This window comes from Leclercia sp. GHBNCSD (genome assembly GCF_055805075.1).
This window is the reverse complement of the sequence record NZ_JBQVYO010000001.1, coordinates 1,717,757-1,775,427: the sequence shown is the minus strand read 5'-3', so window position 1 is coordinate 1,775,427 and position 57,671 is coordinate 1,717,757. Positions and strand designations below refer to the sequence as shown.

Annotated in this window: 43 protein-coding genes, 5 tRNA genes, 3 rRNA genes, 1 other RNA gene and 1 riboswitch (2 of these 53 running past the window's edge); of the genes, 37 read left to right on the top strand and 15 right to left on the bottom strand. The window is 55.2% G+C overall.

What is annotated here, in order from left to right:
* Both ACT3IC_RS08630 and tag read right to left on the bottom strand, forming a co-directional pair.
* On the bottom strand, positions 1-285 hold the 5' portion of the coding sequence (locus ACT3IC_RS08630) for an N-acetyltransferase (RefSeq protein WP_103177786.1). 162 nt of this gene lie to the left of the window's left edge; 285 of the gene's 447 nt are visible here — the first part of the coding sequence; it begins with the start codon at positions 283-285; the stop codon falls past the left edge of the window.
* A complete protein-coding gene (gene tag, locus ACT3IC_RS08625) occupies positions 263-844 on the bottom strand; it encodes a DNA-3-methyladenine glycosylase I (protein ID WP_114385546.1) in 582 nt (193 codons plus the stop codon). Before tag ends, ACT3IC_RS08630 begins: the two co-directional genes overlap by 23 nt.
* Before the next feature lie 179 nt (positions 845-1,023).
* Here tag and ACT3IC_RS08620 point away from each other — a divergent pair, with 179 nt between their 5' ends.
* The 10 genes from ACT3IC_RS08620 (at position 1,024) to dppF (ending at position 11,768) form a co-directional block, all read left to right on the top strand.
* Positions 1,024-1,728, top strand: a complete 705-nt coding sequence (locus ACT3IC_RS08620) for an autotransporter domain-containing protein (RefSeq protein WP_103177788.1) — start codon at positions 1,024-1,026, stop codon at positions 1,726-1,728.
* 205 nt (positions 1,729-1,933) lie between these two features.
* Positions 1,934-3,136 (top strand): L-lactate MFS transporter, encoded by a 1,203-nt coding sequence (locus ACT3IC_RS08615; protein WP_103177789.1) that lies wholly within the window; start codon positions 1,934-1,936, stop codon positions 3,134-3,136.
* Positions 3,137-3,402: 266 nt separating this feature from the next.
* Positions 3,403-5,094, top strand: coding sequence for a kdo(2)-lipid A phosphoethanolamine 7''-transferase (eptB, locus tag ACT3IC_RS08610; RefSeq protein ID WP_473477137.1), 1,692 nt, complete (start codon positions 3,403-3,405; stop codon positions 5,092-5,094).
* A gap of 91 nt (positions 5,095-5,185) precedes the next feature.
* A tRNA-Pro gene (locus ACT3IC_RS08605) sits at positions 5,186-5,262 on the top strand.
* A 33-nt stretch (positions 5,263-5,295) separates the two neighbouring features.
* A non-coding RNA gene (locus ACT3IC_RS08600) (RtT sRNA) lies at positions 5,296-5,427 on the top strand.
* A 642-nt stretch (positions 5,428-6,069) separates the two neighbouring features.
* Entirely contained in the window at positions 6,070-7,677 is a 1,608-nt protein-coding gene (gene dppA / locus ACT3IC_RS08595; protein ID WP_103177792.1) for a dipeptide ABC transporter periplasmic-binding protein DppA, read from the top strand.
* 162 nt (positions 7,678-7,839) lie between these two features.
* Complete coding sequence (gene dppB, locus ACT3IC_RS08590) at positions 7,840-8,859, top strand: dipeptide ABC transporter permease DppB (protein ID WP_103177793.1); 1,020 nt, start codon at positions 7,840-7,842, stop codon at positions 8,857-8,859.
* 9 nt (positions 8,860-8,868) lie between these two features.
* Positions 8,869-9,765, top strand: a complete 897-nt coding sequence (dppC, locus tag ACT3IC_RS08585; RefSeq protein ID WP_103177794.1) for a dipeptide ABC transporter permease DppC — start codon at positions 8,869-8,871, stop codon at positions 9,763-9,765.
* Positions 9,766-9,775: 10 nt separating this feature from the next.
* The gene (gene dppD / locus ACT3IC_RS08580; protein ID WP_103824372.1) at positions 9,776-10,768 is read left to right on the top strand and encodes a dipeptide ABC transporter ATP-binding protein; all 993 of its coding nucleotides are present in this window, start codon (positions 9,776-9,778) and stop codon (positions 10,766-10,768) included.
* Positions 10,755-11,768, top strand: a complete 1,014-nt coding sequence (dppF, locus tag ACT3IC_RS08575) for a dipeptide ABC transporter ATP-binding subunit DppF (protein ID WP_159340389.1) — start codon at positions 10,755-10,757, stop codon at positions 11,766-11,768. The genes dppD and dppF overlap by 14 nt, the downstream gene beginning before the upstream one ends.
* A 50-nt stretch (positions 11,769-11,818) precedes the next feature.
* On the opposite strand, the gene coaA is transcribed toward dppF, so the two are convergent.
* Positions 11,819-12,769 carry a type I pantothenate kinase gene (gene coaA, locus ACT3IC_RS08570; protein ID WP_103177797.1) on the bottom strand — a complete coding sequence of 317 codons (951 nt, stop codon included), beginning with the start codon at positions 12,767-12,769 and terminating at the stop codon, positions 11,819-11,821.
* Positions 12,770-13,105: 336 nt separating this feature from the next.
* On the opposite strand from coaA, the gene ACT3IC_RS08565 reads away from it, so the two are divergent.
* The 13 genes from ACT3IC_RS08565 to rpoC all read left to right on the top strand — a co-directional run bounded on the left by ACT3IC_RS08565 (position 13,106) and on the right by rpoC (position 27,168).
* Positions 13,106-13,181, top strand: a tRNA-Thr gene (locus ACT3IC_RS08565).
* Between the two features lie 8 nt (positions 13,182-13,189).
* Positions 13,190-13,274 (top strand) — tRNA-Tyr (locus tag ACT3IC_RS08560).
* Positions 13,275-13,391: 117 nt separating this feature from the next.
* Positions 13,392-13,466, top strand: a tRNA-Gly gene (locus tag ACT3IC_RS08555).
* 6 nt (positions 13,467-13,472) lie between these two features.
* Positions 13,473-13,548, top strand: a tRNA-Thr gene (locus ACT3IC_RS08550).
* Positions 13,549-13,666: 118 nt separating this feature from the next.
* Entirely contained in the window at positions 13,667-14,851 is a 1,185-nt protein-coding gene (gene tuf, locus ACT3IC_RS08545; RefSeq protein WP_059307073.1) for an elongation factor Tu, read from the top strand.
* Positions 14,852-15,080: 229 nt separating this feature from the next.
* A complete protein-coding gene (gene secE / locus ACT3IC_RS08540) occupies positions 15,081-15,464 on the top strand; it encodes a preprotein translocase subunit SecE (RefSeq protein WP_003862342.1) in 384 nt (127 codons plus the stop codon).
* Position 15,465: 1 nt separating this feature from the next.
* The gene (gene nusG, locus ACT3IC_RS08535) at positions 15,466-16,011 is read left to right on the top strand and encodes a transcription termination/antitermination protein NusG (protein WP_003862341.1); all 546 of its coding nucleotides are present in this window, start codon (positions 15,466-15,468) and stop codon (positions 16,009-16,011) included.
* Between the two features lie 154 nt (positions 16,012-16,165).
* On the top strand, positions 16,166-16,594 hold the full coding sequence (rplK, locus tag ACT3IC_RS08530) for a 50S ribosomal protein L11 (protein WP_004097640.1): 429 nt from the start codon (positions 16,166-16,168) through the stop codon (positions 16,592-16,594).
* Between the two features lie 3 nt (positions 16,595-16,597).
* Positions 16,598-17,302: a 50S ribosomal protein L1 gene (gene rplA / locus ACT3IC_RS08525; protein ID WP_103177798.1), complete on the top strand. Its 705-nt coding sequence runs from the start codon at positions 16,598-16,600 to the stop codon at positions 17,300-17,302.
* A gap of 289 nt (positions 17,303-17,591) precedes the next feature.
* Entirely contained in the window at positions 17,592-18,089 is a 498-nt protein-coding gene (gene rplJ / locus ACT3IC_RS08520) for a 50S ribosomal protein L10 (RefSeq protein ID WP_004097644.1), read from the top strand.
* Positions 18,090-18,155: 66 nt separating this feature from the next.
* Positions 18,156-18,521 (top strand): 50S ribosomal protein L7/L12, encoded by a 366-nt coding sequence (gene rplL, locus ACT3IC_RS08515; protein WP_103177800.1) that lies wholly within the window; start codon positions 18,156-18,158, stop codon positions 18,519-18,521.
* 318 nt (positions 18,522-18,839) lie between these two features.
* Entirely contained in the window at positions 18,840-22,868 is a 4,029-nt protein-coding gene (gene rpoB, locus ACT3IC_RS08510; RefSeq protein WP_103177801.1) for a DNA-directed RNA polymerase subunit beta, read from the top strand.
* A 76-nt stretch (positions 22,869-22,944) separates the two neighbouring features.
* Positions 22,945-27,168, top strand: coding sequence for a DNA-directed RNA polymerase subunit beta' (gene rpoC / locus ACT3IC_RS08505; RefSeq protein WP_103177802.1), 4,224 nt, complete (start codon positions 22,945-22,947; stop codon positions 27,166-27,168).
* A 116-nt stretch (positions 27,169-27,284) separates the two neighbouring features.
* Here rpoC and ACT3IC_RS08500 read toward each other — a convergent pair whose 3' ends face one another.
* From ACT3IC_RS08500 to rsd, 9 genes are all read right to left on the bottom strand, one after another.
* Positions 27,285-27,602, bottom strand: a complete 318-nt coding sequence (locus ACT3IC_RS08500) for a PTS lactose/cellobiose transporter subunit IIA (protein WP_039028884.1) — start codon at positions 27,600-27,602, stop codon at positions 27,285-27,287.
* Positions 27,603-27,605: 3 nt separating this feature from the next.
* The gene (locus ACT3IC_RS08495; protein WP_103177803.1) at positions 27,606-27,911 is read right to left on the bottom strand and encodes a PTS sugar transporter subunit IIB; all 306 of its coding nucleotides are present in this window, start codon (positions 27,909-27,911) and stop codon (positions 27,606-27,608) included.
* 290 nt (positions 27,912-28,201) lie between these two features.
* Complete coding sequence (gene thiH, locus ACT3IC_RS08490) at positions 28,202-29,335, bottom strand: 2-iminoacetate synthase ThiH (RefSeq protein ID WP_103177804.1); 1,134 nt, start codon at positions 29,333-29,335, stop codon at positions 28,202-28,204.
* Positions 29,332-30,102 (bottom strand): thiazole synthase, encoded by a 771-nt coding sequence (thiG, locus tag ACT3IC_RS08485; protein ID WP_159340493.1) that lies wholly within the window; start codon positions 30,100-30,102, stop codon positions 29,332-29,334. The genes thiH and thiG overlap by 4 nt, the downstream gene beginning before the upstream one ends.
* A 1-nt stretch (position 30,103) precedes the next feature.
* Positions 30,104-30,304: a sulfur carrier protein ThiS gene (gene thiS / locus ACT3IC_RS08480; protein ID WP_103177806.1), complete on the bottom strand. Its 201-nt coding sequence runs from the start codon at positions 30,302-30,304 to the stop codon at positions 30,104-30,106.
* Positions 30,288-31,043 carry a HesA/MoeB/ThiF family protein gene (locus ACT3IC_RS08475; RefSeq protein ID WP_103177807.1) on the bottom strand — a complete coding sequence of 252 codons (756 nt, stop codon included), beginning with the start codon at positions 31,041-31,043 and terminating at the stop codon, positions 30,288-30,290. The genes thiS and ACT3IC_RS08475 overlap by 17 nt, the downstream gene beginning before the upstream one ends.
* Positions 31,036-31,671 (bottom strand): thiamine phosphate synthase, encoded by a 636-nt coding sequence (gene thiE, locus ACT3IC_RS08470; protein WP_159340492.1) that lies wholly within the window; start codon positions 31,669-31,671, stop codon positions 31,036-31,038. Before thiE ends, ACT3IC_RS08475 begins: the two co-directional genes overlap by 8 nt.
* A complete protein-coding gene (gene thiC, locus ACT3IC_RS08465; RefSeq protein WP_103177809.1) occupies positions 31,671-33,566 on the bottom strand; it encodes a phosphomethylpyrimidine synthase ThiC in 1,896 nt (631 codons plus the stop codon). Before thiC ends, thiE begins: the two co-directional genes overlap by 1 nt.
* Positions 33,567-33,644: 78 nt before the next feature.
* A riboswitch (TPP riboswitch) is annotated at positions 33,645-33,753 on the bottom strand.
* 53 nt (positions 33,754-33,806) lie between these two features.
* On the bottom strand, positions 33,807-34,304 hold the full coding sequence (gene rsd / locus ACT3IC_RS08460) for a sigma D regulator (protein WP_103825473.1): 498 nt from the start codon (positions 34,302-34,304) through the stop codon (positions 33,807-33,809).
* Between the two features lie 95 nt (positions 34,305-34,399).
* On the opposite strand from rsd, the gene nudC reads away from it, so the two are divergent.
* The 6 genes from nudC to ACT3IC_RS08430 all read left to right on the top strand — a co-directional run bounded on the left by nudC (position 34,400) and on the right by ACT3IC_RS08430 (position 38,754).
* Positions 34,400-35,173 carry an NAD(+) diphosphatase gene (gene nudC / locus ACT3IC_RS08455; protein ID WP_103177811.1) on the top strand — a complete coding sequence of 258 codons (774 nt, stop codon included), beginning with the start codon at positions 34,400-34,402 and terminating at the stop codon, positions 35,171-35,173.
* 40 nt (positions 35,174-35,213) lie between these two features.
* A complete protein-coding gene (gene hemE / locus ACT3IC_RS08450; protein ID WP_159340490.1) occupies positions 35,214-36,278 on the top strand; it encodes a uroporphyrinogen decarboxylase in 1,065 nt (354 codons plus the stop codon).
* Positions 36,279-36,287: 9 nt separating this feature from the next.
* On the top strand, positions 36,288-36,959 hold the full coding sequence (gene nfi / locus ACT3IC_RS08445) for a deoxyribonuclease V (protein WP_103177813.1): 672 nt from the start codon (positions 36,288-36,290) through the stop codon (positions 36,957-36,959).
* A gap of 41 nt (positions 36,960-37,000) precedes the next feature.
* Complete coding sequence (locus tag ACT3IC_RS08440) at positions 37,001-37,591, top strand: YjaG family protein (RefSeq protein ID WP_103177814.1); 591 nt, start codon at positions 37,001-37,003, stop codon at positions 37,589-37,591.
* Between the two features lie 186 nt (positions 37,592-37,777).
* Positions 37,778-38,050 (top strand): nucleoid-associated protein HU-alpha, encoded by a 273-nt coding sequence (gene hupA / locus ACT3IC_RS08435; RefSeq protein ID WP_032615913.1) that lies wholly within the window; start codon positions 37,778-37,780, stop codon positions 38,048-38,050.
* Positions 38,051-38,061: 11 nt separating this feature from the next.
* Entirely contained in the window at positions 38,062-38,754 is a 693-nt protein-coding gene (locus tag ACT3IC_RS08430; RefSeq protein WP_103177815.1) for a DUF1481 domain-containing protein, read from the top strand.
* Positions 38,755-38,797: 43 nt separating this feature from the next.
* On the opposite strand, the gene purD is transcribed toward ACT3IC_RS08430, so the two are convergent.
* Positions 38,798-40,090: a phosphoribosylamine--glycine ligase gene (gene purD / locus ACT3IC_RS08425; protein WP_103177816.1), complete on the bottom strand. Its 1,293-nt coding sequence runs from the start codon at positions 40,088-40,090 to the stop codon at positions 38,798-38,800.
* Between the two features lie 15 nt (positions 40,091-40,105).
* Entirely contained in the window at positions 40,106-41,695 is a 1,590-nt protein-coding gene (gene purH, locus ACT3IC_RS08420) for a bifunctional phosphoribosylaminoimidazolecarboxamide formyltransferase/IMP cyclohydrolase (protein ID WP_159340489.1), read from the bottom strand.
* A gap of 556 nt (positions 41,696-42,251) precedes the next feature.
* Between purH and ACT3IC_RS08415 the strand changes: the two genes are divergently transcribed.
* The 7 genes from ACT3IC_RS08415 (at position 42,252) to aceK (ending at position 53,385) form a co-directional block, all read left to right on the top strand.
* Positions 42,252-43,791: ribosomal RNA gene (locus ACT3IC_RS08415) — 16S ribosomal RNA — on the top strand.
* A gap of 224 nt (positions 43,792-44,015) precedes the next feature.
* A 23S ribosomal RNA gene (locus ACT3IC_RS08410) occupies positions 44,016-46,921 on the top strand.
* A gap of 196 nt (positions 46,922-47,117) precedes the next feature.
* A 5S ribosomal RNA gene (rrf, locus tag ACT3IC_RS08405) occupies positions 47,118-47,233 on the top strand.
* The 16S, 23S and 5S rRNA genes sit together here, the layout of an rRNA operon.
* A 216-nt stretch (positions 47,234-47,449) precedes the next feature.
* Positions 47,450-48,379, top strand: coding sequence for a homoserine O-acetyltransferase MetA (metA, locus tag ACT3IC_RS08400; protein WP_103177818.1), 930 nt, complete (start codon positions 47,450-47,452; stop codon positions 48,377-48,379).
* A gap of 270 nt (positions 48,380-48,649) precedes the next feature.
* A complete protein-coding gene (gene aceB, locus ACT3IC_RS08395; RefSeq protein ID WP_103177819.1) occupies positions 48,650-50,251 on the top strand; it encodes a malate synthase A in 1,602 nt (533 codons plus the stop codon).
* A 32-nt stretch (positions 50,252-50,283) separates the two neighbouring features.
* Positions 50,284-51,588 (top strand): isocitrate lyase, encoded by a 1,305-nt coding sequence (gene aceA, locus ACT3IC_RS08390; RefSeq protein ID WP_103177820.1) that lies wholly within the window; start codon positions 50,284-50,286, stop codon positions 51,586-51,588.
* 69 nt (positions 51,589-51,657) lie between these two features.
* Entirely contained in the window at positions 51,658-53,385 is a 1,728-nt protein-coding gene (gene aceK / locus ACT3IC_RS08385) for a bifunctional isocitrate dehydrogenase kinase/phosphatase (protein ID WP_156653714.1), read from the top strand.
* An 81-nt stretch (positions 53,386-53,466) separates the two neighbouring features.
* On the opposite strand, the gene iclR is transcribed toward aceK, so the two are convergent.
* Complete coding sequence (iclR, locus tag ACT3IC_RS08380) at positions 53,467-54,291, bottom strand: glyoxylate bypass operon transcriptional repressor IclR (protein WP_103177822.1); 825 nt, start codon at positions 54,289-54,291, stop codon at positions 53,467-53,469.
* A 195-nt stretch (positions 54,292-54,486) separates the two neighbouring features.
* Between iclR and metH the strand changes: the two genes are divergently transcribed.
* Positions 54,487-57,671, top strand: partial view of a methionine synthase gene (metH, locus tag ACT3IC_RS08375; protein WP_473477117.1) — the 5' portion only. 499 nt of this gene lie beyond the right edge of the window; the window shows 3,185 of its 3,684 coding nt (coding positions 1-3,185); it begins with the start codon at positions 54,487-54,489; its stop codon lies beyond the right edge, outside the window.

Here is a 57,671-nt window from a genome sequence, read left to right as displayed (position 1 = left end):
CTGCTGAACATGTTTTATCAGCGCATGCCCGATCCCTTTGCCCGCAAAGGCCGGATCGACAAACAGCGCGCCGATAAACCGGGATTCCATCACGCTGATAAACCCGCGAAGCTGGCCTTTCTCTTCCCATACCCATGTCTCGGCCGACGGCAGGTAAACCTCTCGCACCACCGCTTTGCTCTCCAGCCAGTATTGCGCATCGATAAAGGGATGGGCGACGGTGGTGCTCTCCAGCCAGAGTGTCAGCAGGGGCTCGACATCGTCATTGAGCCATTTGCGGATCATGTTGACCTCCGGGGTGACAGTGGCAGGCGGTGACGTGATCGTTGACCAGCCCGCAGGCCTGCATAAAGGAGTAACAGATGGTGGTGCCAACGAATTTAAAGCCGCGCTTTTTCAGCGCCTTCGACAGGGCATCTGAGGCTGGCGTAGAGGTGGGGATCTCTGCAAGCGTCGCCGCCTGGGTCACCTGCGGGGTGTTATCGACAAAAGACCAGACGAAATCGGAAAAGCGCTCGCCGTTCTCTTCCATCGCCAGATAGGCCCGGGCGTTGCCGATAATGGCTTCGATTTTGCCGCGATGGCGAATAATCCCCGCGTCCAGCACTAACCTGTCGACATCGGCAGAGGTCATCCCGGCGACAAGGACCGGATCAAACTGGTGAAAGGCCTGACGATAGTTTTCCCGTTTTTTAAGCACGGTGATCCAGGATAAACCGGCCTGCTGACCTTCGAGACAGATCATCTCGAATAAATGCTTTCCGTCAGTTTCCGGTACGCCCCACTCTTGATCGTGATAGGCGATATAAAGCGGATCCTGGCTAACCCAGCCACAACGTTGCATCGTTTCTCTCCCTATTTGCTCCTGAAATTACAAAAATTTCAATCGACCCGGCTTGACGTGTCACCTAAAGAGACAATAGTTAATACAGGTTGATACGCAACATCCCTCATGTTGCAACCTGGCCTCAATTAAACAAACACAAATATCGCCGAACTCGGCTCTTCTCTGGAGTCGCTTTGATGATGATAAAAAATATCAGTGGCCGCCATGCCGTGACAGGTATGGCGAGCTTGTTGGCCTGTCTGATTTCAGGCAACACAGCAAACGCCTGGCAACAGGAATATATCGTTTCGGATACAAAAAGTAATACCACCGAGCGTTATACATGGGACGACGATCACCAACCGCGGTATGAGGACATTCTCAAAGAGCGGATCCTCTCCTCGCAGAATACGCCCGGTTTAGCGCTGAATTTACCTGATTCCTCTCCTGTGGAGGCTACCAGCTCAATGAGTGTGGGCTGGAGTATTCCCGTGGCCCGCCGTTTCACGACCGGACCGGTTGCCGCCTGGCACTATGACGGCTCCACGCCCAATATGTACAACGAGTTTGGCGATAGCGTGAACACGCAGTCGCTGATCGACCCGCTGTGGCACGCCAGCGTAAGTACGCTCGGCTGGCGCGTGGATACGCGCGTGGGCGATGTGCGACCGTGGGCGCAAATCAGTTATAACCAGCAGTTCGGTGATAATCAGTGGAAAATGCAGTCCGGCCTGGGACGCCTGGTGCCGTCCACCCAATACGGTAACTGGATGGATGTCACCGTCGGGGCCGATATGCTGATCAATCCTCATATGGCGGCCTATGCCTCGATGTCGCAGGCTGAAAATATGACCACCGGCGAGGATTACCTTTATACCCTCGGCGTCAGCGCCAGGTTCTGAATTAGGCACGTAAATCGCCTGTGCAGCGCCGGAAGCGAGCCTTCTCCGGTGCGGTTCAGACGGTTGTCCAGGCCATTCATTCCTGATTTTCGGCATTTCATTCCACGCCCTCTGCATTTCATGCCGTTTTACCCCTGGTAAGGTAAGGTTTTGGATATCGTTGTCAGCAGTGAATTTCCCTTTTTTCTGCTGCAGGACAACTGCCATGAACACTTCAACTTACAACCGCACCCGCTGGCTGACCCTCTTCGGTACTATCGTGACCCAGTTCGCTCTGGGGTCGGTCTATACCTGGAGCCTGTTTAACAGCGCCCTTTCCGACAAACTCAATGCCCCGATAAGCCAGGTGGCTTTCTCCTTTGGTTTGCTGAGCCTGGGCCTGGCGCTCTCTTCGTCCATCGCCGGTAAATTACAGGAACGCTTCGGCGTGAAGCGCGTCACGATGGCTTCCGGTGTGTTGCTGGGGCTGGGCTTCTTCCTGACCGCCTATTCCAACAATCTGATGATGCTGTGGCTGAGCGCCGGGGTGCTGGTCGGGCTGGCGGATGGTGCAGGCTATCTCTTAACCCTGTCGAACTGTGTGAAATGGTTCCCGGAGCGTAAAGGGCTGATCTCCGCCTTTGCCATCGGTTCTTATGGCCTTGGCAGCCTGGGCTTCAAATTTATCGACAGCCAGTTACTCGCCACCGTCGGCCTTGAAAAGACCTTTATGATCTGGGGCGCAATCGTGCTGGTGATGATCCTGTTTGGCGCTACCCTGATGAAAGATGCGCCGCAGCAGGAGGTGCAGACGGTCAATGGCGTTGTCGAGAATGACTTTACGCTGGCCCAGTCGATGCGTAAGCCGCAGTACTGGATGCTGGCTGTGATGTTCCTGACGGCCTGCATGAGCGGTCTGTATGTGATTGGCGTGGCGAAAGATATCGCCCAGGGGATGGTGAAACTGGATGCGGCAACAGCGGCCAACGCGGTAACCATTATCTCTATCGCCAACCTCTCTGGTCGCCTGGTGCTGGGGATCCTCTCCGATAAAATTGCCCGTATCCGCGTCATTACCCTCGGCCAGGTGGTTTCACTGGTGGGAATGGCGGCTCTGCTTTTCGCCCCGCTCAACGAAGTGACCTTCTTTGCGGCTATCGCCTGCGTCGCGTTTAACTTCGGCGGCACCATCACCGTCTTCCCGTCGCTGGTCAGTGAGTTCTTCGGCCTGAATAATCTGGCGAAAAACTATGGCGTTATTTATTTAGGTTTTGGTATCGGCAGTATTTGCGGTTCGCTTATTGCTTCGCTGTTCGGCGGTTTTTATGTGACTTTCTGCGTAATATTCGCCTTACTTATCCTGTCTCTGGCCCTGTCCACCACTATTCGCCAGCCGCAGCGTGAAGTGTTGCAACAAGCGCATGCTTGATTAAAACTACCTCTAAGGGCCGGATATTCCGGCCCTTTTTGTTTTTATAAACTGTAAAGAACAGGCCGGTTGTAGGCCATCGGACTTGTTTTTTTGTAAATATTTGCAGGGATCACATTCTCTGCTGCCACTTTTTCTTTTCCCTGTGGTCTACTTACCGCGCTTAAAGACGTTTCTTATAACGTACTCCCAGGCAATGAAATAACCTGTTCACTTTTTGACCAAGAGTGAAGCGGCTCTACTTTACCTTTTTCCAGGTTGCATTAATGAAATATATCAAAGCGATGACGCAACAAAAGCTCAGCTTTTTACTTGCGTTGTACATCGGTCTGTTTATGAATGGCGCGGTTTTTTTCCGTCGGTTTGACGGTTATGCGCAAGACTTTACCGCCTGGAAAGGAATCGCTGCGGTCGTTGAACTGGTTGCTACTGTACTGGTTACCTTCTTTTTACTGCGTTTGCTGTCGCTGTTTGGCCGCCGTGTCTGGCGGGTACTCGCCACGCTGGTGGTGCTGTGCTCGGCAGGTGCCAGCTATTACATGACCTTTATGAACGTGGTGATCGGCTACGGCATTATTGCTTCGGTGATGACCACAGATATCGACCTCTCGAAAGAGGTGGTCGGTTTACACTTTATTCTCTGGCTGGTTTGCGTCAGCATCCTGCCGCTACTGCTTATCTGGAACAACCGCTGCCGCTATACGTTGTTGCGCCAGCTGCGTACCCCCGGACAGCGCACCAGAAGCGCTGCGGTGGTGGTGCTGGCAGGCTTAATGGTCTGGGGACCTATCCGCCTGCTGGATTTACAGCAGAAGAATGTCGAGCGTACCTCCGGCGTGGATATGCCGAGCTATGGCGGCGTGGTGGCGAACTCCTATCTGCCTTCAAACTGGATCTCCGCGCTGGGGTTATACGCCTGGGCGCAGGTGGATGAATCTTCCGACAATAAATCGCTGTTGAATCCGGCGAAGAAATTCACCTATCAGGCGCCTTCGGATCTGGATGACACCTACGTTGTCTTCATTATCGGTGAAACCACGCGCTGGGATCACATGGGCATTCTGGGCTATGAGCGGGATACCACACCGAAACTGGCGCAGGAGAAAAACCTTGTCGCCTTCCGCGGTTACTCCTGCGATACCGCGACCAAACTCTCGTTGCGCTGCATGTTCGTGCGTGAGGGCGGGGCGAGCGATAACCCACAGCGAACGCTGAAAGAGCAGAACGTCTTCTCAGTGCTGCGTCAGTTGGGCTTTACCTCCGACCTCTATGCGATGCAGAGCGAGATGTGGTTCTACAGCAATACCATGGCCAACAATATTGCCTACCGTGAACAGATTGGCGCTGAGCCGCGTAACCGCGGTAAGAGCGTGGACGACATGCTGCTGATCGACGAGATGCAACGCTCGCTGGAGGGCAACCCGAACGGTAAACATCTGATTATCCTGCATACCAAAGGGTCGCACTTTAACTATACCCAGCGTTATCCACGTAGCTTTGCGAAATGGACGCCGGAGTGTAAAGGCGTGGATAAAGACTGCAGTAAACAGCAGCTGATCAACTCTTACGACAACTCGGTGACCTATGTGGATCACTTTATCGACAGCGTGATTGACCAGCTGCGCGATAAGAAAGCCATTGTTTTCTATGCCGCCGACCACGGTGAGTCGATTAACGAGAAAGAGCACCTGCATGGTACGCCGCGCAAGATGGCCCCGCCGGAGCAGTTCCGCGTACCGATGATGGTGTGGATGTCTGATAAGTATCTGGAGAACCCGGAGAAAGCCAAAATGTTTGCGCATCTTAAAGCGCAGGCGGATATGAAGGTGGCTCGTCGTCATGTGGAACTGTACGACACCATTCTCGGTTGCCTCGGTTACACCTCGCCGGACGGCGGGATTAACGAGAATAACAACTGGTGTAAAGTGCCGGACAGCGCCGCGAAAGCCGCAAAGTAACGGGCCTGGCGACTTTATAGCCGATCGAAAGGCTTTTGCAAAATAAGGGATTGACGGAGGCAGAGCGTAGCAGTAAGATGCGCTCCGCATTCGGCGAGTAGCGCAGCTTGGTAGCGCAACTGGTTTGGGACCAGTGGGTCGGAGGTTCGAATCCTCTCTCGCCGACCACATTCGAAACCCCGCTCTTTGAGCGGGGTTTTTTGCATCTGAAGGTTATGAGGATGAGAACCTCCGGGGCAGGAGGTTCGACTCGAGCGAAGCGAGAGAACGTTGCTTCAGCAACGGCCCGCAGGGCGAGTCACGGAGTGACGAGTTATCCTCTCTCGCCGACCACATTCGAAACCCCGCTCTTTGAGCGGGGTTTTTTGCTTTTATGGGTTACAGTAATACACCCCATCAGAACGTTATTATTCAAAAGTAATTAAAATAGCGGTTACCGCGCTTTCCCCCTGCCTGTTAACGATTATGTGACATATTCCATTGTATTTTTTTATATATGGAATGATCTTTTTTCGCGTTGCTTATACATAACCTCAGCATTTTCCCCTGTGCGTTTTAACGTTCACGGCATTTAGTGCGCAGATAATCGCCATTCCGTAAGAAAATTTACCCCGGTTGAATAAATGTTAATCACTGGTTGTAGCAGAATGCATAGAGAGTTGTGCTGCATCATGGCGGGTAGCATAAATTTCCCTGCTGAAAATAGGTCCCGGTGGTTTTTTTAATCTTTGTTTGCCAATTCTCACACTTAGCGTAAATCCCCGTCACCTGTATTGACGTTTTCACATTCTGTTGACAGATTGTAGGGCACGAGGGGCATTTCAGGGAGGATCTGCGCTGCAACTCAGTCGCTCTTCTGAAAGGAATCTCCATCCCTTATCACGCCTTAGGGCAACACCGACCAGACCGGGTAAAAAAAAATTAAAGGTCAGGCGGAGTAACACAACAAAAACATCACATTGGAGCAGAATAACAATGAGTATTTCCTTGAAGAAGTCAGGGATGCTGAAGCTTGGTCTGAGCCTGGTAGCCATGACTGTCGCAGCAAGCGTACAGGCAAAAACCCTGGTCTACTGTTCTGAAGGCTCGCCGGAAGGCTTTAACCCACAGCTCTTTACCTCTGGTACAACGTACGACGCAAGCTCTGTACCTATCTATAACCGTCTGGTTGAATTCAAAACCGGTACTACGGAAGTTATTCCGGGTCTGGCAGAGAAGTGGGACATCAGCGAAGACGGCAAGACCTACACCTTCCACCTGCGCCCGGGCGTGAAGTGGCAGGACAGCAAAGAATTTAAACCTACGCGCGACTTTAACGCCGACGACGTGGTGTTCTCCTTTGACCGTCAGAAAAATGCCCAGAACCCGTACCACAAAGTATCCGGCGGCAGCTATGAATACTTTGAAGGGATGGGTCTGCCGGATCTGATCAGCGAAATCAAAAAAGTGGACGACAACACCGTTCAGTTCGTGCTGACCCGTCCGGAAGCGCCATTCCTGGCTGACCTGGCCATGGACTTCGCCTCTATTCTCTCTAAAGAGTATGCGGACAACATGCTGAAAGCTGGCACCCCGGAGAAAGTTGACCTGAACCCAATCGGTACCGGTCCGTTCCAGCTGCTGCAGTATCAGAAAGACTCCCGCATTCTTTACAAAGCGTTTGAAGGTTACTGGGGCACCAAGCCGCAGATCGACCGTCTGGTCTTCTCCATCACGCCTGACGCCTCCGTGCGTTACGCCAAGCTGCAGAAGAACGAGTGCCAGGTTATGCCGTACCCGAACCCGGCTGACATCGCGCGCATGAAGCAGGATAAAAACATCAACCTGATGGAGCAGGCGGGTCTGAACGTCGGCTATCTCTCCTTCAACACCGAGAAGAAACCGTTTGATGACGTGAAAGTACGTCAGGCGCTGACCTACGCGGTGAACAAAGAAGCGATCATCAAGGCCGTTTATCAGGGCGCTGGCGTTGCCGCGAAGAACCTGATCCCACCAACCATGTGGGGCTACAACGACGACGTTAAGGATTACACCTATGACGTTGAGAAAGCGAAAGCGCTGCTGAAAGAAGCGGGCCAGGATAAAGGCTTTACCGTTGAGCTGTGGGCGATGCCAGTACAGCGTCCTTACAACCCGAACGCGCGCCGTATGGCAGAAATGGTTCAGGCTGACTGGGCGAAAATCGGCGTTCAGGCCAAGATCGTGACCTACGAGTGGGGCGAGTACCTCAAGCGTGCTAAAGCGGGTGAGCACCAGGCTGTGATGATGGGCTGGACCGGTGACAACGGGGATCCGGATAACTTCTTCGCGACCCTGTTCAGCTGCGCCGCGGCGAAAGATGGTTCTAACTACTCTCGCTGGTGCTACAAGCCGTTTGAAGATCTGATTCAGCCGGCGCGTGCCGCAGAAGATCACAACAAGCGTATCGAACTGTACAAACAGGCTCAGGTTGTCATGCATGAGCAGGCGCCAGCGCTGATCGTGGCTCACTCAACCGTGTACGAACCAGTGCGTAAAGAAGTTAAAGGCTATGTGGTTGATCCACTGGGCAAACACCACTTCGAAAACGTCTCTGTTGAATAATTAAAAGCGTAAGGGGTGCGACAGCACCCCATGCCCGGCGGCGCTGCGCTTGCGCGGGCCTACAAATGTAGGCCGGGTAAGCGCAGCGCCACCCGGCAGTAGTTTTGTGAGCAATACAGACGTCGCGCCTCCAGGCGTACGTCATTAGAGAGAATCCGGGTTATGTTGCAGTTCATCCTCCGACGTCTGGGACTTGTTATCCCTACGTTTATCGGTATCACCCTTCTCACCTTCGCTTTCGTCCATATGATCCCCGGTGACCCGGTAATGATTATGGCGGGCGAGCGTGGCATTTCTCCTGAACGTCATGCACAGCTGTTGGCCGAACTGGGGCTGGATAAGCCGATGTGGCAGCAGTACCTCCACTATATCTGGGGTGTGATGCATGGTGATTTGGGCATTTCGCTGAAAAGCCGTCTTCCGGTGTGGGAAGAGTTCGTACCACGTTTTAAAGCGACGCTGGAGCTCGGTGTCTGCGCCATGATTTTTGCCGTCGCCGTTGGTATTCCGGTGGGCGTGCTGGCTGCGGTAAAACGTGGCTCCATCTTTGATCATACTGCCGTTGGCCTGGCGCTGACCGGCTACTCCATGCCTATCTTCTGGTGGGGCATGATGCTGATTATGCTGGTTTCGGTGCAGCTGAACCTGACGCCTGTCTCAGGACGCGTCAGCGATATGGTCTTCCTCGATGACACCAATCCGCTGACCGGCTTTATGCTGATCGACACGGCTATCTGGGGTGAAGAGGGCAACTTTATTGATGCGCTGGCACACATGATCCTGCCTGCGATGGTGCTCGGGACAATCCCGCTGGCGGTCATCGTGCGTATGACCCGTTCGTCGATGCTGGAAGTGCTGGGCGAGGACTACATCCGTACTGCCCGCGCCAAAGGGCTGACCCGTATGCGGGTGATCATCATTCATGCACTGCGCAACGCCATGCTGCCGGTGGTCACGGTTATCGGTCTGCAGGTGGGGACGCTGCTGGCAGGGGCGATTCTGACCGAAACCATCTTCTCCTGGCCGGGCCTGGGCCGCTGGTTGATTGACGCGCTGCAGCGCCGTGACTATCCGGTGGTTCAGGGCGGTGTGTTGCTGGTGGCGACGATGATTATCCTCGTCAACCTGCTGGTCGATTTGCTGTACGGCGTGGTGAACCCGCGTATTCGTCATAAGAAGTAAGGGGCCATCATGTCACAAGTTACTGTAAATAAAGCTGCACCGGTGCCAATGACGCCGATGCAGGAGTTCTGGCACTACTTCAAACGCAACAAAGGCGCGGTGGTAGGGCTGGTATACGTTTCCATCATGATCCTGATCGCCGTGTTTGCGAACGTGCTCGCGCCGCATAACCCGGCGGAGCAGTTCCGTGATGCGCTGCTTGCACCCCCGGTATGGCAGGACGGCGGCACCCTGACGCATCTGCTGGGTACCGATGACGTGGGCCGTGATGTGCTTTCCCGTCTGATGTACGGCGCACGTCTGTCGCTGCTGGTTGGCTGTCTGGTGGTGGTGCTGTCGCTGATCCTCGGCGTGGTGCTGGGCCTGATCGCTGGTTACTTTGGCGGCCTGATTGATAACACCATCATGCGTATCGTCGACATCATGCTGGCTCTGCCAAGCCTGCTGCTGGCGCTGGTGCTGGTGGCGATCTTCGGCCCGTCAATCGGCAACGCCGCGCTGGCCCTGACCTTTGTTGCCCTTCCTCACTACGTGCGATTAACCCGTGCGGCGGTGCTGGTGGAAGTGAACCGTGACTACGTTACCGCCTCTCGCGTGGCGGGCGCTGGCGCGATGCGTCAGATGTTCATCAACATTCTTCCAAACTGCCTTGCGCCGCTGATTGTTCAGGCGTCGCTCGGCTTCTCTAACGCCATTCTCGATATGGCCGCCCTTGGCTTCCTTGGCATGGGTGCGCAGCCGCCAACACCGGAGTGGGGCACCATGCTCTCCGACGTGTTGCAGTTCGCGCAAAGCGCCTGGTGGGTCGTGACCTTCCCGGGTCTGGCGATCCTGCTGACGGTGCTGGCATTTAACCTGATGGGTGATGGTCTGCGTGATGCACTTGATCCCAAACTGAAGCAGTAAGAGGCACGAGATGGCGTTATTAAATGTAGATAAATTATCGGTGCACTTCGGTGACGTAGGCTCCGAGTTTCGCGCCGTAGATCGGGTCAGCTACAGCGTAAATCAGGGTGAAGTGGTCGGCATTGTGGGCGAGTCCGGTTCCGGTAAATCGGTAAGCTCCCTGGCAATCATGGGACTGATTGATTTTCCAGGCCGCGTGATGGCGGAAAACCTGGAATTTAACGGGCAGGATCTGAAGCGCATTTCCGAAAAAGAGCGCCGCAACCTGGTCGGTGCCGAAGTGGCGATGATCTTCCAGGATCCGATGACCAGCCTTAACCCGTGCTACACCGTGGGCTTCCAGATTATGGAAGCCATTAAGGTGCACCAGGGCGGAAACAAGAAAACCCGCCGCCAGCGGGCAATCGATCTGTTGACCCAGGTGGGTATTCCGGACCCGGCCTCGCGTCTGGATGTCTATCCGCACCAGCTCTCCGGCGGGATGAGCCAGCGCGTGATGATCGCCATGGCGATTGCCTGTCGGCCAAAACTGCTGATTGCCGATGAACCGACAACCGCGCTGGACGTGACCATTCAGGCACAGATCATCGAGCTGTTGCTGGAGTTACAGCAGAAAGAGAACATGGCGCTGATCCTGATCACCCATGACCTGGCGTTAGTGGCCGAAGCGGCGCATAAAATCATCGTGATGTATGCCGGGCAGGTTGTGGAAACCGGCAGCTCGCACGATATCTTCCGCGCGCCGCGTCACCCCTATACCCAGGCGCTGCTGCGCGCACTGCCGGAGTTTGCCCAGGATAAGGCGCGCCTGGCGTCACTGCCGGGCGTGGTACCGGGTAAATATGACCGCCCGACCGGCTGTCTGCTGAACCCGCGCTGCCCGTATGCTACGGACAAATGTCGCGTTGACGAGCCGGCGCTGAACACCGTGGACGGCGGTCGCCAGTCTAAATGTCACTACCCACTTGATGACGCCGGGAGGCCGAACTATGAGTACGCATGAGGCCACCATGCAACAGCCCCTGTTGCAGGCTATCGATCTGAAAAAACACTACCCGGTGAAGAAGGGGCTGTTTGCCCCTGAGCGCCTGGTGAAAGCGCTGGACGGCGTCTCCTTTACCCTCGAGCGCGGCAAAACGCTGGCGGTAGTAGGCGAGTCTGGCTGCGGGAAATCCACACTGGGTCGCCTGCTGACCATGATTGAAACCCCGACCGGGGGCGAGCTGTACTATCAAGGGCAGGATCTGCTGAAGCACGATCCCGACGCGCAGAAGCTGCGTCGCCAGAAAATCCAGATTGTCTTCCAGAACCCCTATGGTTCGCTGAACCCGCGTAAAAAAGTGGGGCAGATTCTGGAGGAGCCGCTGCAGATCAACTCCACGCTGAGTAAAGAGCAGCGTCGCGAAAAGGCGCTGGCGATGATGGCGAAAGTGGGGCTTAAGACCGAGCACTACGATCGCTATCCACATATGTTCTCTGGCGGCCAGCGTCAGCGTATCGCTATTGCCCGTGGTCTGATGCTCGATCCGGATGTGGTGATCGCCGATGAACCGGTCTCCGCGCTGGACGTTTCCGTCCGTGCGCAGGTGCTGAACCTGATGATGGATTTGCAGCAGGATTTAGGCCTGTCGTATGTCTTCATCTCGCACGACCTCTCAGTGGTAGAGCATATCGCGGATGAAGTGATGGTGATGTATCTGGGCCGTTGCGTCGAGAAGGGAACCAAGGATCAGATCTTTAATAACCCGCGCCATCCATATACCCAGGCGTTGCTCTCTGCGACCCCGCGTCTGAACCCGGATGACCGCCGGGAGCGTATTAAGCTGACCGGTGAGCTGCCAAGCCCACTCAATCCGCCGCCGGGGTGTGCATTCAACGCCCGCTGCCGCCGTCGCTTTGGGCCATGTACCCAACTGCAACCGCAGTTGAAAGACTACGGCGGACAACTGGTGGCCTGCTTTGCGGTGGACCAGGACGAAAATGGCGAGAAGCCCCACGTATAAGTGAAAAAAAACCGGCGAATTCGCCGGTTTTTTTATTGGTTTGCGGGACGCTATTTCCGTAAACGGATTTGATCGACAGCGTGTTTTTCGCTCTTGGTGAGGATCAGGCTGGCCCGCTCGCGCGTTGGCAGAATGTTCTCTTTCAGGTTCACATAGTTGATCTCATTCCACAGTGCGGTCGCCACATTCACCGCCTCCTCTTTCGAGAGCTGGGCGTAGTTGTGGAAGTAGGAGTCAGGATCGGTGAATGCCCCTTCGCGGAACTTCAGGAAGCGGTTGATGTACCAGCTTTGCAGTAAATCTTCCGGGGCATCGACATAAATAGAGAAGTCGACAAAGTCGGAGACAAAGACATGATGCGGGTCATGAGGATAGTCCATCCCGCTTTGCAAAACGTTTAACCCTTCCAGAATCAGAATGTCCGGCTGGACCACGGTTTTGTCCCCGTCAGGGATACGGTCATAAATCAGGTGCGAATAGACCGGGGCCGTAACGTTCGGCACGCCGGATTTCAGATCCGACACGAATTTCACCAGACGGTGCATATCATAAGAGAGCGGGAAGCCTTTCTTCTTCATCAGACCGCGCTCCTTTAACACCTCGTTAGGGTGCAGGAAGCCGTCGGTGGTGATCAGCTCAACGCTGCGATGCTCTGGCCAGCGGCTCAGCAGCGCCTGCAGTACGCGCGCAGTGGTACTTTTACCCACGGCCACGCTGCCGGCAATACTGATGATATAAGGGATGCGCTGTCCGTTAGTCCCGAGGAACTGTTCCAGCACGGCCTGTCGACGAAGGTTGGAACTGATATAGAAATTCAGCAAACGTGACAGAGGCAAATAAATTTCAGCCACTTCTTCAAGCGACAGGTCTTCGTTTATCCCTTTTAACCGTGCGATTTCGCCTTCCGTTAAGGTCATCGGGACGGAGTCACGCAGAGCAGCCCACTGGCTGCGGCTAAACTGGAGATAAGGCGTCATTAACGTTTGCTCTTTTTTGCTCATAAGCATGCTTGAATGAGCCATCGCATCCCACAACAGAGGCTGGGTAGGGGGGAGTGGCACATCATTGATTAGTTAATTTTGGACAATGGGCAGGAGGTTAACACCAGATGAGCCGAATAATAAGAAAAAAAGTGGCCCCGTGTTGCGTTAAGCGGGAATCGTCACAGACCGGGTTTGAGCCTATTACGGGACAGCATATGGTGAATATTTGCGCGCGTCTGCCTGAAAATACAGCGTTATTCACTCTTCCAGCACAAAATGTGAGCGAAAGAACAATTTATGCAAATTTTTAGTTGCATGACTGCCCATGTCTCCATAGAATGCGCGCTACTTGATGCCGACTTAGCTCAGTAGGTAGAGCAACTGACTTGTAATCAGTAGGTCACCAGTTCGATTCCGGTAGTCGGCACCATCAAGTCCGGTGGGGTTCCCGAGCGGCCAAAGGGAGCAGACTGTAAATCTGCCGTCACAGACTTCGAAGGTTCGAATCCTTCCCCCACCACCACTTTCTGGCAGCGTTAACGCCGCCGGAGTTGGTTGAAAAAATTAACCAGCTCGAACTTAAAAAGAGAGAAATCTCTTTTTTTGTTACAGAAAGAACTGGGTAGCCGAGTTTCAGGATGCGGGCATCGTATAATGGCTATTACCTCAGCCTTCCAAGCTGATGATGCGGGTTCGATTCCCGCTGCCCGCTCCAATACGTGCTGATATGGCTCAGTTGGTAGAGCGCACCCTTGGTAAGGGTGAGGTCCCCAGTTCGACTCTGGGTATCAGCACCACTTCACTTCTCCCTCCCATTTCTCTCTGTTTCAATTTAAATGTATTCAACAGTTCAGGCATTTCGCCTGGTTGATGTGGTGATATCACCGATTTATCCGTGTCTTAGAGGGACAATCGATGTCTAAAGAAAAGTTTGAACGTACAAAACCGCACGTTAACGTCGGTACTATCGGCCACGTTGACCATGGTAAAACAACGCTGACCGCTGCAATCACTACCGTTCTGGCAAAAACCTACGGTGGTTCTGCTCGTGCATTCGACCAGATCGATAACGCACCAGAAGAAAAAGCTCGTGGTATCACCATCAACACTTCCCACGTTGAATACGACACCCCGACTCGTCACTACGCACACGTAGACTGCCCAGGCCACGCCGACTATGTTAAAAACATGATCACCGGTGCTGCGCAGATGGACGGCGCGATCCTGGTTGTTGCTGCGACTGACGGCCCAATGCCTCAGACCCGTGAGCACATCCTGCTGGGTCGTCAGGTAGGCGTTCCTTTCATCATCGTGTTCCTGAACAAATGCGACATGGTTGATGACGAAGAGCTGCTGGAACTGGTAGAGATGGAAGTTCGTGAACTGCTGTCTCAGTACGATTTCCCAGGCGACGATACCCCAATCGTTCGTGGTTCCGCGCTGAAAGCGCTGGAAGGCGAAGCTGAGTGGGAAGAGAAAATCATCGAACTGGCTGGCTACCTGGATTCTTACATCCCAGAACCAGAGCGCGCTATCGACAAGCCATTCCTGCTGCCAATCGAAGACGTATTCTCCATCTCCGGTCGTGGTACCGTTGTTACCGGTCGTGTAGAGCGCGGTATCATCAAAGTGGGTGAAGAAGTTGAAATCGTTGGTATCAAAGATACTGCGAAATCTACCTGTACTGGCGTTGAAATGTTCCGCAAACTGCTGGACGAAGGCCGTGCTGGTGAGAACGTTGGTGTTCTGCTGCGTGGTATCAAGCGTGAAGAAATCGAACGTGGTCAGGTTCTGGCGAAGCCAGGCTCAATCAAGCCACACACCAAGTTCGAATCTGAAGTGTACATCCTGTCCAAAGACGAAGGCGGCCGTCATACTCCGTTCTTCAAAGGCTACCGTCCACAGTTCTACTTCCGTACTACTGACGTGACCGGTACCATCGAACTGCCAGAAGGCGTTGAGATGGTAATGCCAGGCGACAACATCAAAATGGTTGTTACCCTGATCCACCCAATCGCAATGGACGATGGTCTGCGTTTCGCAATCCGCGAAGGCGGCCGTACCGTTGGCGCGGGCGTGGTTGCTAAAGTTCTCGGCTAATTGCTGATAACATTTGACGCAATGCGCATGAAAAGGGCATCATTTGATGCCCTTTTTGCACGCTTTCACATCAGAACCTGGCTCATCAGTGATTATTTTTGTCATAATCATTGCTGAGACAGGCTCTGCAGAGAGCGTATAATCCGAAAAGCGAATTAGCATTTCGATTTGGTTTGCCTCGCGCTCGCGGGGTGAAAATGTTTGTAGAATACTTCTGACAGGTTGGTTTATGAGTGCGAATACCGAAGCTCAAGGGAGCGGGCGCGGCCTGGAAGCGATGAAATGGGTAGTAGTAGCCGTATTGTTGATCGTAGCAATCGTGGGCAACTACCTTTATCGTGACATGATGCTGCCGCTACGCGCGCTGGCAGTGGTAATTCTGATTGCTGCAGCGGGTGGTGTCGCGCTGTTGACGACCAAAGGTAAAGCGACCGTCGCTTTTGCCCGCGAAGCGAGAACGGAAGTCCGTAAGGTCATTTGGCCGACTCGCCAGGAAACATTGCACACCACGCTGATTGTAGCTGCGGTTACCGCTGTAATGTCACTGATCCTGTGGGGACTGGATGGTATTCTGGTTCGCCTGGTATCCTTTATCACTGGCCTGAGGTTCTGAGATGTCTGAAGCCCCTAAAAAGCGCTGGTACGTCGTTCAGGCGTTTTCCGGTTTTGAAGGCCGCGTAGCAACGTCGCTGCGTGAGCATATCAAATTACACAACATGGAAGAGTTGTTTGGTGAAGTTATGGTTCCGACCGAAGAAGTGGTCGAGATCCGTGGCGGCCAGCGTCGCAAAAGCGAGCGCAAATTCTTCCCGGGTTACGTGCTTGTTCAGATGGTGATGAACGACGCAAGCTGGCACTTAGTGCGCAGCGTACCGCGCGTAATGGGCTTTATCGGCGGCACGTCTGACCGTCCGGCGCCAATCAGCGATAAAGAAGTTGATGCGATTATGAACCGCCTGCAGCAGGTGGGTGATAAGCCGCGTCCGAAAACGCTGTTTGAACCGGGTGAAATGGTACGTGTTAATGACGGTCCGTTTGCTGACTTTAACGGTGTGGTTGAAGAAGTGGACTACGAGAAGTCCCGCCTGAAAGTTTCTGTTTCTATCTTCGGTCGTGCGACCCCGGTAGAGCTGGACTTCGCCCAGGTAGAAAAAGCCTAAGCAGCGATCAAAAAAGCGACGATTTAAACGTTGCACAGGGCGCGAGATTGGAATACAATTTCGCGCCTTTTGTTTTTATGGATGCAATCCGTAAAACGAATTTTATCACGGGGAGCCTCCTTGAGGCGCTATAACCCAATCAGAGGATTTTAGAATGGCTAAGAAAGTACAAGCCTACGTCAAGCTGCAGGTTGCAGCTGGTATGGCGAACCCAAGTCCACCAGTTGGTCCAGCTCTGGGTCAGCAGGGTGTGAACATCATGGAATTCTGTAAAGCGTTCAACGCAAAAACCGAATCCCTGGAAAAAGGTCTGCCAATCCCAGTCGTAATCACTGTTTACGCTGACCGTTCTTTCACTTTCGTTACCAAGACCCCGCCGGCAGCAGTTCTGCTGAAAAAAGCGGCTGGTATCAAGTCTGGTTCCGGCAAGCCGAACAAAGACAAAGTAGGTAAAATTTCCCGCGCTCAGCTGCAGGAAATCGCGCAGACCAAAGCTGCCGACATGACTGGTTCCGACATTGAAGCGATGACTCGCTCCATCGAAGGTACTGCACGTTCCATGGGCCTGGTAGTGGAGGACTAAGAAATGGCTAAACTGACCAAGCGCATGTCCGTGATCCGTGACAAAGTTGATGCGACCAAACAGTACGAAATCAACGAAGCTATCGCTCTGCTGAAAGAACTGGCTACCGCTAAGTTCGTTGAAAGCGTTGACGTTGCTGTAAACCTCGGTATCGACGCTCGTAAATCTGATCAGAACGTACGTGGTGCAACTGTACTGCCACACGGTACTGGCCGTTCCGTTCGCGTAGCCGTATTTGCCCAGGGCGCAAACGCTGAAGCTGCTAAAGCTGCAGGCGCTGAGCTGGTAGGTATGGAAGATCTGGCTGACCAGATCAAGAAAGGCGAAATGAACTTTGACGTTGTTATCGCATCTCCAGATGCAATGCGCGTTGTTGGCCAGCTGGGCCAGGTTCTGGGTCCACGCGGCCTGATGCCAAACCCGAAAGTGGGTACTGTAACTCCTAACGTTGCTGAAGCGGTTAAGAACGCTAAAGCAGGTCAGGTTCGTTATCGTAACGACAAAAACGGCATCATCCACACCACCATCGGTAAAGTGGACTTCGACGCTGACAAACTGAAAGAAAACCTGGAAGCTCTGCTGGTTGCGCTGAAAAAAGCAAAACCAACTCAGGCGAAAGGCGTGTATATCAAGAAAGTTAGCATCTCCACCACCATGGGTGCAGGTGTTGCAGTTGACCAGGCTGGCCTGAGCGCTGCTGCAAACTAATACCTTTACGTGGGCGGCGAATTTGTCTACAATCTTCGCCCACGTTTGCTAACTCAGGTTAGCGGGTAACCGAATTGTTCGTTGGAGCCTGGCCTATCCAGGCCTCCGTCGAAGACCGCAGGTGTCTCGCAAGAGGCTTAATCCCCTGCGTAGACGGTGACAGAACGCTAAGATTATTTTTTGATACTCTGGCTTGTTTCTGCTCACCGTATTTAGACGCTCTTCCCGTTGGGAAGAGTGAAGTGAGTTCCAGGGCATGAGCCCTGGCAAACATCCAGGAGCAAAGCTAATGGCTTTAAATCTTCAAGACAAACAAGCGATTGTTGCTGAAGTCAGCGAAGTAGCCAAAGGCGCGCTGTCTGCAGTAGTTGCGGATTCCCGTGGCGTTACTGTAGATAAAATGACTGAACTGCGTAAAGCAGGTCGTGAAGCTGGCGTTTACATGCGTGTTGTTCGTAACACCCTGCTGCGCCGCGTAGTTGAAGGTACTCCTTTCGAGTGCCTGAAAGACACGTTTGTTGGTCCAACCTTGATTGCATACTCTATGGAACACCCGGGCGCTGCTGCTCGTCTGTTCAAAGAGTTCGCGAAAGCGAATGCAAAATTCGAGGTTAAAGCTGCAGCCTTTGAAGGTGAGTTGATCCCGGCATCGCAAATCGATCGCCTGGCAACCCTGCCGACCTACGAAGAAGCAATTGCACGCCTGATGGCAACCATGAAAGAAGCTTCGGCTGGCAAACTGGTTCGCACTCTGGCTGCTGTTCGCGATGCGAAAGAAGCTGCTTAATTGCAGTCCTCTTTATCAAGTATTCGCTTACGTATAAACTTATTCTGATTTTCAGGAACAATTTAAATGTCTATCACTAAAGATCAAATCATTGAAGCAGTATCCGCTATGTCCGTAATGGACGTTGTAGAACTGATCTCTGCAATGGAAGAAAAATTCGGTGTTTCCGCTGCTGCTGCTGTAGCTGTAGCTGCTGGCCCGGTTGAAGCTGCTGAAGAAAAAACTGAATTCGACGTAGTTCTGAAAGCTGCTGGCGCGAACAAAGTTGCTGTAATCAAAGCAGTACGTGCTGCAACTGGCCTGGGTCTGAAAGAAGCTAAAGACCTGGTAGAATCTGCTCCAGCTGCGCTGAAAGAAGGCGTGAGCAAAGACGACGCAGAAGCACTGAAAAAATCTCTGGAAGAAGCTGGCGCTGAAGTTGAAGTTAAATAAGCCAACCCTTCCGGTTGCAGCCTGAGAAATTAGGCTGATGGCTGGTGACTTTTTGGTCACCAGCCTTTTTGCGCTGTAAGGCGCCAGTAGCGTTTCACACTGTTTGACTGCTGGTTGTCCTGACAATGCTTGTTTCTATCGACGACTTAATATACTGCGACAGGGTGCTCGCTCTGGGTAAATCGCAATGAAATGGTTTAAGCGTGATAGCAACAGGCATTGCGGAAAGTGTTCGATTTTCCGATCAACAAAATGGTGTTGCACAAACTGTCCGCCAATGGACAGATGGGTCGACTTGTCAGCGAGCTGAGGAACCCTATGGTTTACTCCTATACCGAGAAAAAACGTATTCGTAAGGATTTTGGTAAACGTCCACAAGTTCTGGACATTCCATATCTCCTTTCTATCCAGCTTGACTCGTTCCAGAAGTTTATCGAGCAAGATCCTGAAGGGCAGTACGGCCTGGAAGCAGCCTTCCGTTCCGTATTCCCGATTAAGAGCTACAGCGGTAACTCCGAGCTGCAATACGTCAGCTACCGCCTTGGCGAACCGGTATTTGACGTTCAGGAATGTCAAATCCGTGGCGTGACCTACTCGGCACCGCTGCGCGTTAAACTGCGTCTGGTGATCTACGAGCGCGAAGCGCCGGAAGGCACCGTTAAAGACATCAAAGAACAAGAAGTCTACATGGGCGAAATTCCGCTCATGACCGACAACGGTACTTTCGTTATCAACGGTACTGAGCGTGTTATCGTTTCCCAGCTGCACCGTAGCCCGGGCGTCTTCTTCGACAGCGATAAAGGTAAAACGCACTCTTCCGGTAAAGTACTGTATAACGCGCGTATCATTCCTTACCGTGGTTCCTGGCTGGACTTCGAGTTCGATCCGAAAGACAACCTGTTTGTCCGTATCGACCGTCGTCGTAAACTGCCTGCGACCATCATTCTGCGTGCGCTGAACTACACCACTGAGCAGATTCTTGATCTGTTCTTTGAGAAAGTTGTCTTTGAAATTCGCGACAACAAGCTGCAAATGGAACTGGTGCCAGAGCGTCTGCGTGGTGATACCGCGTCGTTCGACATCGAAGCCAACGGCAAAGTGTATGTGGAAAAAGGCCGCCGTATTACTGCGCGCCACATCCGTCAGCTGGAAAAAGATGAAATCAAACACATCGAAGTTCCGGTTGAGTACATTGCTGGCAAAGTTGCAGCAAAAGACTACGTTGATGCATCTACTGGCGAGCTGATCTGCCCAGCGAACATGGAGCTGAGCCTGGATCTGCTGGCTAAGCTGAGCCAGTCTGGCCACAAGCGTATCGAAACGCTGTTCACCAACGATCTGGACCACGGTCCGTACATGTCCGAAACCGTACGTGTCGACCCAACCACCGATCGTCTGAGCGCGCTGGTAGAAATCTACCGCATGATGCGCCCTGGTGAGCCACCAACTCGCGAAGCGGCTGAAAGCCTGTTCGAGAACCTGTTCTTCTCCGAAGACCGCTACGATCTCTCCGCGGTTGGTCGTATGAAGTTCAACCGTTCTCTGCTGCGTGACACGATCGAAGGTTCCGGTATCCTGAGCAAAGAAGACATCATCGAAGTGATGAAGAAGCTCATCGATATCCGTAACGGTAAAGGCGAAGTGGACGATATCGACCACCTCGGCAACCGTCGTATCCGTTCCGTAGGCGAAATGGCGGAAAACCAGTTCCGCGTTGGCCTGGTACGTGTAGAGCGTGCGGTGAAAGAGCGTCTGTCTCTGGGCGATCTGGATACCCTGATGCCTCAGGATATGATCAACGCCAAGCCGATCTCCGCAGCAGTGAAAGAGTTCTTTGGTTCCAGCCAGCTGTCTCAGTTTATGGACCAGAACAACCCGCTGTCTGAGATCACGCACAAGCGTCGTATCTCTGCACTCGGCCCAGGCGGTCTGACCCGTGAGCGCGCAGGCTTCGAAGTTCGAGACGTACACCCGACCCACTACGGTCGCGTATGTCCAATCGAAACGCCTGAAGGTCCAAACATCGGTCTGATCAACTCCCTGTCCGTGTACGCACAGACGAACGAATACGGCTTCCTCGAGACCCCGTACCGTAAAGTGACTGACGGTGTTGTAACCGACGAAATTCACTACCTGTCTGCTATCGAAGAAGGTAACTACGTTATCGCCCAGGCGAACACCAACCTGGACGAAGAAGGTCGCTTTGTTGATGACCTCGTTACCTGCCGTAGCAAAGGTGAATCCAGCTTGTTCAGCAACGACCAGGTTGACTACATGGACGTTTCCACCCAGCAGGTGGTTTCCGTCGGTGCGTCCCTGATCCCGTTCCTGGAACACGATGACGCCAACCGTGCATTGATGGGTGCGAACATGCAACGTCAGGCGGTTCCGACTCTGCGCGCTGATAAGCCGCTGGTTGGTACCGGTATGGAACGTGCTGTTGCCGTTGACTCCGGTGTAACTGCAGTTGCTAAACGTGGCGGTACCGTTCAGTACGTGGATGCATCCCGTATCGTTATCAAAGTTAACGAAGACGAGATGTACCCAGGCGAAGCGGGTATCGACATCTACAACCTGACCAAATACACCCGTTCTAACCAGAACACCTGTATCAACCAGATGCCTTGCGTATCTCTGGGTGAGCCAGTTGAGCGCGGCGACGTGCTGGCAGACGGTCCGTCCACCGACCTCGGTGAACTGGCGCTCGGTCAGAACATGCGCGTAGCGTTCATGCCGTGGAACGGTTACAACTTCGAAGACTCCATCCTCGTCTCCGAGCGTGTGGTTCAGGAAGATCGTTTCACCACTATTCACATCCAGGAACTGGCCTGTGTCTCCCGTGACACCAAGCTGGGGCCAGAAGAGATCACCGCTGACATCCCTAACGTGGGTGAAGCTGCGCTCTCCAAACTGGATGAATCCGGTATCGTTTACATCGGTGCGGAAGTGACCGGCGGCGACATTCTGGTTGGTAAGGTAACGCCGAAAGGTGAAACCCAGCTGACGCCAGAAGAGAAACTGCTGCGCGCGATCTTCGGTGAGAAAGCGTCTGACGTTAAAGACTCTTCTCTGCGCGTACCGAACGGTGTTTCCGGTACGGTTATCGACGTACAGGTCTTTACTCGCGATGGCGTAGAAAAAGACAAACGTGCGCTGGAAATCGAAGAGATGCAGCTGAAGCAGGCTAAGAAAGACCTGTCTGAAGAGCTGCAGATCCTTGAAGCTGGCCTGTTTGGTCGTATCTACGCGGTGCTGGTTTCCGGTGGTGTTGAAGCTGAGAAGCTCGACAAGCTGCCGCGTGACCGCTGGCTGGAACTGGGCCTGGCCGACGAAGAGAAACAAAATCAGCTGGAACAGCTGGCTGAGCAGTATGACGAACTGAAACACGAGTTCGAGAAGAAACTCGAAGCGAAACGCCGCAAAATCACTCAGGGCGACGATCTGGCACCGGGCGTGCTGAAGATTGTTAAGGTTTATCTGGCCGTTAAACGTCAGATCCAGCCTGGTGATAAGATGGCGGGTCGTCACGGTAACAAGGGTGTTATCTCTAAGATCAACCCGATCGAAGATATGCCTTACGATGAAAACGGCACGCCGGTAGACATCGTACTGAACCCACTGGGCGTACCGTCTCGTATGAACATCGGTCAGATCCTTGAAACCCACCTGGGTATGGCTGCGAAAGGTATCGGCGACAAGATTAACGCCATGCTGAAACAGCAGCAGGAAGTCGCGAAACTGCGCGAATTCATCCAGCGTGCGTACGATCTGGGTACCGACGTTTGCCAGAAAGTCGACCTGAACACCTTCAGCGATGAAGAAGTGATGCGTCTGGCTGAAAACCTGCGTAAGGGTATGCCAATCGCAACGCCTGTCTTCGATGGTGCGAAAGAGTCTGAAATCAAGGAACTGTTACAGCTGGGTGGCCTGCCAAGTTCTGGCCAGATCACTCTGTTCGACGGTCGTACCGGTGAGCAGTTCGAGCGCCAGGTAACCGTTGGCTACATGTACATGCTGAAACTGAACCACCTGGTTGATGACAAGATGCACGCGCGTTCTACCGGTTCTTACAGCCTGGTTACTCAGCAGCCGCTGGGTGGTAAGGCGCAGTTCGGTGGTCAGCGCTTCGGGGAGATGGAAGTGTGGGCGCTTGAAGCATATGGCGCAGCATACACCCTGCAGGAAATGCTCACCGTTAAGTCTGATGACGTGAACGGTCGTACCAAGATGTATAAAAACATCGTGGACGGCAACCATCAGATGGAGCCGGGCATGCCAGAGTCCTTCAACGTACTGTTGAAAGAAATTCGTTCGCTGGGTATCAACATCGAACTGGAAGACGAGTAACTCTCGCTCAAACAGGTCACTGGTGTCGGGGTAACTCCCGACACCAGATTGTGCTAACTCCGACGGGAGCAAATCCGTGAAAGACTTATTAAAGTTTCTGAAAGCGCAAACTAAAACCGAAGAGTTTGATGCGATCAAAATTGCTCTGGCCTCGCCAGACATGATCCGTTCATGGTCTTTCGGTGAAGTTAAAAAGCCGGAAACCATCAACTACCGTACGTTCAAACCTGAGCGTGACGGCCTTTTCTGTGCGCGTATTTTCGGGCCAGTAAAAGATTACGAGTGCCTGTGCGGTAAGTACAAGCGCCTGAAACACCGTGGTGTGATCTGTGAGAAGTGCGGCGTTGAAGTGACCCAGACTAAAGTGCGTCGTGAGCGCATGGGCCACATCGAGCTGGCGTCTCCGACTGCCCACATCTGGTTCCTGAAATCTCTGCCGTCCCGTATCGGCCTGCTGCTCGATATGCCACTGCGCGATATCGAACGTGTTCTTTACTTCGAATCCTATGTGGTTATCGAAGGCGGCATGACCAATCTGGAACGTAACCAGATCCTGACCGAAGAGCAGTATCTGGACGCGCTGGAAGAGTTCGGTGACGAATTCGACGCGAAGATGGGTGCGGAAGCGATCCAGGCCCTGCTGAAGAGCATGGATCTGGAGCAAGAGTGCGAGCAGCTGCGTGAAGAGCTGAACGAAACCAACTCCGAAACCAAGCGTAAAAAGCTGACCAAGCGTATCAAACTGCTGGAAGCGTTCGTTCAGTCTGGTAACAAACCAGAGTGGATGATCCTGACCGTTCTGCCGGTTCTGCCGCCAGATCTGCGTCCGCTGGTTCCGCTGGATGGTGGTCGTTTCGCGACGTCTGACCTGAACGATCTCTATCGTCGCGTCATTAACCGTAACAACCGTCTGAAACGTCTGCTGGATCTGGCTGCGCCAGATATCATCGTACGCAACGAAAAACGTATGCTGCAGGAAGCGGTAGATGCCCTGCTGGATAACGGTCGTCGCGGTCGTGCGATCACCGGTTCTAACAAACGTCCTCTGAAATCTTTGGCCGACATGATCAAAGGTAAGCAGGGTCGTTTCCGTCAGAACCTGCTCGGTAAGCGTGTTGACTACTCCGGTCGTTCTGTAATCACCGTAGGTCCATACCTGCGTCTGCATCAGTGCGGTCTGCCGAAGAAAATGGCGCTGGAGCTGTTCAAACCGTTCATCTACGGCAAGCTGGAACTGCGTGGCCTCGCCACCACCATCAAAGCCGCTAAGAAAATGGTTGAGCGTGAAGAAGCTGTCGTTTGGGATATCCTGGACGAAGTGATCCGCGAACACCCGGTACTGCTGAACCGTGCACCAACCCTGCACCGTCTGGGTATCCAGGCATTTGAGCCAGTACTGATCGAAGGTAAAGCTATCCAGCTGCACCCGCTGGTTTGTGCGGCCTATAACGCCGACTTCGATGGTGACCAGATGGCTGTTCACGTACCGCTGACGCTGGAAGCCCAGCTCGAAGCGCGTGCGCTGATGATGTCTACTAACAACATCCTGTCTCCAGCGAACGGTGAACCTATCATCGTTCCTTCTCAGGACGTTGTACTGGGTCTGTACTACATGACCCGTGACTGTGTTAACGCCAAAGGCGAAGGCATGGTGCTGACTGGCCCGAAAGAAGCTGAGCGTATTTATCGCGCTGGCCTGGCCTCTCTGCATGCGCGCGTTAAAGTGCGTATCACCGAATATGAAAAAGATGAAAACGGCGAATTCGTTGCGAAAACCAGCCTGAAAGACACGACCATTGGCCGTGCCATTCTGTGGATGATCGTACCGAAAGGTCTGCCTTTCTCCATCGTCAACCAGGCGCTGGGTAAGAAAGCGATCTCCAAAATGCTGAACACCTGTTACCGCATTCTGGGTCTGAAGCCGACCGTTATCTTCGCTGACCAGACAATGTACACCGGCTTTGCTTATGCAGCGCGTTCAGGTGCATCTGTTGGTATTGATGACATGGTCATCCCAGAGAAGAAACACGAGATCATCTCTGAAGCGGAAGCTGAAGTTGCTGAGATCCAGGAGCAGTTCCAGTCTGGTCTGGTAACCGCAGGCGAACGCTATAACAAAGTTATCGATATCTGGGCAGCGGCGAACGATCGTGTATCCAAAGCGATGATGGACAACCTGCAGACTGAAACGGTAATCAACCGTGAAGGTAAAGAAGAGCAGCAGGTCTCCTTCAACAGCATCTACATGATGGCCGACTCCGGTGCGCGTGGTTCTGCAGCACAGATTCGTCAGCTGGCAGGTATGCGTGGTCTGATGGCGAAGCCAGATGGCTCCATCATCGAAACGCCAATCACCGCGAACTTCCGTGAAGGTCTGAACGTACTCCAGTACTTCATCTCCACGCACGGTGCGCGTAAAGGTCTGGCGGATACCGCACTGAAAACAGCTAACTCCGGTTATCTGACGCGTCGTCTGGTAGACGTTGCGCAGGACCTGGTTGTTACCGAAGACGATTGTGGCACCCTCGAAGGTATCACCATGACCCCGGTTATCGAGGGTGGTGATGTTAAAGAGCCGCTGCGCGATCGCGTACTGGGTCGTGTGACCGCGGAAGACGTTCTGAAGCCGGGCACTGCAGACATTCTGGTTCCACGTAACACCCTGCTGAACGAGCAGTGGTGTGATCTGCTGGAAGTGAACTCTGTTGACTCCGTGAAAGTACGTTCCGTTGTATCCTGTGACACCGACTTTGGTGTATGTGCGCACTGCTATGGTCGTGACCTGGCGCGTGGCCACATCATCAACAAAGGTGAAGCAATCGGTGTTATCGCGGCACAGTCCATCGGTGAACCGGGTACACAGCTGACGATGCGTACGTTCCACATCGGTGGTGCGGCATCTCGTGCGGCTGCTGAATCCAGCATCCAGGTGAAAAACAAAGGTAGCATCAAGCTCAGCAACGCGAAGTCGGTTGTGAACTCCAGCGGTAAACTGGTTATCACGTCCCGTAACACCGAGCTGAAACTGATCGACGAATTCGGTCGTACCAAAGAGAGCTATAAAGTGCCTTACGGTGCGGTAATGGCGAAAGGCGACGGCGAGCAGGTTGCAGGCGGCGAAACCGTAGCAAACTGGGATCCGCACACCATGCCGGTTATCACCGAAGTGGCGGGCTTCATTCGCTTTACCGATATGATCGACGGCCAGACGATTACTCGTCAGACCGACGAACTGACCGGTCTCTCTTCCCTGGTGGTTCTGGACTCTGCAGAACGTACCGCGGGTGGTAAAGATCTGCGTCCAGCACTGAAAATCGTTGATGCTAACGGCAACGACGTTCTGATCCCAGGCACCGATATGCCGGCTCAGTACTTCCTGCCAGGTAAAGCGATTGTCCAGCTGGAAGACGGTATTCAGATCGGCGCGGGTGATGCTCTGGCGCGTATTCCTCAGGAATCCAGCGGTACCAAAGATATCACCGGTGGTCTGCCGCGCGTTGCGGACCTGTTCGAAGCACGTCGTCCGAAAGAGCCGGCAATCCTGGCTGAAATCAGCGGTATTATTTCCTTCGGTAAAGAGACCAAAGGGAAGCGCCGTCTGGTGATCACGCCGCTGGATGGCAGCGATCCGTACGAAGAGATGATTCCAAAATGGCGTCAGCTCAACGTGTTTGAAGGTGAACGTGTAGAACGTGGTGACGTGGTTTCCGACGGTCCGGAAGCACCGCACGACATTCTGCGTCTTCGTGGCGTACACGCGGTAACGCGTTACATCACCAACGAAGTACAGGACGTTTACCGTCTGCAAGGCGTTAAGATCAACGATAAGCACATCGAAGTTATCGTTCGTCAGATGCTGCGTAAAGCCACCATCGTGAATGCCGGTAGCTCCGACTTCCTCGAAGGTGAGCAGGTTGAATACTCTCGCGTTAAGATTGCTAACCGCGATCTGGAAGCGAACGGCAAACTCAGTGCGACCTACGCACGCGATCTGCTGGGTATCACCAAAGCGTCCCTGGCAACCGAGTCCTTCATCTCCGCGGCATCGTTCCAGGAGACCACTCGTGTGCTTACCGAAGCAGCCGTTGCGGGCAAACGCGACGAACTGCGCGGTCTGAAAGAGAACGTTATCGTGGGTCGTCTGATCCCGGCGGGTACCGGTTATGCCTACCACCAGGATCGTATGCGCCGTCGCGCAGCGGGCGAAATCCCTGCTGCACCGCAGGTAACTGCTGAAGATGCCTCTGCCAGCCTGGCAGAGCTGCTGAACGCAGGCCTGGGCGGTTCTGACAACGAGTAATCGTTAAGTCAGCCCATTAAAAAACCCGCTTCGGCGGGTTTTTTTTTTCTGATGTACGGCAGTCTGGTGCGGTTGTTGCCGGGTGGCGCTACGCTTACCCGGCCTACGGTTCGGTGTTAGTTCACCAGCGGCAAACGGCGATACAGCTCGATCATATCCCCGGCCAGATCCTGAATTACCATCGCGTTCATCAGGTGATCCTGCGAGTGAACGGTGATCAGATTTACCGGCAGCTTGCCGGTGCCTTCATCAAGACCAATCAATTTAGTCTGGATGGAATGCGCCTGTTTGACGAACTCCCGTGACTCTTCCATCGCTTTTTCAGCCTCGGCAAAATCACCTTTTCGCGCCATCTGCAGCGCGGTTAATGCTGAGCTACGGGCTGCACCGGCATTCACCAGCAGTTCCATAATAATCGTTTCTAAATCTTCCATGGCTCACTCCAGCAGTTTAAGGGCTTTTTCCAGTACGGCATCACCTTTCATCATGCCGTAATCCATCATGTCGATAACCGCGACCTTCTTACCCAGCGGTTCCGCCTGGGCCTGAAGATTATTCAGTTCATATTTGACCTGCGGGCCAAGCAACACAATGTCGGCTGCGGCGATTTCATCTTTAAACTCAGCAACCGGTACGGCTTTAATAGTTACGTCGACCCCTTTTTTCTGTGCGGCGTCTTTCATGCGTTGAACCAGCATGCTGGTGGACATTCCCGCTGCACAGCATAAAACGATGTTCTTCATAGTCAGCCCCAATGTACATGTGTTTATTGATAATTATCCCGCACTGTCCGTTACGACAACCGCATTACCGCGATTGTGTGTGAAGCATCACAAAGAAACCTGCATTTTCTGAAACCGGTTACAACTGTTACAGAATGGGGAAGGCAGGGCGAAACGAGGAAGAAGCTTTCCGCCCTGGTCAGCATCCTCTGCTGACGAAACAAGCGTAAAAATCCGGGCGCGTTACAGCAACGGCCCGTTGATGAGGTTACGTGACGCCTCGTAATAACTTCACCGGATTACCGTTTTTTTCAGCCTGATTGCGAGGCGCGTCCCAGCCAGCTGTCCCAGTCTTTCCAGACCGGCTGCAATCCCTGCAGACTGAGCGCCTCGGCGACAGCCTCCGGGCGACGGTTGTCGTGCGGCGCAAACTGCTCCAGCTCGGGATGATCATCGGCATAGCCGCCGGGCTGGGTTTTTGAAAAGGCGCTGACGTTATTAATCGCCAGAGGAATGACGCGATCGCGAAACGCGGGGGATTCCCGGGTGGAGAGCGACAGCTCCACCTCCGGTGCCAGCAGACGAAACGCGCAGATAGTCTGCACCAGCTGGCGTTCATCCATGATCGACGCGGGCTGGATCCCGCCGGCGCAGGGGCGCAGCCGGGGAAAAGAGATTGAATACCGGCTCTGCCAGTAGTGCTGCTGCAGCCACAGCAGATGTTCCGCCACCATAAAGTTATCGACGCGCCAGCTGTCGGAAAGCCCGGTTAGCGCCCCGAGGCCGATCTTGTCGATCCCGGCGCGTCCCAGCCGATCCGGGGTCTCCAGCCGCCAGAAGAAATCCTGCTTTTTACCTTTCAGATGGTGCTGGGCGTATACCGTTTCATGGTAGGTCTCCTGATAGACCAGTACGCCGTCCAGCCCCAGCGTTTTCAGTTCGCCATATTCTGCTTCTGACAGCGGTTGTACTTCCATCTGCAACGAGGCGAACTGGCGGCGAATCGCCGGGATATGGCGGCGAAAATAGTCCATTCCGACCTTGGTCTGGTGCTCACCGGTGACCAGCAGCAGGTGCTCAAACCCCATCTCGCGGATCGCAGCGCACTCCCGGGCAATTTCGTTTTCATCCAGCGTTTTGCGCTTGATGTGGTTGCTCATGGAGAAGCCGCAGTAGGTGCAGTCGTTCGCGCAGAGGTTGGAGAGATAGAGCGGAACATAAAAGCTCACCGTGTTACCAAAGCGCTGGCGGGTCAGCCGCTGGGCTCGCTGCGCCATCGGCTCCAGATAGCCACTGGCGGCGGGGGAGAGCAGGGCCATCATATCTTCGCGGGTAAGCTGGCGGGCGTTTAACGCGCGCTCCACATCCGCAGGAGTTTTACTGTTGATGCGCAGGCGAATATCGTCCCAGTCGAGCTGGCGCCAGCGATCGGTAAAGGTTTTCATGATAACGCCTCCAGAAAGCCGGTTAACGGGCTGGTGGCATGGGCTTCAACGCTCCGGGCGCCGGGGCCAGACTGCCGTGCCAGCACGCCAGCCTCCACCGCCAGACGAAACGCCCGCGCCATCATCACCGGATCGTCCGCGACCGCAATGGCAGTGTTGACCAGTACGGCGTCGGCACCCATCTCCAGCGCCTGCGCGGCGTGGCTGGGTACGCCGATCCCGGCATCGACGATCACCGGCACGGTCGCCTGCTGAATAATGATCTCCAGCATCGCGCGGGTTTCCAGCCCCTGATTGGAGCCTATCGGTGCCCCGAGCGGCATCACTGCCGCACAGCCTGCCTCTTCGAGCCGTTTGCACAGCACCGGATCGGCGCCGCAGTAGGGCAGCACGGTGAACCCCTCTTTCACCAGCATCTCTGCCGCCTTTAGCGTCTCGATGGGATCGGGCAGCAGCCAGCGAGCGTCGGGATGAATCTCCAGTTTGAGCCAGTGCGTTCCCAGCGCCTCGCGCGCCAGTCGGGCCGCGAATAGCGCCTCTTCCGCGGTTTTGGCGCCGGAGGTATTGGGCAGCAGGCTGACGCCCGCCTCCAGCAGCGGCGCCAGAATGGCGTCGTTGTGATTACGCAGATCGACCCGCTTCATGGCCAGCGTCACCAGCTGGCTGCCGCTCTCCCGGATCGCGTCCACCATCAACTGCGGCGAGGCGAATTTTCCCGTGCCGGTAAACAGATGTGAATCAAAGGTTTTATCAGCAATACGTAACATCTCAGCCTCCGGCAATCACCTGAAAGAGCAGGATCTGATCGCCTTCGCGCACCTGCTGTTTTTCCCACTGCTCGCGCGGCAGGATCTGTTGATTCAGGGCCAGCGCGACCCCGGGTTTTAACTGGCATAGCTGGGAGAGCAGGGTGGCGACGGTCAATCCCTCCACGCACTGCATCGGTTCGTCATTAAACAGGATCCGCATGCCGCCCTCCACACACCTGGCATCCGCTGGCGTGCTGCAAAGCCAGCTGCCGCCAGCTTCCCGCCCGGGCGTCGAACAGGCGTAGCGTATTGCGCGTGGCCTCGATGCCGCTGAGCAGCTTGATCGCCTCCAGCGCCTGCAGGGTGCCCATCACGCCAACCACCGGCCCGACAATACCCGCGGTGCGGCAGTTACGCTGCGGCTCTTCATCATCCGGCCACAGGCAGCGGTAGCAGCCCTGGGTCCAGGGGGGCGTGAGCACCATCATCTGTCCGCCAAAGCCCACGGCGCTGGCGGTGATAAGTGGCGTATTGAGCATCACACAGGCGGCATTGATCGCCTGACGGGTAGCCATGTTATCGGTGCAGTCCAGCACCACGTCGGCGCGAGCAATCTCCTCCTGCAGCGCGCTGCCTGCCAGGCGGGTCTGCAGGGCGATCAGCCGGATGTCGGGATTAAGCTGCTGCAGGCGACGCTCTGTCACCTGCGCTTTTGGCTGGGCGATATCGTCGGTGGTAAAGAGGATCTGGCGCTGCAAATTACTCAGATGCACCTCATCATTGTCGGCCAGCACCAGGGTGCCGATCCCGGCGCCGGCCAGGTAGAGCGCCGCCGGGGCGCCTAACCCGCCCAGGCCGACCACCAGCACCCGGCTGGCGAGCAGCTTTTGCTGCCCGTCGATGGCGATATCTTCCAGCAGGATCTGGCGGCTGTAGCGCATAAAGTCACGGTCATTCATCGCCCGCCCCCGCCAGTTGCAATAGCTGTGTTGTCGCCGCCTGCCAGTCGTCGGCCTGAGTAATGGCGCTCACCACCGCGATGCTCCCTACACCGGTCGCCAGAACCGCGGGCGCGCGTTCGAGACTGATACCGCCGATGGCGACGGTGGGGTAATCCCCGAGCCGGTCGATATGGCGGGCCAGCTGTTCCAGCCCCTGCGGGGCCGATGGCATCTGCTTGGTTTGGGTCGGGAAAACGTGCCCCAGCGCGATGTAGGAGGGACGCGCCGCCAGCGCCACGTCGATCTCCATATCGTCGTGGGTCGACACGCCGAGACGCAACCCGGCAGCCCGAATGGCCTCAAGCTCGGTGGTCTCCAGATCCTCCTGGCCCAGATGGACACCGTAAGCCTGGTGCTTGATCGCCAGGCGCCAGTAGTCATTGATAAATAGGCGGGCGTCGTAGCGACGCCCCAGAGCAATGGCCGTGATGACGTCGGTTTCTACCTCATCGTCCTGTTTATCTTTAATGCGCAGCTGGATCGTCTTTACGCCCGCAGCGAGCAGGCGTTCGATCCACGCCACGCTGTCGACCACCGGATAGAGCCCCAGATGAAAGGGCACCGGCGGAAAGTTGGGTTGATACATTACGCCTCCTCTTTTTTGAGGTAGATTTCGCCGCCCCGGGCGCGGAAGGTTTCCGACATATCGGCCATGCCCACTTCGATGGTCTGCGCGGCGGCGTAGTCACGTACCTCCTGGCTGATTTTCATCGAGCAGAATTTTGGCCCGCACATGGAGCAGAAGTGCGCCACTTTGCCGGACTCCTGCGGCAGGGTTTCGTCGTGGTAGGCGCGGGCGGTGAACGGGTCGAGGGCGAGGTTGAACTGATCTTCCCAGCGGAACTCGAAGCGCGCTTTTGACATGGCGTTATCGCGGATCTGCGCCCCCGGATGGCCCTTCGCCAGATCGGCAGCGTGGGCGGCAATTTTGTAGGTGATCAGCCCCTGCTTTACATCCTCTTTGTTTGGCAGGCCGAGGTGCTCTTTCGGCGTGACGTAGCAGAGCATGGCGCAGCCGAACCAGCCGATCATCGCCGCGCCAATCCCCGAGGTGAAGTGGTCATAACCCGGTGCGATATCGGTGGTCAACGGCCCCAGGGTATAGAACGGCGCTTCGTGGCAGTGCTCCAGCTCTTCGGTCATGTTGCGGCGGATCATCTGCATCGGCACGTGGCCCGGGCCTTCGATCATCACCTGCACGTCATACTCCCAGGCGATTTTGGTCAGCTCGCCCAGGGTGTGCAGCTCGGCAAACTGCGCCTCGTCGTTGGCATCGCGAATGGAGCCCGGACGCAGGCCATCGCCCAGCGACAGCGACACGTCGTACGCGGCGCAGATCTCGCAGATTTCGCGGAAGTGTTCATAGAGGAAGTTTTCCCGATGGTGGGAGAGGCACCATTTCGCCATGATTGAACCGCCGCGGGAGACGATACCGGTCAGGCGCTTAGCCGTCATCGGCACGTAGCGCAGCAGCACGCCGGCGTGGATGGTGAAGTAGTCGACGCCTTGCTCGGCCTGCTCCAGCAGGGTATCCCGGAAGGCCTCCCAGGTGAGATCTTCGGCGATGCCGTTCACTTTCTCCAGCGCCTGGTAGATGGGCACCGTACCAATGGGCACCGGGCTGTTACGCAGGATCCACTCGCGGGTTTCGTGAATATAGCGCCCGGTAGAGAGGTCCATCACCGTGTCCGCGCCCCAGCGGGTCGACCAGACCAGTTTCTCCACCTCCTCTTCGATAGACGAGGTGACCGCTGAGTTACCGATGTTGGCATTCACTTTCACCAGGAAGTTACGGCCGATAATCATCGGCTCCGACTCCGGATGGTTAATGTTGGCCGGGATAATGGCGCGCCCGGCAGCGACTTCGTCACGGACAAACTCCGGGGTGATGTTCTCCGGCAGGCGGGCACCAAACCCTTCGCCCGGATGCTGGTGGCGCAGCACGTCGGTACGGATGCGCTCGCGGCCCATGTTTTCGCGAATGGCGATAAACTCCATCTCCGGGGTTACGATCCCCTGACGGGCGTAGTGCAGCTGGGTGACGCATTTGCCCGCTCTGGCACGTTTCGGCGTAAGAAGGCCGGTGAAGCGCAGCTCGTCCAGACCATCATCGGCCAGGCGCTCCCGGGTGTAAGCTGAGCTTTGTTCGGTTAGCGCTTCGCAATCGTTACGTGCGTCAATCCAGGGTTGGCGCAGTTTCGCCAGCCCCTGCTGCACGTTGATGGTTATCGCCGGATCGCCGTACGGGCCGGACGTGTCGTAGACCGGCACTGCTTCGTTCTCTTCAAACTGGGGAGCCTCTTTGCTGCCGCCGACGAGCGTCGGACTGAGCTGGATCTCGCGCATGGGCACGCGAATATCCTCCCGGGAGCCGGTCAGATAGATGCGTTTTGAGTTAGGGAAAGCGGTGCCTTCCAGGGTGTCGATAAAGTGTTGGGCTTGTGCGCGCTGTTCGCGGCGGGTCAATTTTGTGGCAGACATAGCTCGTTCCAGAAAGTGAGGAAGTGGCTTGTCAGACGACGGATGAAGCAAGAGAGGATCGCCCGGCGGCGATACATGAACAGATTGACTCTTGTTCCCTTCGCAGGTTTTAACCTGATCAGGTTCCGCGGATCCCGAATTAACGGTCTCAGCCCGGCTTTCGCACTGGGCACTCCGACAAGAATGTGCTCCCCTACAGCGGGAGCAGTAAATGTAAATTACGCGTTAACGATAAATAACTCAAGCCGGTCGGGCGACGTTATCTTCGTTACTCGCTTTCAAATTGTGATCCAGCGCAAGGGCGATCAGGTTGTCTTCCAGCGTAAACCGCTGCTCCAGCGCCTCGCCGATATCAGAGAGGGCCTGCTGAAATTCCAGATAATTATCCTGATCGATGGCATTCTCGAGCGTGGAGTCGTAATAATCCATGATTTGCTGGGTATTGGCTTCCAGCAGAGGATAGAGTTTGGTGGCCGCTAAAAACGGGCTGTTACCTTCCATTTCACCGATAATACGCTCATAAATATTGAAATGGCCGTTAGAAAGGTAATCGACCAGGCTCTGACAGAAATCGTCCAGCGCTTTTTCGTTCAGGCGCATATAGGACTCTTTGCCCGGTTTAATGCCAACAAGGTTGTAGTAGGCAACAAGCAGATGTTTCCGCACGTGCAGCCAGCGATCGACCAGGTTGTTACATCCGCCAACGCGTTCTGTCAGGTTTTCTAGCTGGTTTAGCATGTTTGACTCCGCAAGGTTAAGATTAAATTCTGCCCGCCCAAAATGTAATAGTATTGTTACCAACATGCCTGTGAAGCAAAGGTAGTGCAATAGATATGGATCGTATAATTGAAAAATCGGATCGCGGCTGGTGGTTAGTCAGCCATGAACAAAAATTATGGTTGCCCGGTGGTGAATTACCACATGGCGAGGCCGGAAATTTCGATCTTGCGGGTCAACCCGCACTTAATATCGGGGAGTGGCAGGGCGATCCTGTGTGGTTGATCCAACAAAATCGCCGTCACGATATGGGATCGGTACGCCAGGTGCTCGATCTCGATGTGGGTCTGTTCCAGCTGGCCGGGCGTGCTGTGCAGTTGGCCGAGTTTTATCGCTCGCATAAATACTGCGGCTACTGTGGTCACACCATGCACCCAAGCAAAACCGAGTGGGCCATGCTCTGCGGCCACTGCCGCGAACGTTACTACCCGCAAATCGCGCCGTGCATCATCGTCGCCATTCGTCGTGAAGAGACCATCCTGCTGGCGCAACACACGCGTCATCGTAACGGGGTGCATACCGTGCTGGCCGGGTTTGTCGAAGTGGGCGAAACGCTGGAGCAGGCTGTCGCCCGGGAAGTGATGGAAGAGAGCGGCATCAAGGTGAAGAACCTGCGCTATGTCACCTCCCAGCCCTGGCCGTTCCCGCAGTCGTTGATGACCGCTTTTATGGCCGAATATGACAGCGGCGAGATCGTCATCGACCCGAAAGAGCTGCTGTCAGCCGACTGGTATCGCTACGACGATTTACCGCTGCTCCCGCCGCCAGGCACCGTGGCGCGTCGCCTGATAGAAGATACCGTGGCAATGTGTCGGGCCGACTATGAATGACGTGATACACTGGGGACAAGACGCTTAAGGAACTGCAAAAATGACCGAACTGAAGAACGATCGTTATCTGCGTGCGCTGCTGCGCCAACCCGTTGATGTCACCCCGGTATGGATGATGCGCCAGGCGGGTCGCTATCTACCGGAATATAAAGCCACCCGGGCGCAGGCAGGCGATTTCATGTCCCTGTGCAAAAACGCGGAGCTGGCCTGTGAGGTAACGCTTCAGCCGCTGCGCCGCTACCCGCTGGACGCGGCGATCCTCTTCTCCGACATCCTGACCATCCCGGACGCGATGGGGCTTGGCCTGTACTTCGAAACCGGCGAAGGCCCGCGCTTTAGCTCGCCGATTAAGAGCAAAGCGGAGATCGACAACCTGCCTGTCCCGGACCCGGAGCAGGAACTCGGTTATGTGATGAACGCGGTGCGCACCATTCGCCGCGAGCTGAAAGGCGACGTGCCGCTGATTGGGTTCTCCGGCAGCCCGTGGACCCTGGCGACCTACATGGTCGAAGGGGGCAGCAGCAAAGCCTTTACCGTGATCAAGAAGATGATGTACGCCGATCCGCTGGCGCTCCATGCTCTGCTCGACAAGCTGGCGAAAAGCGTCACCCTCTATCTGAATGCCCAGATCAAAGCGGGCGCTCAGTCGGTGATGATCTTCGACACCTGGGGTGGGGTACTGACGGGTCGCGACTATCAGCAGTTCTCGCTCTACTACATGCATAAAATCGTTGATGGCCTGCTGCGTGAAAACGAAGGCCGTCGCGTGCCGGTAACGCTGTTCACCAAAGGCGGCGGCCAGTGGCTGGAGGCGATGGCAGAAACCGGCTGTGATGCGCTGGGCCTCGACTGGACCACCGATATTGCCGATGCCCGCCGCCGCGTGGGTGACAAAGTCGCCCTGCAAGGCAACATGGATCCGTCTATGCTGTATGCTCCGGCCGCCCGAATTGAAGATGAAGTCGCGACCATTTTGGCGGGCTTCGGTCAGGGCGAGGGCCATGTCTTTAACCTGGGGCACGGTATTCATCAGGATGTACCGCCAGAGCATGCAGGCGTGTTTGTGGAGGCGGTGCACCGACTTTCTGCCCAGTACCACCCGTAAGGAGTCGTTATGGATCTTGCGTCACTTCGCGCTCAACAACTTAAACTCGCTGCGTCTGTATCCCGTGAGGATCGTCTGGATAAAGACCCACCCTCGCTGATTGCGGGGGCCGATGTGGGGTTTGAGCAGGGGGGAGAGGTGACGCGGGCGGCGATAGTGCTGCTGACGTACCCCGACCTGGAACTGGTTGAGTATCAGGTGGCGCGGATCGCCACTACCATGCCGTATATCCCCGGCTTCCTCTCTTTTCGTGAATATCCCGCGCTGCTGGCGGCGTGGGATCAGCTCTCGCAAAGACCCGATCTGCTGTTCGTTGACGGGCATGGCATCTCCCACCCGCGCCGTCTCGGCGTCGCCAGCCATTTTGGGCTGCTGGTGGATGTCCCGACCATCGGCGTGGCGAAAAAACGCCTCTGCGGTAAGTTTGATCCCCTGTCGCCCGAACCCGGCGCGCTGGCACCGTTAATGGATAAAGGCGAACAGCTGGCGTGGGTCTGGCGCAGCAAAGCCCGGTGTAATCCACTGTTCGTCGCCACCGGCCATCGCGTCAGTACCGACACCGCGCTGGCGTGGGTGCAGCGCTGTATGCGGGGCTACCGGCTACCGGAGCCGACCCGCTGGGCCGATGCGGTAGCGTCCGGGCGTCCGGCGTTTGTTCGTTGGCAGGAAATTCAGCGCTGAATCAGGTAAACTGCGGCCAATTTTCGATTCGAGACATCATCATGTTACAAAACCCGATTCACCTGCGCCTTGAGAAGCTGGAAAGCTGGCAGCACGTCACATTTATGGCCTGTCTGTGCGAACGTATGTATCCGAACTATGCCATGTTCTGCAAGCAGACCGAATTTGGTGATGGTCAACTCTATCGTCGTATTCTCGATCTGGTGTGGGAAACGCTGACGGTTAAAGATGCGAAGGTAAACTTCGACTCCCAGCTCGATAAGCTGGAAGAGGCGATCCCGGTTGCCGATGACTATGATGTCTATGGCGTCTATCCGGCAATTGATGCCTGTGTAGCGCTAAGTGAACTGATTCACTCGCGTCTGAGTGGTGAAACGCTGGAACATGCCATCGAAGTCAGTAAGGCCTCTATTACTACCGTAGCGATGCTGGAGATGACCCAGGAAGGGCGTGAAATGACCGATGAAGAGCTCCGTCTGAACCCGGCCATTGAGCAGGAATGGGACATCCAGTGGGAAATTTTCCGTTTGCTGGCGGAGTGCGAAGAACGCGATATCGAACTGATTAAAGGTCTACGCGCAGACTTGCGTGAGGCAGGCGAGAGTAACATTGGTATAAATCTTAACCAGTGAGACAACAAAACGTGATTTAACGCCTGTTTTGTCATGCCTCTACTCTTCCCTTCTGCCCCCCGTCTGGTCTACATTTGGGGGGCGAAAAAAAGTGGCTATCGGTGCGTGTATGCAGGAGAGTGCTTTTTTGGCATTTTCGTCGCACTCGATGCTTAGCAAGCGATAAACACATTGAAAGGATAACTTATGAACAAGACTCAACTGATTGATGTAATTGCGGACAAAGCTGACCTGTCTAAAGTACAGGCTAAAGCTGCTCTGGAATCCACCCTGGCTGCAATTACTGAGTCTCTGAAAGAAGGCGATGCTGTACAACTGGTAGGTTTCGGTACCTTCAAAGTGAACCACCGCGCTGAGCGTACTGGCCGCAACCCGCAGACCGGTAACGAAATCAAAATCGCTGCAGCTAACGTGCCAGCATTTGTTTCTGGCAAAGCACTGAAAGACGCAGTTAAGTAAGCCGCGTAGCAGTGAACAGTTTTATCGAGGGGGCGGTTTCGCCCCTTTTGTCTGTCTGGCGCCAGGTGACGGTGCTGGCAGGCATATTTGTATTAACCGCCTGTAGCCATGACTCCTCCCTGCCGCCTTTTACCGCCAGCGGCTACGCTGACGATCAGGGCGCGGTACGCGTCTGGCGTAAAGATTCAGATGACGAAGTGCATCTCCTCTCCGCGTTTAGCCCCTGGCACAGCGGCAGTACCACCACCAGTGAATATCGCTGGCAGGGCGATACGCTCGTCTGGATCGACGTAAACATCTACAGCAAAGTCCCCGAGCATGTGCGGGTACGCTTTGACGACCACGGTGAGCTGAGCTTTATGCAGCACGAAACCGGTGGCCTTAAACAGCAACTCTCTACCGATCAAATCGAGCTTTACCGCTACCGCGCCGCGCAGATTCGCCAGACCAGCGACGCGCTGCGACAGGGAAGGGTCGTGCTACATCAGGGGCGCTGGCATGTTGACGGCTCCGTGACAACGTGTGAAGGCCAGACCCTGAAGCCGGATCTCGATAGCTGGGCAACGGAACATATTGCACGCCGGCAGAGTCACTCCTCCATGGCAGTGAGCGTGGCGTGGCTGGAAGCGCCTGAAGGATCACAGCTGCTGCTGGTGGCGAACGAAGATTTTTGTACCTGGCAGCCGACAGAGAAGAGTTTCTGAAAATCCCCCTCCCTTGCGGGAGAGGGACTGGTGAAGGGGGGAGTTACTTCCCTTGCTCGCGCGCAATGGCGCGGTAACCAATATCGTTACGGCTGAAGCTACCGTTCCAGTGAATATCCGCCATCAGGGCATAGGCGCGTTGCTGCGCTTCTGCGACGGTGTTGCCCAGCGCCGTGGCGCACAGGACGCGGCCACCGTTAGTCAGCACGCGTTCGTCATCGGAGAGCTTAGTCCCCGCATGGAATACCTTCGCGCCTTCGATGGCTTCCAGCGGCAGGCCGTGGATCTCATCGCCGGTGTTGTAGTTGCCCGGATAACCGCCCGCCGCAATTACCACGCCCAGAGAAGCACGCTCATCCCACTCCGAGCGCTTTTCGTCCAGCTTGCCTTCGCAGGCCGCCAGGCACAGCTCCACCAGATCGGATTTCATGCGCAGCATGATTGGCTGCGTTTCTGGGTCGCCAAAGCGGCAGTTGAACTCGATAACCTTCGGGTTGCCCTGTTTGTCGATCATCAGGCCAGCATAGAGGAAACCAGTGTAGGTATTGCCTTCCGCCGCCATTCCTTTAACGGTAGGCCAGATGATGCGGTCCATGGTGCGCTGGTGAACTTCATCCGTCACCACAGGAGCAGGGGAGTAAGCCCCCATCCCGCCGGTATTCGGGCCGGTATCGGCATCGCCAACGCGCTTATGATCCTGGCTGGTGGCCATCGGCAGCACATGCTCGCCGTCGACCATGACGATAAAGCTCGCCTCTTCGCCATCAAGAAACTCTTCGATAACGATACGGTGGCCTGCATCACCAAAAGCGTTACCTGCCAGCATATCCTGAACGGCAGCTTCTGCTTCTTCGAGCGTCATCGCCACGATAACGCCTTTACCCGCTGCCAGACCGTCGGCTTTGATCACAATCGGCGCGCCTTTTTCACGTAAGTAGGCCAGCGCGGGCTCCACTTCGGTGAAGTTCTGATATTCCGCGGTCGGAATGTTGTGACGCGCGAGGAAATCTTTGGTGAAGGCTTTGGAGCCTTCGAGCTGCGCGGCGCCTTCGGTCGGGCCGAAGATGGTCAGGCCCGCGGCACGGAATGCGTCTACCACGCCAATGACCAGCGGCGCTTCCGGACCCACAATGGTCAGATCGATTTTTTCACTCTGGGCAAAGCTCAGCAGCGCCGGGATATCGGTTACGCCGATAGCGACGTTCTGCAGGGTAGGCTCCAGGGCGGTACCGGCGTTACCCGGTGCCACAAAGACGGTTTCAACCTGCGCAGACTGCGCCGCTTTCCACGCCAGGGCGTGCTCGCGCCCGCCGTTACCAATCACTAATACTTTCATTCTCTGCTCCGGGAATTAATGGCGGAAATGACGCATGTCGGTGAAGATCATCGCGATGCCATGTTCATCGGCGGCGGCAATGACTTCGTCGTCGCGGATTGAGCCGCCAGGCTGGATCACGCAGGTGATGCCCACTGCCGCAGCTGCATCGATACCGTCACGGAACGGGAAGAACGCGTCGGACGCCATGGCGGAGCCTTTAACTTCCAGACCTTCGTCGCCCGCTTTAATCCCGGCGATTTTCGCAGAGTAAACGCGGCTCATCTGGCCCGCGCCTATACCGATGGTCATGTTCTCTTTCGCATAGACGATGGCGTTGGATTTCACGAACTTCGCCACTTTCCAGCAGAACAGCGCGTCACGCAGCTCCTGCTCCGTAGGCTGACGTTTGGTGACGACACGCAGATCTTTCTCGCTGACCATGCCCAGGTCACGATCCTGAACCAGCAGGCCACCGTTCACACGCTTGAAGTCGAGACCCGGAACGCGTTCCGCCCACTGACCGCAGACCAGCACGCGCACGTTCTGTTTTGTCGCGGTGATTTTCAGGGCGTCTTCGGTGGCCGAAGGGGCAATAATCACTTCAACAAACTGACGGGAGATGATCGCCTGAGCGGTTTCGGCATCCAGCTCGCGGTTAAACGCGATAATGCCGCCAAACGCTGAGGTCGGGTCAGTTTTGTACGCACGATCGTAAGCATCCAGAATAGAGGTGCTTACCGCGACGCCGCATGGGTTCGCATGCTTCACGATAACGCAGGCGGGCTCGCTGAACTCTTTCACGCACTCCAGTGCCGCGTCGGTATCCGCAATGTTGTTATAGGAGAGTGCTTTACCCTGCACCTGCTGCGCAGTGGCAACGGAGGCTTCTTTTACCTCTTCTTCTATATAGAAGGCAGCCTGCTGGTGGCTGTTCTCGCCGTAGCGCATATCCTGCTTCTTAATGAAGTTGAGGTTTAAGGTGCGGGAGAAGCGACCAGAGGGATCTTTGCTTTCGCCATGGTAGGCAGGGACCAGACTACCGAAGTAGTTGGCGATCATGCTGTCGTAAGCGGCGGTATGTTCAAAGGCCTTAATGGCGAGGTCGAAACGGGTCTCGAGATTCAGTGAGCCTTCGTTGGCATCCATCTCTTTAATAATGGCGTCGTAGTCGCTGCTCTTTACGACGATGGCCACATCCTTATGGTTCTTGGCGGCGGAGCGCACCATGGTCGGCCCACCGATATCGATATTCTCTACCGCATCCTCCAGAGAGCAGCCTTCACGGGCAACGGTCTGGGCGAATGGATAAAGGTTAACAACCACCATGTCGATTGGCGCAATCCCGTGCTGATCCATAATGCCGTCATCCTGACCGCGACGTCCCAGAATGCCGCCGTGGACTTTCGGGTGCAGGGTTTTGACGCGTCCATCCATCATTTCCGGGAAGCCGGTGTAATCAGACACTTCGGTTACCGGCAGGCCTTTATCTGCTAACAGGCGAGCAGTACCGCCTGTGGACAGCAGCTCTACGCCACGTGCAGAAAGTGCCTGAGCGAATTCAACGATACCGGCTTTATCAGAAACACTGAGCAGAGCGCGGCGGATTGGACGACGTTGTTGCATGGTAAATCCCCTGGATTTGACGATTACAGAGAGCGTTAGGTGAATTTTCCCGATAAAAACTCAACTAACACACCTGGCGGGGCGCTTTATTTAGCGCGAGCATTTTAACGAAAACGTTTGCGCAACGCTCGCACATTTTCACTTTTTCGTCACGTTGTGGATAAGTCTGTGTGTAATCAGGTATAAGGCGGGCTTTTGCTGGGGAATGCAGCAGTCAGTCATTTTTATGTCATTTAAGGGTTGCGGGCGGCGGAGAACTCCCTATAATGCGCCTCCATCGACACGGCAGATGTGAATCACTTCACACAAACAGCCGGGCCGGTTGAGGAGAAAAGCGAAAATAATCGCTTGACTCTGAAAGAGGAAAGCGTAATATACGCCACCTCGCAACGGTGAGCGAAAGCCGCGTTGCACTGCTCTTTAACAATTTATCAGACAATCTGTGTGGGCACTCAAAGTGACATGGATTCTTAACGTCCTCGGACGAAAAATGAATACCAAGTCTCTGAGTGAACACGTAATTCATTACGAAGTTTAATTCACGAGCATCAAACTTAAATTGAAGAGTTTGATCATGGCTCAGATTGAACGCTGGCGGCAGGCCTAACACATGCAAGTCGAACGGTAGCACAGAGAGCTTGCTCTCGGGTGACGAGTGGCGGACGGGTGAGTAATGTCTGGGAAACTGCCTGATGGAGGGGGATAACTACTGGAAACGGTAGCTAATACCGCATAACGTCGCAAGACCAAAGAGGGGGACCTTCGGGCCTCTTGCCATCGGATGTGCCCAGATGGGATTAGCTAGTAGGTGGGGTAATGGCTCACCTAGGCGACGATCCCTAGCTGGTCTGAGAGGATGACCAGCCACACTGGAACTGAGACACGGTCCAGACTCCTACGGGAGGCAGCAGTGGGGAATATTGCACAATGGGCGCAAGCCTGATGCAGCCATGCCGCGTGTATGAAGAAGGCCTTCGGGTTGTAAAGTACTTTCAGCGAGGAGGAAGGCATTGTGGTTAATAACCGCAGTGATTGACGTTACTCGCAGAAGAAGCACCGGCTAACTCCGTGCCAGCAGCCGCGGTAATACGGAGGGTGCAAGCGTTAATCGGAATTACTGGGCGTAAAGCGCACGCAGGCGGTCTGTTAAGTCAGATGTGAAATCCCCGGGCTCAACCTGGGAACTGCATTTGAAACTGGCAGGCTTGAGTCTTGTAGAGGGGGGTAGAATTCCAGGTGTAGCGGTGAAATGCGTAGAGATCTGGAGGAATACCGGTGGCGAAGGCGGCCCCCTGGACAAAGACTGACGCTCAGGTGCGAAAGCGTGGGGAGCAAACAGGATTAGATACCCTGGTAGTCCACGCCGTAAACGATGTCGACTTGGAGGTTGTGCCCTTGAGGCGTGGCTTCCGGAGCTAACGCGTTAAGTCGACCGCCTGGGGAGTACGGCCGCAAGGTTAAAACTCAAATGAATTGACGGGGGCCCGCACAAGCGGTGGAGCATGTGGTTTAATTCGATGCAACGCGAAGAACCTTACCTACTCTTGACATCCAGAGAACTTGCCAGAGATGGCTTGGTGCCTTCGGGAACTCTGAGACAGGTGCTGCATGGCTGTCGTCAGCTCGTGTTGTGAAATGTTGGGTTAAGTCCCGCAACGAGCGCAACCCTTATCCTTTGTTGCCAGCGGTTAGGCCGGGAACTCAAAGGAGACTGCCAGTGATAAACTGGAGGAAGGTGGGGATGACGTCAAGTCATCATGGCCCTTACGAGTAGGGCTACACACGTGCTACAATGGCGCATACAAAGAGAAGCGACCTCGCGAGAGCAAGCGGACCTCATAAAGTGCGTCGTAGTCCGGATTGGAGTCTGCAACTCGACTCCATGAAGTCGGAATCGCTAGTAATCGTAGATCAGAATGCTACGGTGAATACGTTCCCGGGCCTTGTACACACCGCCCGTCACACCATGGGAGTGGGTTGCAAAAGAAGTAGGTAGCTTAACCTTCGGGAGGGCGCTTACCACTTTGTGATTCATGACTGGGGTGAAGTCGTAACAAGGTAACCGTAGGGGAACCTGCGGTTGGATCACCTCCTTACCTTAAAGAACCTGCCTTTGTAGTGTCCACACAGATTGTCTGATGAATGATGAACTTCTGAATGTACTTTTGAGTGCATTCAGAAGTTTTGCTCTTTAAAAATCTGGATCAAGCTGAAAATTGAAACGACACACTGTGTCTGTTCTCCGTAATAAGAACAGATGAAGGTGTGTTCGAGTCTCTCAAATTTTCACAACGCGAAGTGAAACAGCTTCGGGTTGTGAGGTTAAGCGACTAAGCGTACACGGTGGATGCCCTGGCAGTCAGAGGCGATGAAGGACGTGCTAATCTGCGAAAAGCGCCGGCGAGGTGATATGAACCCTTGACCCGGCGATGTCCGAATGGGGAAACCCAGTGTGATTCGTCACACTATCGTTAGCTGAATACATAGGCTAACGAGGCGAACCGGGGGAACTGAAACATCTAAGTACCCCGAGGAAAAGAAATCAACCGAGATTCCCCCAGTAGCGGCGAGCGAACGGGGAGCAGCCCGGAGTCTGAATCAGCTTGTGTGTTAGTGGAAGCGTCTGGAAAGTCGCAGGGTACAGGGTGATACTCCCGTACACGAAAGCACACTTGCTGTGAACTCGAAGAGTAGGGCGGGACACGTGGTATCCTGTCTGAATATGGGGGGACCATCCTCCAAGGCTAAATACTCCTGACTGACCGATAGTGAACCAGTACCGTGAGGGAAAGGCGAAAAGAACCCCGGCGAGGGGAGTGAAAAAGAACCTGAAACCGTGTACGTACAAGCAGTGGGAGCATCCTTCGGGGTGTGACTGCGTACCTTTTGTATAATGGGTCAGCGACTTATATTCTGTAGCAAGGTTAACCGTATAGGGGAGCCGAAGGGAAACCGAGTCTTAACTGGGCGTTAAGTTGCAGGGTATAGACCCGAAACCCGGTGATCTAGCCATGGGCAGGTTGAAGGTTGGGTAACACTAACTGGAGGACCGAACCGACTAATGTTGAAAAATTAGCGGATGACCTGTGGCTGGGGGTGAAAGGCCAATCAAACCGGGAGATAGCTGGTTCTCCCCGAAAGCTATTTAGGTAGCGCCTCGTGAATTCATCTCCGGGGGTAGAGCACTGTTTCGGCTAGGGGGCCATCCCGGCTTACCAACCCGATGCAAACTGCGAATACCGGAGAATGTTATCACGGGAGACACACGGCGGGTGCTAACGTCCGTCGTGAAGAGGGAAACAACCCAGACCGCCAGCTAAGGTCCCAAAGTCATGGTTAAGTGGGAAACGATGTGGGAAGGCACAGACAGCCAGGATGTTGGCTTAGAAGCAGCCATCATTTAAAGAAAGCGTAATAGCTCACTGGTCGAGTCGGCCTGCGCGGAAGATGTAACGGGGCTAAACCATGCACCGAAGCTGCGGCAGCGACACTAAGTGTTGTTGGGTAGGGGAGCGTTCTGTAAGCCTGCGAAGGTGTGCTGTGAGGCATGCTGGAGGTATCAGAAGTGCGAATGCTGACATAAGTAACGATAAAGCGGGTGAAAAGCCCGCTCGCCGGAAGACCAAGGGTTCCTGTCCAACGTTAATCGGGGCAGGGTGAGTCGACCCCTAAGGCGAGGCCGAAAGGCGTAGTCGATGGGAAACAGGTTAATATTCCTGTACTCGGTGTTACTGCGAAGGGGGGACGGAGAAGGCTATGTTGGCCGGGCGACGGTTGTCCCGGTTTAAGCATGTAGGCGGAGGTTCCAGGTAAATCCGGTACCTTGTTAACGCTGAGGTGTGATGACGAGGCACTACGGTGCTGAAGCAACAAATGCCCTGCTTCCAGGAAAAGCCTCTAAGCATCAGGTAACATCAAATCGTACCCCAAACCGACACAGGTGGTCAGGTAGAGAATACCAAGGCGCTTGAGAGAACTCGGGTGAAGGAACTAGGCAAAATGGTGCCGTAACTTCGGGAGAAGGCACGCTGATATGTAGGTGAAGCCCCTGCGGGTGGAGCTGAAATCAGTCGAAGATACCAGCTGGCTGCAACTGTTTATTAAAAACACAGCACTGTGCAAACACGAAAGTGGACGTATACGGTGTGACGCCTGCCCGGTGCCGGAAGGTTAATTGATGGGGTTAGCGGCAACGCGAAGCTCTTGATCGAAGCCCCGGTAAACGGCGGCCGTAACTATAACGGTCCTAAGGTAGCGAAATTCCTTGTCGGGTAAGTTCCGACCTGCACGAATGGCGTAATGATGGCCAGGCTGTCTCCACCCGAGACTCAGTGAAATTGAAATCGCTGTGAAGATGCAGTGTACCCGCGGCAAGACGGAAAGACCCCGTGAACCTTTACTATAGCTTGACACTGAACACTGGTCCTTGATGTGTAGGATAGGTGGGAGGCTTTGAAGCGTGGACGCCAGTCTGCGTGGAGCCGTCCTTGAAATACCACCCTTTAATGGCTGGTGTTCTAACGTAGACCCGTAATCCGGGTTGCGGACAGTGTCTGGTGGGTAGTTTGACTGGGGCGGTCTCCTCCTAAAGAGTAACGGAGGAGCACGAAGGTCAGCTAATCCTGGTCGGACATCAGGAGGTTAGTGCAATGGCATAAGCTGGCTTGACTGCGAGAGTGACGGCTCGAGCAGGTGCGAAAGCAGGTCATAGTGATCCGGTGGTTCTGTATGGAAGGGCCATCGCTCAACGGATAAAAGGTACTCCGGGGATAACAGGCTGATACCGCCCAAGAGTTCATATCGACGGCGGTGTTTGGCACCTCGATGTCGGCTCATCACATCCTGGGGCTGAAGTAGGTCCCAAGGGTATGGCTGTTCGCCATTTAAAGTGGTACGCGAGCTGGGTTTAGAACGTCGTGAGACAGTTCGGTCCCTATCTGCCGTGGGCGCTGGAGAATTGAGGGGGGCTGCTCCTAGTACGAGAGGACCGGAGTGGACGCATCACTGGTGTTCGGGTTGTCATGCCAATGGCACTGCCCGGTAGCTAAATGCGGAAGAGATAAGTGCTGAAAGCATCTAAGCACGAAACTTGCCCCGAGATGAGTTCTCCCTGACCCTTTGAGGGTCCTGAAGGAACGTTGAAGACGACGACGTTGATAGGCCGGGTGTGTAAGCGCAGCGATGCGTTGAGCTAACCGGTACTAATGAACCGTGAGGCTTAACCTTACAACGCCGAAGCTGTTTCGGTGGGTTTGAGAAGATTTTCAGCATTGATTCAGAGTTAAGTACACAATAGTTTGCGCAGCAGCAAGGCGGCAAGCGAAGGAAAGGAAGGAGCATACTGAAGTATGTGACTGACTTTACGAGCGCGGCCAACGCGGCTGATGCGATAAAGTATTGCGTACAGAGCACCAAGAATTTGCCTGGCGGCTGTAGCGCGGTGGTCCCACCTGACCCCATGCCGAACTCAGAAGTGAAACGCCGTAGCGCCGATGGTAGTGTGGGGTCTCCCCATGCGAGAGTAGGGAACTGCCAGGCATCAATTAAAGCCGAAAGCCCATCCTCACGGATGGGCTTTTTGCGTTGGGCGTTAAAAAAGCCGGGTGGCGGCTTCGCCTTACCCGGCCTACGGCTATCCCTTTCTTGAAACTTTCTCACCTTTCACATGCAGACTCGACATTTGCCCGATTCCTGGTTATTGTCAGCTATCTGGATGTCTAAACGTTTATACGTATGCTGTGAGGATGTAAGGTTATGCCGATTCGGGTGCAGGACGAGCTACCAGCCGTCAATTTCTTGCGTGAAGAAAATGTCTTTGTCATGACGGCTTCGCGCGCTACAGGTCAGGAAATTCGCCCTTTGAAGGTGCTTATCCTGAACCTGATGCCAAAGAAGATTGAGACGGAAAATCAGTTCCTCCGCTTGCTCTCAAACTCCCCGCTGCAGGTCGATATTCAGCTGCTGCGTATTGATGCGCGCGAGTCCCGTAATACGCCTTCTGAGCATCTCAATAACTTCTACTGCAACTTTGAAGATATCCGTAACGAAAACTTTGATGGCTTGATCGTTACCGGTGCGCCGCTTGGCCTGGTTGAATTCAACGACGTGGCCTACTGGCCGCAAATCAAGCAAGTGCTGGAGTGGGCCAAAGATCATGTCACTTCAACCCTGTTCGTCTGCTGGGCGGTCCAGGCGGCGCTCAACATTCTGTACGGCATCCCTAAACAAACCCGTACCGAAAAGCTCTCTGGTGTCTATGAGCATCATATTCTGCATCCTCATGCGCTGCTGACTCGCGGGTTTGATGACTCCTTCCTGGCGCCGCATTCGCGCTATGCCGATTTCCCGGCTGCATTGATTCGTGACTACACCGATCTTGAGATCCTCGCGGAAACCGAAGAGGGCGATGCCTATCTGTTTGCCAGCAAAGACAAGCGTATTGCCTTTGTCACCGGTCATCCGGAATACGATCCCGATACCCTGGCGAGCGAATATTTCCGCGATGTGGAAGCGGGTTTAAATCCGGACGTACCGTACAACTATTTCCCGCAAAACGATCCGCAAAACAAACCGCGTGCCACCTGGCGCAGCCACGGCAATCTGCTGTTTACCAACTGGCTTAACTACTACGTCTACCAGATCACGCCGTACGATCTGCGCCACATGAATCCGACGCTGGATTAATCTTCTGACGATCCTCATCCTGTAGCGTTTCAGCTCTCCAGTTAAGGCACCTTTGGGTGCCTTTTTTATTTCCGAAATTCACCCCGTCTGTAGATATATTTTTAAACCTATCTTTATCAGTAAGTTACATAGCATTTTAATTAAAAATGGAAATTGTTTTTGATTTTATTGTAGAGCGAGGTAGTCTTAACTCTGCTGAACGAAAACTACACAAGGATCTTTCGTTCGCGTGGGGGAAAAAAATTCGGATCAATGACGAGGAGCAGCGCAATGAATCAACAGGCAACCATTATCGATGAACTGTCCTTTACTCAACCGCATGGTGAGCAGGAGAAGCAGATCCTGACCGCCGATGCCGTAGAGTTCCTTACCGAGCTGGTGACCCGCTTCACGCCAAAACGCAATAAATTACTGGCGGCACGCATTCAGCAGCAGCAAGACATTGATAACGGCAAGCTGCCTGACTTTATTTCGGAAACTGCTTCCATTCGAGAAGGGAACTGGACGATCCGCGGTATCCCGCAGGATCTGCAGGACCGACGCGTTGAAATCACCGGCCCGGTAGAACGCAAGATGGTGATCAACGCGCTGAACGCCAATGTGAAGGTCTTTATGGCCGATTTTGAAGATTCACTGGCACCCGACTGGAATAAAGTGATTGATGGGCAGATCAACCTGCGTGATGCGGTTGATGGCACCATCAGCCACACCAACGAAGCGGGCAAAATCTACCAGCTTAAGCCCAACCCGGCGGTACTGGTTTGCCGCGTACGTGGCCTGCATTTACCAGAAAAGCATGTCACCTGGAACAATGAGGCGATCCCCGGCAGCCTGTTCGATTTTGCGCTCTACTTCTTCCATAACCATAAAAACCTGCTGGCAAAAGGCAGCGGACCTTACTTCTATCTGCCAAAAACGCAGTCATGGCAGGAAGCGGCCTGGTGGAGTGAGGTCTTTAGTTACACTGAGGACCGTTTTGAACTGCCGCGCGGCACCATCAAGGCCACGCTGCTGATTGAAACGTTGCCTGCGGTCTTCCAGATGGATGAGATTCTGCATGCCCTGCGTGACCACATTGTTGGCCTGAACTGTGGCCGCTGGGATTACATCTTCAGCTACATCAAGACTCTGAAGAACCACCCGGATCGCGTTCTGCCCGATCGTCAGGTGGTGACGATGGATAAATCTTTCCTCAATGCCTATTCGCGTCTGCTGATCAAAACCTGCCATAAACGCGGCGCCTTCGCGATGGGCGGAATGGCAGCGTTTATTCCCAGCAAAGACAGCGAACGTAACACCCAGGTGCTGAATAAAGTGAAGGCTGATAAAGAGCTGGAAGCCAGCAACGGCCATGACGGCACGTGGGTGGCGCACCCCGGCCTGGCAGATACCGCCATGGAGGTGTTCAACCGCATCCTGGGCGATAACAAAAACCAGCTGCACGTAACCCGCGAAGATGATGCGCCCGTTACCGCTGCACAGCTCCTCGAGCCGTGCGAGGGCGAGCGCACCGAAGAGGGGATGCGCGCCAACATCCGCGTGGCCGTGCAGTACATCGAAGCGTGGATCTCCGGTAACGGCTGTGTACCGATTTACGGTCTGATGGAGGATGCCGCCACCGCCGAGATCTCCCGCACCTCTATCTGGCAGTGGATCCATCATCAGAAAACGCTCAGCAACGGCAAGCCCGTCACCAAAGCCCTGTTCCGCCAGATGCTGTCGGAAGAGATGCTGAACATTCAGGAAGAGCTGGGCGAGCACCGCTTCAGCAGCGGCCGCTTCGACGCCGCCGCGCGCCTGATGGAACAGATCACCACCTCAGATGACTTAATCGACTTCCTGACGCTGCCGGGCTACCGCCTGCTGGCCTGATTTCACCACATAACAATATGGAGCATCTGCACATGAAAACCCGTACCCAACAGATCGAAGCATTACAGAACGAGTGGACTCAGCCGCGCTGGGAAGGCATTGAACGCCCTTATAGCGCTGAGGATGTGGTGAAGTTGCGCGGCTCGGTAAACCCGGAATGCACCCTGGCGCAGCTGGGTGCCGCCAAAATGTGGCGTCTGCTGCACGGCGAGTCGAAGAAAGGCTACATCAACAGCCTCGGCGCGCTGACCGGTGGCCAGGCGTTGCAGCAGGCGAAAGCGGGCATTGAAGCGGTCTATCTGTCAGGCTGGCAGGTGGCGGCAGATGCCAACCTCGCGTCCAGCATGTACCCGGATCAGTCCCTCTATCCGGCGAATTCCGTCCCGGCCGTGGTGGAGCGAATCAACAATACCTTCCGTCGTGCGGATCAGATCCAGTGGGCATCCGGTATTGAGCCAAACGATCCGCGCTTCGTAGATTACTTCCTGCCGATTGTGGCCGACGCCGAGGCGGGCTTTGGTGGGGTTCTGAATGCCTTTGAGCTGATGAAATCGATGATTGAAGCCGGTGCAGCGGCTGTCCATTTCGAAGATCAGCTGGCGTCCGTGAAGAAGTGTGGACACATGGGCGGCAAAGTGCTGGTTCCGACTCAGGAGGCGATCCAGAAACTGGTTGCTGCCCGTCTGGCCGCTGACGTCATGGGCGTCCCGACGCTGGTGATTGCCCGTACCGATGCCGATGCCGCAGATCTGATCACCTCCGACTGCGACCCTTACGACAGTCAGTTTATTACCGGCGAACGCACCAGCGAAGGGTTCTACCGTACCCATGCCGGCATTGAGCAGGCGATCAGCCGCGGTCTGGCGTATGCTCCCTATGCTGACCTGGTGTGGTGCGAAACCTCCACCCCGGATCTGGCGCTGGCGAAACGCTTTGCCGATGCCATCCATGCGAAATACCCGGGCAAGCTGCTGGCCTACAACTGCTCGCCCTCCTTTAACTGGCAGAAAAACCTGGACGATAAAACGATCGCCAGCTTCCAGCAGGAACTGTCGGAGATGGGCTACAAATACCAGTTCATCACCCTGGCCGGCATTCACAGCATGTGGTTCAACATGTTCGACCTGGCGCACGCCTACGCGCAGGGCGAGGGCATGAAGCACTACGTCGAGAAGGTCCAGCAGCCGGAGTTCGCGGCAAGCCAAAAGGGCTATACCTTCGTCTCGCACCAGCAGGAGGTGGGAACAGGCTACTTCGACAGAGTGACCACCATCATTCAGGGCGGTGCCTCCTCCGTCACCGCCCTGACCGGGTCGACCGAAGAAGCGCAGTTCTGATAACGGAAACGCCCGGTGGCGCTGCGCTTACCGGGCCTACGGTTCTGTTTCCTGGGGTGAGGGACATCTATGTCGCGTGGCCTGGAATTGCTGATTGCGCAGACCATTTTGCAGGGCTTTGATGCTCAGTATGGCCGTTTTCTGGAAGTGACGGGCGGGGCGCAGCAGCGCTTCGAGCAGGCAGACTGGCACGCCGTGCAGCAGGCCATGAAACAGCGTATTCATCTCTACGATCATCATGTGGGTCTGGTGGTAGAGCAGCTGCGCTGCATCACCGGCAGCATCGATATCAATGCCGCTTTTTTGCTGCGGGTGAAAAGCCATTACACCCAGCTTATGCCGGACTATCCGCGCTATGAGATTGCAGAAAGCTTTTTTAACTCCGTCTACTGTCGGCTGTTTGATCACCGCTCGCTGTCACCGGAGCGGCTTTTTATTTTCAGCTCTCAGCCGGGGCAACGTTTCCGCACCCTGCCGCGTCCGCTGGCGAAAGATTTCTATCCTGAACAGGGATGGGAGGCGTTGTTAACCAAAGTGTTAGCCGACCTTCCCCTGCGCCTGCCGTGGCAAAATCGCCCTCGAGATGTCGGGTATATCATCGCCCATCTTTGCGAAACGCTCGGTGCAGACAACCTGCGCAACTGCCATCTGCAGGTGGCTAACGAACTTTTCTACCGCAACAAAGCCGCCTGGCTGGTGGGGAAACTGATTACCCCGGGCGCCACGCTGCCGTTTTTACTGCCCATTCACCGCAGCGATGAAGGTGAACTGGTGGTGGATACCTGCCTGACTACCAGCGCCGAAGCGAGCATTGTTTTCGGCTTCGCCCGTTCCTACTTTATGGTTTACGCCCCCCTGCCAGGCGCGCTGGTGGAGTGGCTGCGTGAGATCCTGCCCGGTAAAACCACCGCTGAGTTGTATATGGCGATAGGGTGCCAGAAACATGCGAAAACCGAGAGCTACCGGGAATATCTGCACTATATCACCCATGCGGATGAGCAGTTTATCGAGGCGCCAGGCATTCGCGGCATGGTGATGCTGGTCTTTACCCTGCCGGGTTTTGACCGGGTGTTTAAGGTGATAAAGGATAAATTCGCCCCGCAGAAAGAGATGTCTGCCGCCCATGTGCGCGCCTGCTACCAGCTGGTTAAGGAGCACGATCGCGTCGGGCGCATGGCGGATACCCAGGAGTTTGAGAATTTTGTTCTCGATAAGCGACAGATTGCGCCGCAGCTGATGGCGCTGTTGCTCCAGGAAGCGCCAGAAAAAATCAGCGATCTGGGGGATAAAATCGTCATCAGCCATCTCTACATTGAACGGCGCATGGTGCCGCTCAATATCTGGCTGGAGCAGTCAGAGGGGCAGGCGCTGCACGATGCGATTGAAGAGTACGGCAATGCCATCCGGCAGCTGGCGGCAGCCAATATCTTCCCGGGCGACATGCTGTTTAAAAACTTTGGCGTCACCCGTCACGGGCGGGTCGTATTCTATGACTACGACGAAATCTGCTACATGACGGAAGTGAATTTTCGTGAAATCCCGCCGCCGCGCTACCCGGAAGATGAGCTCGCCAGCGAGCCGTGGTACAGCGTCTCGCCGGGGGATGTCTTCCCGGAGGAGTTTCGCCACTGGTTATGCGCTGACCCGCGTATCGGAGCTCTGTTTGAAGAGATGCATGCCGATCTGTTTCGCGCCGATTACTGGCGTGGCCTGCAGACCCGCATTAAGAACGGGCATGTGGAAGATGTTTATGCTTACCGGCGTAAGCAGCGGTTTAGCGTGAAGTATGCGGCTTAACGCCGGGTGGCGGCTGCGCCTTATCCGGCCTACAGAGTTTTGTAGGCCCGTGCAAGCGTAGCGCCGCCGGGCATTGAAGACTTAACGAATCCCACCATACGCCAGCGTCACCTCTTTCGCCGCCTTAATCACCAGCGCTCCCAGCTCTGTCACCCGGTCGTCGGTCATGCGTGAGATAGGCCCGGAGATGGAGATAGCGGCAAACGGCTCGCGGTGCTCATCATAAATGCAGGCGGCAATACAGCGCAGGCCGAGAGCATGCTCTTCATCATCGAAGGAGTAGCCACGCTTGCGCGTCAGGGCTAAATCCTCTTTCAGATGGACCGGTGATACCAGCGTGGCATGGGTATAGGCGTGTAAACCTTTGCGGTGCAGCAGACCCGTTACCTGCTCTTCGCTGAGCTGGGATAAAAACGCTTTTCCCGCCCCGGAGGCGTGCATCGGCAGCTTGCCGCCAATCGGGGCCGACATGCGCATCAGTTGGGTACACTGCACCTGGTCGATAATAATCGCCTGGTGATCGCTCTGATCGAGCACCGCCAGGTTGACCGTCTCGCCGGAGTCTTCCATCAGCTTGCGCAGGATCGGATGGACAATGGCGAGCAGGTTACGGCTCTGCAAAAAGCTGCTGCCGACAATAAACGCGTGGGCACCCACGGACCAGTGCCCGAGCTCGCCCACCTGACGAACAAAGCCCAACTGCTGCATAGTGGTCAGCAGGCGATGGGTGGTGGAGTTTGGCAGACCTGCCTGCTGGGCCAGCTCCGTTAGCGCCACGCTGCTGTGCGACTCGGCTATCCATTCAAGGAGCTTTAACCCCCGTGTCAGGGACTGGACTTGACCGCCCGCCTGGGCGGTCGCGGCGGCGGGTTTTCTGCCGCGTTTAGCGGGAACGGTGGCGACCATGGCAGGCTCCTTTTTTCTGTATCGTGGAAATCATTTTCGTTTTATTTGGATGTTTTGCAACCGTTATCCTGACTGATCGGATGAGTCATGCTGAACATGTCTCATGTTACCGCGGTGTGACTTTTCCCCTTAGCAAGATTATGCCAGTATGGACTGCTGGCCTTTTGGCCTGGTTGAGCGTTGTCGGGAGCAAGTGTGAGCAGCAAAGTAGATCAACTGCGTGCGCAGTTAAATGAACGCATTCTGGTACTGGATGGCGGTATGGGCACCATGATCCAGAGCTATCGTCTGAGTGAAGACGACTTTCGCGGCGACCGTTTCGCCGACTGGCCCTGCGATCTGAAAGGTAACAATGACCTGCTGGTACTCAGCAAGCCAGAGATTATCGCCGCCATTCACTACGCCTATTTCGAGGCGGGTGCGGATATCGTTGAAACCAACACCTTTAACTCGACAACCATCGCCATGGCGGATTACGAGATGGAATCCCTGTCGGCGGAGATCAACTACGAGGCAGCGAAGCTGGCCCGCGCCTGCGCCGATGAGTGGACGGCCCGCACGCCAGAGAAACCGCGCTATGTGGCGGGCGTACTTGGCCCGACCAACCGCACCGCCTCTATCTCGCCGGATGTGAACGATCCGGCTTTTCGTAATATCACCTTTGACCAGCTGGTGACCGCGTACCGCGAGTCCACCAAAGCGCTGGTGGAAGGCGGTGTCGATCTGATCATGATTGAAACGGTCTTCGATACGCTCAACGCCAAAGCCGCCATCTACGCGGTGAAAGAGGAGTTCGAAGCCCTGGGTGTCGACCTGCCGATTATGATCTCCGGCACCATCACCGATGCCTCTGGCCGTACCCTTTCCGGGCAGACGACCGAAGCCTTTTATAACTCCCTGCGCCACGCCGATGCGCTGACCTTTGGTCTGAACTGTGCGCTGGGGCCGGACGAACTGCGCCAGTATGTGCAGGAGCTGTCGCGCATCGCGGAGTGCTACGTCACTGCCCACCCGAATGCCGGTCTGCCAAACGCATTTGGTGAGTACGATCTCGATGCCGCCACCATGGCGGCGCAGATCCGCGAGTGGGCTGAATCCGGGTTCCTGAATATCGTCGGCGGCTGCTGCGGCACCACGCCAGAGCACATTGCTGCCATGAGCAACGCGGTGGCGGGCCTGGCACCACGTAAGCTCCCCGACCTGCCGGTGGCCTGTCGACTGTCTGGTCTTGAGCCGCTGAACATTGGCGATGAGAGTCTGTTTGTGAACGTTGGCGAACGTACCAACGTGACCGGCTCCGCGAAGTTCAAACGCCTGATCAAAGAAGAGAAGTACAGCGAAGCGCTGGACGTTGCCCGCCAGCAGGTTGAGAGCGGGGCGCAGATTATTGATATCAACATGGATGAGGGGATGCTCGACGCCGAAGCGGCGATGGTGCGTTTCCTCAACCTGATCGCCGGTGAGCCGGACATTGCCCGCGTGCCGATTATGATCGACTCCTCGAAGTGGGAAGTGATCGAAAAAGGGCTGAAGTGCATTCAGGGTAAGGGGATTGTTAACTCCATCTCCATGAAAGAGGGGGTTGAGCCCTTTATCCATCACGCGAAGATGGTGCGCCGCTACGGTGCCGCCGTGGTGGTGATGGCCTTTGACGAAGTGGGCCAGGCGGATACCCGTGAGCGCAAAATTGAGATTTGCCGCCGCGCATACCAGATTTTGACCGAAGAGGTCGGCTTCCCGCCGGAAGACATCATCTTTGACCCGAACATCTTCGCCGTCGCCACCGGGATTGAAGAGCACAATAACTACGCCCAGGACTTTATCGGCGCGTGTGAAGACATCAAACGTGAGCTGCCGCATGCGCTGATCTCCGGCGGTGTCTCGAACGTGTCGTTCTCGTTCCGCGGCAACGACCCGGTACGTGAAGCGATCCACGCCGTATTCCTCTACTACGCCATCCGCAACGGGATGGACATGGGGATCGTCAACGCTGGCCAGCTGGCGATTTATGACGACCTGCCACTGGAGCTGCGCGACGCGGTTGAGGATGTGATCCTGAATCGCCGCGACGACGCCACCGAGCGCATGCTGGAGCTGGCCGAAAAGTATCGCGGCAGCAAAGCTGATGACAGCGCCAACGTTCAGCAGGCGGAGTGGCGTACCTGGGATGTGAAAAAACGCCTCGAATATTCGCTGGTAAAAGGGATCACCGAGTTTATCGAGCAGGATACCGAAGAGGCCCGCCAGCAGGCCACGCGCCCGATTGAAGTGATCGAAGGGCCGCTGATGGACGGCATGAACGTGGTTGGCGATCTGTTCGGCGAGGGCAAAATGTTCCTGCCGCAGGTGGTGAAATCCGCCCGCGTAATGAAGCAGGCTGTAGCGTATCTGGAGCCGTTTATCGAAGCCAGCAAAGAGAAGGGCTCCAGTAACGGCAAGATGGTCATCGCCACCGTAAAAGGCGACGTGCATGATATCGGCAAAAACATCGTCGGCGTGGTGCTGCAGTGTAATAACTACGAGATTATCGATCTGGGCGTGATGGTGCCGGCGGAGAAAATCCTCAAAACCGCACGCGAAGTGAATGCCGATCTGATTGGCCTTTCCGGACTGATCACCCCGTCGCTGGATGAGATGGTCAACGTGGCAAAAGAGATGGAGCGCCAGGGCTTTACCCTTCCGCTGCTCATTGGCGGGGCGACCACCTCAAAAGCGCATACCGCGGTGAAGATTGAGCAGAACTACAGCGGGCCGACGGTCTACGTGCAGAACGCCTCGCGCACGGTTGGCGTGGTTTCGGCGCTGCTGTCCGAAACCCAGCGCGACGACTTTGTTGCCAGAACCCGCAAAGAGTATGAAACGGTGCGCATTCAGCACGGGCGTAAAAAGCCGCGTACCCCGCCGGTAACGCTGGCTGCGGCGCGGGATAACGACCTGGCCTTTGACTGGTCGAGCTATACGCCGCCGGTCGCCCATCGCCTGGGCGTGCAGGAGGTGACGGCCAGCATCGAGACCCTGCGTAACTATATCGACTGGACGCCGTTCTTTATGACCTGGTCGCTGGCCGGGAAGTACCCGCGTATTCTGGAAGATGAGGTGGTAGGCGAGGAGGCGAAGCGCCTGTTTAAAGACGCCAACGACCTGCTCGACAAGCTCAGCGCCGAGAAAACCCTCAACCCGCGCGGCGTGGTGGGGCTGTTCCCGGCGAACCGCGTGGGCGACGACATCGAAATTTATCGCGATGAGACGCGTACTCATGTGCTGACCGTAAGCCATCATCTGCGTCAGCAGACCGAGAAGGTCGGGTTTGCCAACTACTGCCTGGCCGATTTCGTCGCGCCGAAGCTGAGCGGTAAAGCGGACTACATCGGTGCCTTCGC

What these genes read in the sequence shown, in the direction of transcription:
- tag (WP_114385546.1), bottom strand. Translation starts at nt 844, where the DNA reads ATGCAACGTTGTGGCTGGGTTAGCCAGGATCCGCTTTATATCGCCTAT.
- ACT3IC_RS08620 (WP_103177788.1), top strand. Translation starts at nt 1,024, where the DNA reads ATGATGATAAAAAATATCAGTGGCCGCCATGCCGTGACAGGTATGGCG.
- ACT3IC_RS08615 (WP_103177789.1), top strand. Translation starts at nt 1,934, where the DNA reads ATGAACACTTCAACTTACAACCGCACCCGCTGGCTGACCCTCTTCGGT.
- eptB (WP_473477137.1), top strand. Translation starts at nt 3,403, where the DNA reads ATGAAATATATCAAAGCGATGACGCAACAAAAGCTCAGCTTTTTACTT.
- dppA (WP_103177792.1), top strand. Translation starts at nt 6,070, where the DNA reads ATGAGTATTTCCTTGAAGAAGTCAGGGATGCTGAAGCTTGGTCTGAGC.
- dppB (WP_103177793.1), top strand. Translation starts at nt 7,840, where the DNA reads ATGTTGCAGTTCATCCTCCGACGTCTGGGACTTGTTATCCCTACGTTT.
- dppC (WP_103177794.1), top strand. Translation starts at nt 8,869, where the DNA reads ATGTCACAAGTTACTGTAAATAAAGCTGCACCGGTGCCAATGACGCCG.
- dppD (WP_103824372.1), top strand. Translation starts at nt 9,776, where the DNA reads ATGGCGTTATTAAATGTAGATAAATTATCGGTGCACTTCGGTGACGTA.
- dppF (WP_159340389.1), top strand. Translation starts at nt 10,755, where the DNA reads ATGAGTACGCATGAGGCCACCATGCAACAGCCCCTGTTGCAGGCTATC.
- coaA (WP_103177797.1), bottom strand. Translation starts at nt 12,769, where the DNA reads ATGAGCAAAAAAGAGCAAACGTTAATGACGCCTTATCTCCAGTTTAGC.
- tuf (WP_059307073.1), top strand. Translation starts at nt 13,667, where the DNA reads ATGTCTAAAGAAAAGTTTGAACGTACAAAACCGCACGTTAACGTCGGT.
- secE (WP_003862342.1), top strand. Translation starts at nt 15,081, where the DNA reads ATGAGTGCGAATACCGAAGCTCAAGGGAGCGGGCGCGGCCTGGAAGCG.
- nusG (WP_003862341.1), top strand. Translation starts at nt 15,466, where the DNA reads ATGTCTGAAGCCCCTAAAAAGCGCTGGTACGTCGTTCAGGCGTTTTCC.
- rplK (WP_004097640.1), top strand. Translation starts at nt 16,166, where the DNA reads ATGGCTAAGAAAGTACAAGCCTACGTCAAGCTGCAGGTTGCAGCTGGT.
- rplA (WP_103177798.1), top strand. Translation starts at nt 16,598, where the DNA reads ATGGCTAAACTGACCAAGCGCATGTCCGTGATCCGTGACAAAGTTGAT.
- rplJ (WP_004097644.1), top strand. Translation starts at nt 17,592, where the DNA reads ATGGCTTTAAATCTTCAAGACAAACAAGCGATTGTTGCTGAAGTCAGC.
- rplL (WP_103177800.1), top strand. Translation starts at nt 18,156, where the DNA reads ATGTCTATCACTAAAGATCAAATCATTGAAGCAGTATCCGCTATGTCC.
- rpoB (WP_103177801.1), top strand. Translation starts at nt 18,840, where the DNA reads ATGGTTTACTCCTATACCGAGAAAAAACGTATTCGTAAGGATTTTGGT.
- ACT3IC_RS08500 (WP_039028884.1), bottom strand. Translation starts at nt 27,602, where the DNA reads ATGGAAGATTTAGAAACGATTATTATGGAACTGCTGGTGAATGCCGGT.
- ACT3IC_RS08495 (WP_103177803.1), bottom strand. Translation starts at nt 27,911, where the DNA reads ATGAAGAACATCGTTTTATGCTGTGCAGCGGGAATGTCCACCAGCATG.
- thiH (WP_103177804.1), bottom strand. Translation starts at nt 29,335, where the DNA reads ATGAAAACCTTTACCGATCGCTGGCGCCAGCTCGACTGGGACGATATT.
- thiG (WP_159340493.1), bottom strand. Translation starts at nt 30,102, where the DNA reads ATGTTACGTATTGCTGATAAAACCTTTGATTCACATCTGTTTACCGGC.
- thiS (WP_103177806.1), bottom strand. Translation starts at nt 30,304, where the DNA reads ATGCGGATCCTGTTTAATGACGAACCGATGCAGTGCGTGGAGGGATTG.
- ACT3IC_RS08475 (WP_103177807.1), bottom strand. Translation starts at nt 31,043, where the DNA reads ATGAATGACCGTGACTTTATGCGCTACAGCCGCCAGATCCTGCTGGAA.
- thiE (WP_159340492.1), bottom strand. Translation starts at nt 31,671, where the DNA reads ATGTATCAACCCAACTTTCCGCCGGTGCCCTTTCATCTGGGGCTCTAT.
- thiC (WP_103177809.1), bottom strand. Translation starts at nt 33,566, where the DNA reads ATGTCTGCCACAAAATTGACCCGCCGCGAACAGCGCGCACAAGCCCAA.
- rsd (WP_103825473.1), bottom strand. Translation starts at nt 34,304, where the DNA reads ATGCTAAACCAGCTAGAAAACCTGACAGAACGCGTTGGCGGATGTAAC.
- nudC (WP_103177811.1), top strand. Translation starts at nt 34,400, where the DNA reads ATGGATCGTATAATTGAAAAATCGGATCGCGGCTGGTGGTTAGTCAGC.
- hemE (WP_159340490.1), top strand. Translation starts at nt 35,214, where the DNA reads ATGACCGAACTGAAGAACGATCGTTATCTGCGTGCGCTGCTGCGCCAA.
- nfi (WP_103177813.1), top strand. Translation starts at nt 36,288, where the DNA reads ATGGATCTTGCGTCACTTCGCGCTCAACAACTTAAACTCGCTGCGTCT.
- ACT3IC_RS08440 (WP_103177814.1), top strand. Translation starts at nt 37,001, where the DNA reads ATGTTACAAAACCCGATTCACCTGCGCCTTGAGAAGCTGGAAAGCTGG.
- hupA (WP_032615913.1), top strand. Translation starts at nt 37,778, where the DNA reads ATGAACAAGACTCAACTGATTGATGTAATTGCGGACAAAGCTGACCTG.
- purD (WP_103177816.1), bottom strand. Translation starts at nt 40,090, where the DNA reads ATGAAAGTATTAGTGATTGGTAACGGCGGGCGCGAGCACGCCCTGGCG.
- purH (WP_159340489.1), bottom strand. Translation starts at nt 41,695, where the DNA reads ATGCAACAACGTCGTCCAATCCGCCGCGCTCTGCTCAGTGTTTCTGAT.
- metA (WP_103177818.1), top strand. Translation starts at nt 47,450, where the DNA reads ATGCCGATTCGGGTGCAGGACGAGCTACCAGCCGTCAATTTCTTGCGT.
- aceB (WP_103177819.1), top strand. Translation starts at nt 48,650, where the DNA reads ATGAATCAACAGGCAACCATTATCGATGAACTGTCCTTTACTCAACCG.
- aceA (WP_103177820.1), top strand. Translation starts at nt 50,284, where the DNA reads ATGAAAACCCGTACCCAACAGATCGAAGCATTACAGAACGAGTGGACT.
- aceK (WP_156653714.1), top strand. Translation starts at nt 51,658, where the DNA reads ATGTCGCGTGGCCTGGAATTGCTGATTGCGCAGACCATTTTGCAGGGC.
- iclR (WP_103177822.1), bottom strand. Translation starts at nt 54,291, where the DNA reads ATGGTCGCCACCGTTCCCGCTAAACGCGGCAGAAAACCCGCCGCCGCG.